This is a genomic window from Pseudomonadota bacterium, from assembly GCA_013285445.1.
Taxonomy (GTDB): Bacteria; Pseudomonadota; Gammaproteobacteria; order Xanthomonadales; family Wenzhouxiangellaceae; genus Wenzhouxiangella.
This window is the reverse complement of the sequence record CP053448.1, coordinates 744279-801145: the sequence shown is the minus strand read 5'-3', so window position 1 is coordinate 801145 and position 56867 is coordinate 744279. Positions and strand designations below refer to the sequence as shown.

General features: G+C 65.6%; 53 protein-coding genes (2 of these 53 cut by a window edge). 27 read left to right on the top strand and 26 right to left on the bottom strand.

Annotated features, from left to right (window positions below; all coding sequences use genetic code 11):
• A protein-coding gene (gene mnmG, locus HND55_03755) for a tRNA uridine-5-carboxymethylaminomethyl(34) synthesis enzyme MnmG (protein ID QKK01852.1) crosses the window boundary here: on the top strand, positions 1–799 show its 3' portion. 1082 nt of this gene lie to the left of the window's left edge; only the last 799 of its 1881 coding nucleotides appear in the window; its start codon lies off the left edge, out of view; it ends in the stop codon at positions 797–799.
• Between the two features lie 21 nt (positions 800–820).
• Here mnmG and HND55_03750 read toward each other — a convergent pair whose 3' ends face one another.
• Positions 821–2236 (bottom strand): alanine:cation symporter family protein, encoded by a 1416-nt coding sequence (locus HND55_03750; GenBank protein ID QKK01851.1) that lies wholly within the window; start codon positions 2234–2236, stop codon positions 821–823.
• A 158-nt stretch (positions 2237–2394) separates the two neighbouring features.
• Between HND55_03750 and HND55_03745 the strand changes: the two genes are divergently transcribed.
• Positions 2395–2754, top strand: a complete 360-nt coding sequence (locus HND55_03745) for a hypothetical protein (protein ID QKK01850.1) — start codon at positions 2395–2397, stop codon at positions 2752–2754.
• On the opposite strand, the gene sppA is transcribed toward HND55_03745, so the two are convergent.
• Both sppA and HND55_03735 read right to left on the bottom strand, forming a co-directional pair.
• Positions 2727–4586 (bottom strand): signal peptide peptidase SppA, encoded by a 1860-nt coding sequence (gene sppA / locus HND55_03740; GenBank protein ID QKK01849.1) that lies wholly within the window; start codon positions 4584–4586, stop codon positions 2727–2729. The genes HND55_03745 and sppA overlap by 28 nt on opposite strands.
• A 71-nt stretch (positions 4587–4657) precedes the next feature.
• A complete protein-coding gene (locus HND55_03735; GenBank protein ID QKK01848.1) occupies positions 4658–6037 on the bottom strand; it encodes an MATE family efflux transporter in 1380 nt (459 codons plus the stop codon).
• A gap of 189 nt (positions 6038–6226) precedes the next feature.
• Between HND55_03735 and HND55_03730 the strand changes: the two genes are divergently transcribed.
• Positions 6227–6688, top strand: a complete 462-nt coding sequence (locus HND55_03730; protein QKK01847.1) for a hypothetical protein — start codon at positions 6227–6229, stop codon at positions 6686–6688.
• A 14-nt stretch (positions 6689–6702) separates the two neighbouring features.
• Here HND55_03730 and HND55_03725 read toward each other — a convergent pair whose 3' ends face one another.
• Both HND55_03725 and HND55_03720 read right to left on the bottom strand, forming a co-directional pair.
• Positions 6703–8139, bottom strand: coding sequence for a glucose-6-phosphate isomerase (locus tag HND55_03725; GenBank protein ID QKK01846.1), 1437 nt, complete (start codon positions 8137–8139; stop codon positions 6703–6705).
• 11 nt (positions 8140–8150) lie between these two features.
• A complete protein-coding gene (locus HND55_03720; protein QKK01845.1) occupies positions 8151–8531 on the bottom strand; it encodes an aspartate 1-decarboxylase in 381 nt (126 codons plus the stop codon).
• Positions 8532–8848: 317 nt separating this feature from the next.
• On the opposite strand from HND55_03720, the gene HND55_03715 reads away from it, so the two are divergent.
• From HND55_03715 to HND55_03705, 3 genes are read left to right on the top strand one after another with little or no spacing between them, the layout of a single operon-like run.
• Positions 8849–9526, top strand: coding sequence for an ABC transporter ATP-binding protein (locus tag HND55_03715; protein ID QKK01844.1), 678 nt, complete (start codon positions 8849–8851; stop codon positions 9524–9526).
• Entirely contained in the window at positions 9526–11952 is a 2427-nt protein-coding gene (locus tag HND55_03710; protein QKK01843.1) for an ABC transporter permease, read from the top strand. Before HND55_03715 ends, HND55_03710 begins: the two co-directional genes overlap by 1 nt.
• Positions 11952–13067 (top strand): carotenoid 1,2-hydratase, encoded by a 1116-nt coding sequence (locus HND55_03705; GenBank protein ID QKK01842.1) that lies wholly within the window; start codon positions 11952–11954, stop codon positions 13065–13067. Before HND55_03710 ends, HND55_03705 begins: the two co-directional genes overlap by 1 nt.
• 19 nt (positions 13068–13086) lie before the next feature.
• Here the strand turns inward: HND55_03705 and HND55_03700 are convergent, their stop codons facing one another.
• From HND55_03700 to erpA, 3 genes are all read right to left on the bottom strand, one after another.
• Entirely contained in the window at positions 13087–14364 is a 1278-nt protein-coding gene (locus HND55_03700) for an amidohydrolase family protein (protein QKK01841.1), read from the bottom strand.
• Positions 14365–14377: 13 nt separating this feature from the next.
• The gene (locus HND55_03695; GenBank protein ID QKK01840.1) at positions 14378–15190 is read right to left on the bottom strand and encodes a hypothetical protein; all 813 of its coding nucleotides are present in this window, start codon (positions 15188–15190) and stop codon (positions 14378–14380) included.
• A gap of 73 nt (positions 15191–15263) precedes the next feature.
• Positions 15264–15605, bottom strand: coding sequence for an iron-sulfur cluster insertion protein ErpA (gene erpA, locus HND55_03690; protein ID QKK01839.1), 342 nt, complete (start codon positions 15603–15605; stop codon positions 15264–15266).
• 272 nt (positions 15606–15877) lie between these two features.
• On the opposite strand from erpA, the gene HND55_03685 reads away from it, so the two are divergent.
• On the top strand, positions 15878–16294 hold the full coding sequence (locus HND55_03685) for a CopD family protein (GenBank protein QKK01838.1): 417 nt from the start codon (positions 15878–15880) through the stop codon (positions 16292–16294).
• Here HND55_03685 and nudE read toward each other — a convergent pair.
• Genes nudE through gspG form a run of 10 tightly spaced genes read right to left on the bottom strand, consistent with a single transcriptional unit; the run spans position 16281 to position 22880 of the window.
• Positions 16281–16847, bottom strand: a complete 567-nt coding sequence (nudE, locus tag HND55_03680; protein ID QKK01837.1) for an ADP compounds hydrolase NudE — start codon at positions 16845–16847, stop codon at positions 16281–16283. The two genes, HND55_03685 and nudE, sit on opposite strands and share 14 nt — an antisense overlap.
• Positions 16840–17610, bottom strand: coding sequence for an inositol-phosphate phosphatase (locus tag HND55_03675; GenBank protein QKK01836.1), 771 nt, complete (start codon positions 17608–17610; stop codon positions 16840–16842). The genes nudE and HND55_03675 overlap by 8 nt, the downstream gene beginning before the upstream one ends.
• A gap of 38 nt (positions 17611–17648) precedes the next feature.
• Positions 17649–18368: a type II secretion system protein GspN gene (gene gspN / locus HND55_03670; protein QKK01835.1), complete on the bottom strand. Its 720-nt coding sequence runs from the start codon at positions 18366–18368 to the stop codon at positions 17649–17651.
• A complete protein-coding gene (locus HND55_03665; protein QKK01834.1) occupies positions 18361–18846 on the bottom strand; it encodes a type II secretion system protein M in 486 nt (161 codons plus the stop codon). The genes gspN and HND55_03665 overlap by 8 nt, the downstream gene beginning before the upstream one ends.
• On the bottom strand, positions 18843–20015 hold the full coding sequence (locus HND55_03660) for a hypothetical protein (protein QKK01833.1): 1173 nt from the start codon (positions 20013–20015) through the stop codon (positions 18843–18845). The genes HND55_03665 and HND55_03660 overlap by 4 nt, the downstream gene beginning before the upstream one ends.
• Positions 20016–20017: 2 nt before the next feature.
• Positions 20018–20947, bottom strand: a complete 930-nt coding sequence (gene gspK / locus HND55_03655) for a type II secretion system minor pseudopilin GspK (protein QKK01832.1) — start codon at positions 20945–20947, stop codon at positions 20018–20020.
• A complete protein-coding gene (gspJ, locus tag HND55_03650; GenBank protein QKK01831.1) occupies positions 20947–21543 on the bottom strand; it encodes a type II secretion system minor pseudopilin GspJ in 597 nt (198 codons plus the stop codon). Before gspJ ends, gspK begins: the two co-directional genes overlap by 1 nt.
• Positions 21540–21899 (bottom strand): type II secretion system minor pseudopilin GspI, encoded by a 360-nt coding sequence (gene gspI / locus HND55_03645; protein ID QKK01830.1) that lies wholly within the window; start codon positions 21897–21899, stop codon positions 21540–21542. The genes gspJ and gspI overlap by 4 nt, the downstream gene beginning before the upstream one ends.
• Entirely contained in the window at positions 21896–22471 is a 576-nt protein-coding gene (locus HND55_03640) for a prepilin-type N-terminal cleavage/methylation domain-containing protein (protein ID QKK01829.1), read from the bottom strand. Before HND55_03640 ends, gspI begins: the two co-directional genes overlap by 4 nt.
• Complete coding sequence (gspG, locus tag HND55_03635; GenBank protein ID QKK01828.1) at positions 22440–22880, bottom strand: type II secretion system major pseudopilin GspG; 441 nt, start codon at positions 22878–22880, stop codon at positions 22440–22442. Before gspG ends, HND55_03640 begins: the two co-directional genes overlap by 32 nt.
• A gap of 141 nt (positions 22881–23021) precedes the next feature.
• Between gspG and HND55_03630 the strand changes: the two genes are divergently transcribed.
• Together HND55_03630 and prmA are read left to right on the top strand one after the other, a co-directional pair.
• Positions 23022–23780, top strand: coding sequence for a 16S rRNA (uracil(1498)-N(3))-methyltransferase (locus HND55_03630; GenBank protein QKK01827.1), 759 nt, complete (start codon positions 23022–23024; stop codon positions 23778–23780).
• Positions 23777–24703 (top strand): 50S ribosomal protein L11 methyltransferase, encoded by a 927-nt coding sequence (prmA, locus tag HND55_03625; GenBank protein ID QKK01826.1) that lies wholly within the window; start codon positions 23777–23779, stop codon positions 24701–24703. Before HND55_03630 ends, prmA begins: the two co-directional genes overlap by 4 nt.
• Here the strand turns inward: prmA and HND55_03620 are convergent.
• The gene (locus HND55_03620; GenBank protein QKK01825.1) at positions 24687–25556 is read right to left on the bottom strand and encodes a class I SAM-dependent methyltransferase; all 870 of its coding nucleotides are present in this window, start codon (positions 25554–25556) and stop codon (positions 24687–24689) included. The genes prmA and HND55_03620 overlap by 17 nt on opposite strands.
• Before the next feature lie 100 nt (positions 25557–25656).
• On the opposite strand from HND55_03620, the gene HND55_03615 reads away from it, so the two are divergent.
• Together HND55_03615 and HND55_03610 are read left to right on the top strand one after the other, a co-directional pair.
• Positions 25657–26847 (top strand): class I SAM-dependent methyltransferase, encoded by a 1191-nt coding sequence (locus HND55_03615; GenBank protein ID QKK01824.1) that lies wholly within the window; start codon positions 25657–25659, stop codon positions 26845–26847.
• 69 nt (positions 26848–26916) lie between these two features.
• Positions 26917–28299, top strand: coding sequence for an MBOAT family protein (locus tag HND55_03610; GenBank protein ID QKK03973.1), 1383 nt, complete (start codon positions 26917–26919; stop codon positions 28297–28299).
• 1004 nt (positions 28300–29303) lie between these two features.
• Here HND55_03610 and ppa read toward each other — a convergent pair.
• Complete coding sequence (gene ppa / locus HND55_03605; GenBank protein ID QKK01823.1) at positions 29304–29828, bottom strand: inorganic diphosphatase; 525 nt, start codon at positions 29826–29828, stop codon at positions 29304–29306.
• Between the two features lie 148 nt (positions 29829–29976).
• Between ppa and proV the strand changes: the two genes are divergently transcribed.
• The 8 genes from proV to HND55_03565 all read left to right on the top strand — a co-directional run bounded on the left by proV (position 29977) and on the right by HND55_03565 (position 36784).
• Entirely contained in the window at positions 29977–31188 is a 1212-nt protein-coding gene (proV, locus tag HND55_03600) for a glycine betaine/L-proline ABC transporter ATP-binding protein ProV (GenBank protein QKK01822.1), read from the top strand.
• On the top strand, positions 31181–32026 hold the full coding sequence (locus HND55_03595) for a proline/glycine betaine ABC transporter permease (protein ID QKK01821.1): 846 nt from the start codon (positions 31181–31183) through the stop codon (positions 32024–32026). The genes proV and HND55_03595 overlap by 8 nt, the downstream gene beginning before the upstream one ends.
• Before the next feature lie 87 nt (positions 32027–32113).
• On the top strand, positions 32114–32980 hold the full coding sequence (locus HND55_03590; GenBank protein ID QKK01820.1) for a glycine betaine ABC transporter substrate-binding protein: 867 nt from the start codon (positions 32114–32116) through the stop codon (positions 32978–32980).
• A gap of 429 nt (positions 32981–33409) precedes the next feature.
• Positions 33410–34366 carry an ABC transporter permease gene (locus HND55_03585; protein ID QKK01819.1) on the top strand — a complete coding sequence of 319 codons (957 nt, stop codon included), beginning with the start codon at positions 33410–33412 and terminating at the stop codon, positions 34364–34366.
• The gene (locus tag HND55_03580; protein ID QKK01818.1) at positions 34363–35223 is read left to right on the top strand and encodes an ABC transporter permease; all 861 of its coding nucleotides are present in this window, start codon (positions 34363–34365) and stop codon (positions 35221–35223) included. The genes HND55_03585 and HND55_03580 overlap by 4 nt, the downstream gene beginning before the upstream one ends.
• Positions 35224–35252: 29 nt before the next feature.
• Positions 35253–35711, top strand: a complete 459-nt coding sequence (locus HND55_03575; GenBank protein QKK01817.1) for a hypothetical protein — start codon at positions 35253–35255, stop codon at positions 35709–35711.
• A gap of 37 nt (positions 35712–35748) precedes the next feature.
• On the top strand, positions 35749–36123 hold the full coding sequence (locus tag HND55_03570) for a hypothetical protein (protein QKK01816.1): 375 nt from the start codon (positions 35749–35751) through the stop codon (positions 36121–36123).
• Positions 36124–36211: 88 nt separating this feature from the next.
• Positions 36212–36784 carry a DUF1232 domain-containing protein gene (locus tag HND55_03565; protein QKK01815.1) on the top strand — a complete coding sequence of 191 codons (573 nt, stop codon included), beginning with the start codon at positions 36212–36214 and terminating at the stop codon, positions 36782–36784.
• Here HND55_03565 and HND55_03560 read toward each other — a convergent pair.
• Positions 36764–37264 (bottom strand): GNAT family N-acetyltransferase, encoded by a 501-nt coding sequence (locus HND55_03560; protein QKK01814.1) that lies wholly within the window; start codon positions 37262–37264, stop codon positions 36764–36766. The two genes, HND55_03565 and HND55_03560, sit on opposite strands and share 21 nt — an antisense overlap.
• Between HND55_03560 and HND55_03555 the strand changes: the two genes are divergently transcribed.
• Together HND55_03555 and HND55_03550 are read left to right on the top strand one after the other, a co-directional pair.
• On the top strand, positions 37263–38357 hold the full coding sequence (locus HND55_03555) for a hypothetical protein (protein ID QKK01813.1): 1095 nt from the start codon (positions 37263–37265) through the stop codon (positions 38355–38357). The two genes, HND55_03560 and HND55_03555, sit on opposite strands and share 2 nt — an antisense overlap.
• Entirely contained in the window at positions 38354–38689 is a 336-nt protein-coding gene (locus HND55_03550) for an SET domain-containing protein (protein QKK01812.1), read from the top strand. The genes HND55_03555 and HND55_03550 overlap by 4 nt, the downstream gene beginning before the upstream one ends.
• A gap of 8 nt (positions 38690–38697) precedes the next feature.
• Here the strand turns inward: HND55_03550 and HND55_03545 are convergent, their stop codons facing one another.
• From HND55_03545 to HND55_03535, 3 genes are all read right to left on the bottom strand, one after another.
• Positions 38698–41787, bottom strand: a complete 3090-nt coding sequence (locus HND55_03545; GenBank protein ID QKK01811.1) for a diguanylate cyclase — start codon at positions 41785–41787, stop codon at positions 38698–38700.
• A 156-nt stretch (positions 41788–41943) separates the two neighbouring features.
• Complete coding sequence (locus HND55_03540) at positions 41944–43743, bottom strand: diguanylate cyclase (GenBank protein ID QKK01810.1); 1800 nt, start codon at positions 43741–43743, stop codon at positions 41944–41946.
• Positions 43744–43833: 90 nt separating this feature from the next.
• On the bottom strand, positions 43834–44553 hold the full coding sequence (locus HND55_03535) for an SOS response-associated peptidase (protein QKK01809.1): 720 nt from the start codon (positions 44551–44553) through the stop codon (positions 43834–43836).
• A gap of 329 nt (positions 44554–44882) precedes the next feature.
• On the opposite strand from HND55_03535, the gene HND55_03530 reads away from it, so the two are divergent.
• From HND55_03530 to xth, 4 genes are read left to right on the top strand one after another with little or no spacing between them, the layout of a single operon-like run.
• On the top strand, positions 44883–46043 hold the full coding sequence (locus tag HND55_03530; GenBank protein ID QKK01808.1) for a sulfotransferase: 1161 nt from the start codon (positions 44883–44885) through the stop codon (positions 46041–46043).
• Positions 46040–47140 carry a glycosyltransferase gene (locus tag HND55_03525; protein ID QKK01807.1) on the top strand — a complete coding sequence of 367 codons (1101 nt, stop codon included), beginning with the start codon at positions 46040–46042 and terminating at the stop codon, positions 47138–47140. The genes HND55_03530 and HND55_03525 overlap by 4 nt, the downstream gene beginning before the upstream one ends.
• Positions 47141–47159: 19 nt before the next feature.
• On the top strand, positions 47160–47819 hold the full coding sequence (locus tag HND55_03520; protein ID QKK03972.1) for a DUF2334 domain-containing protein: 660 nt from the start codon (positions 47160–47162) through the stop codon (positions 47817–47819).
• A 9-nt stretch (positions 47820–47828) separates the two neighbouring features.
• Complete coding sequence (gene xth, locus HND55_03515) at positions 47829–48596, top strand: exodeoxyribonuclease III (protein QKK01806.1); 768 nt, start codon at positions 47829–47831, stop codon at positions 48594–48596.
• 54 nt (positions 48597–48650) lie between these two features.
• On the opposite strand, the gene grxD is transcribed toward xth, so the two are convergent.
• Positions 48651–49553, bottom strand: a complete 903-nt coding sequence (grxD, locus tag HND55_03510) for a Grx4 family monothiol glutaredoxin (GenBank protein QKK01805.1) — start codon at positions 49551–49553, stop codon at positions 48651–48653.
• 154 nt (positions 49554–49707) lie between these two features.
• Between grxD and gltB the strand changes: the two genes are divergently transcribed.
• On the top strand, positions 49708–54156 hold the full coding sequence (gltB, locus tag HND55_03505; protein ID QKK01804.1) for a glutamate synthase large subunit: 4449 nt from the start codon (positions 49708–49710) through the stop codon (positions 54154–54156).
• The gene (locus tag HND55_03500) at positions 54153–55598 is read left to right on the top strand and encodes an FAD-dependent oxidoreductase (GenBank protein QKK01803.1); all 1446 of its coding nucleotides are present in this window, start codon (positions 54153–54155) and stop codon (positions 55596–55598) included. The genes gltB and HND55_03500 overlap by 4 nt, the downstream gene beginning before the upstream one ends.
• 171 nt (positions 55599–55769) lie before the next feature.
• On the opposite strand, the gene HND55_03495 is transcribed toward HND55_03500, so the two are convergent.
• Positions 55770–56867: the 3' portion of a hypothetical protein gene (locus HND55_03495; protein ID QKK01802.1), read on the bottom strand. 96 nt of this gene lie beyond the right edge of the window; the window shows 1098 of its 1194 coding nt (coding positions 97–1194); the start codon falls outside the window, past its right edge; its stop codon occupies positions 55770–55772.

Genomic DNA, 56867 nt, shown 5'->3' with positions numbered 1-56867 from the left:
TCTGCGGGGGCTGTTTCTTGCTGGACAGATCAACGGCACGACCGGCTACGAGGAGGCCGCCGCACAGGGGCTGCTGGCCGGGCTCAACGCGGCCCGGCAGGTGCAGGGTTTGGCGCCATGGACGCCGTCTCGTGACCAGGGCTACCTCGGCGTGCTCATCGATGACCTGATCACTCAAGGCGCGCCCGAACCCTATCGCATGTTCACCAGCCGGGCAGAATTCCGGCTGCATCTGCGCGAGGACAACGCCGACTTGCGGCTGACCGGAATCGGCCGCGATCTGGGACTGGTCGACGACACCCGCTGGTCTGCGTTCTGCCGCCGGCGCGAAGCCATCGAGGCGGAACTTGATCGCCTGCGCGGCCTGCGTATTGCGGCCGGATCGTCACTGGCCGAAATGGCCAGCGCCCGACTCGAGGTGCCGATTCGCAAGGACACGACCGCCGAGGAGCTGCTCAGACGTCCGGAACTGGACTACCGGCAGGTGATGGCCGTTGACGGTATCGGTCCCGGCGTCGAGCAGGACGATGTGGCCGAACAGGTTGCCATCCAGATCCGCTATGCCGGTTACCTCGAGCGTCAGCAGAACGAGATCGAGCGCCAGCGTCGCGCCGCCGGAGCGGTCATTCCGGAGGACTTCGACTACCGCCAGGTCAAGGGCCTGTCAGCCGAAATCACCGAGAAGCTCGAGCGCAGCCGACCGCATACCATCGACCAGGCCAGCCGCATTCCAGGCATGACCCCGGCGGCCATCTCCCAGCTACTGGTCTACCTCAAGCGCCATCGCTCGGCGGCCTGAGCGCCTGGCTGGGCGTGCTGATCAGTCCTTTTCGACCACTGCATCGGCGGCATCCGACCAGGCATCGGGATCGATATTCACGTCCGAAAAACGCGCCGGATCGAATACCGGCACGCGGCCGGCGCGCCACTGGTCGTCATAGTCGCGCATCAGACGAAAGCCCAGCTTCATCAGGAAACCAAGCGCGACCAGGTTGAACAGGGCCAGCAATGCCATGGTCAGATCGGCAAAACTGAACACGGTGGTCAGATCCTGCATCGATCCCCACAGGATCAGCACCAGCATCAGCAGGCGAAAGATGATGAAGAACCAGGGATTGTCGGGATTCATCCAGTACGATGCGTTCTCGCCGAGATAGAAGTTGTAGAGGATCGAGCTGAACGCGAACAGCATCAGCGTCACGCTGACAAAGGTCTCACCCCAGTCGCCGACATGCTCCTTGAGTGCCAGTTGCGTCAGAACCACGCCATTGTCAATCGTGCCGACCTCGTGCATCCCGGCCATGATGATGATGAACGCCGTGGCGGTACAGATGATTGCGGTATCGATAAAGACGCTGAACGACTGCACGATGCCCTGATTGACCGGGTGCGGCACGTAAGCGACGGCGGCCACGTTGGGTGCGCTGCCCAGTCCCGCCTCGTTGGAAAACAGGCCGCGCCGGACGCCCATCATGATTGCAGCCCCGATGCCACCGCCAACGGCCTGCTCCAGACCGAACGCGCTCTTGAGGATAATCATCAGCGCAGCCGGCACCGCCGCGATGTTGTAGAGCATCACCGCCAGGGCGATGAGAATGTAGCCAATTGCCATGATGGGCACCACAATCTCGGTCACCCGGGAGATCCGCTGCACGCCGCCGAAGATGGTCAGGCCGATCACAATGGTCAGGGCAATGCCGGTGACGTGCACCGGAATGCCGAAGGCCTCTTCAAGCGACGACGAGGCCGTGAACGACTGTAGCGCCACGAAGGCCAGGCCGAACGTGAACAGCAAAAGCAGGGTAAACGCGATGCCGATCTTGCGGCTGCCCAGTCCGCGCTCCATGTAGTACATCGGACCGCCGCGAAAGGTCGTGGTGCGCTTGTCGCGGGTCTTGAACAACTGGGCCAGCGAGCACTCGAAAAAGCTCGTGGCCATACCGATCAGCCCGACCACCCACATCCAGAACACCGCCCCGGGCCCGCCCAGGGTAATCGCCACCGCCACTCCGGCAATATTGCCGGCACCGACCCGTCCGGCCACGCTCAGGGTCAGCGCCTGGAACGATGAAACGTGTCCGCTATGGTGCTGGAACGCCTGACCGAGCACGCGAAACATCTCGCCGAAGTAGCGCAGCTGCACGAAACGCGAGCCAAACGTGAACGCCAGTCCGATAGCGACCAGCACGGCAACCAGCACGTAGGACCACAGAAAATCGGTGACGGTGGCAAGCATCAGCAGTTCCCTCGATTGTCAGTCAGAAGATTACGACTGGCCCTGCCCGACCAGTCAATCGAAGCCGCCAGGCCAGAAGACATCTAGTGTACCTTGCCTTCGGCCAGTGCTCTGATCGGGTATCCTCTGCCGGTCGCCATCGAATAGCAGACAATGAGATGACACCGTGCCGTTTGCTGATCGTCTGCCTGGCCCTGCTTGCCGGCTGCGCAAGTGTGCCGGACTGCAGTCCCGGACGAGGCTTCGAGCTGGGTCGCCAGGGGCAGCGGGCCCACGAGCGCTGCGACCAGGCGGGCTACCAGTCCGCCTGGCAGCTGGGCCAGACGCTTGGTGAACTCGAACGAGAACGCGAGGCGCTACAGGCCCGGGCAACGACGCTCAGCGCCTCCGAGCGAATGCGCCTGCGCGTCCTTCAACGCGATATTCCCGAACTCGAGACGCTGGCGCGCATCGAAGGGCTGATGCCCCCGGCCGAACCGGGATCCAGCGACTACAATGGCGCCTCGCACAAGCAGTGAGCCATGATGCCGGGCCGCCCGGAATCGGCCTGACTAACGATCAGGCCAAGGTCTGATTGCAGGCGGGCAAGCAGCTGGCGCGGCAGCCAGAACGATGCACGCGGGATGGCGTCCACGCCGGCCGCCGCGACGGCTCGCGCCCCCATGTTCATCAGAAACGCCTGCCAGGGCGCCAGTTCGGGTTCCACATAGCGGATCCGGTAGTCCTCGCCCAGCCCGGCCATGGCAGCGGCCGAGCTGACTGCCTCGTCGAGCGTGCCGAGCCGGTCGACCAGGCCGCGCTGCTGCGCCTGCTCTCCGGTCCAGACGCGACCGCGGGCGACGGCATCGACCTGCTCGGGGTTCAACGGCCGATGCGCAGCGACCAGATCGATGAACTCCCGATAGCCGTGCTCGATGATGGTCTGGAGCAGGTTGCTCACGCCGTCGGACAGCGCCCGGTCGGCACGCAGCCCGCCGGACAGCCAGGTTGTTCCGACGCCATCGGTATGGACCCCGATTTTGCCCAGCGTGTCCTGGAAGGTCGGGAAGAAACCGAAAATACCGATCGAACCGGTAATCGTGGTCGGGTAGGCCCACACCTCGTCGGCACCCATCGCAATCCAGTAGCCCCCCGAAGCAGCCACATTGCCCATGCTGACCACCAACGGCTTGCCGCTGTCGCGCAGCGCAACCAGTTCGCGGCGAATGACTTCAGAGGCAAACGCACTGCCGCCACCGGAGTCAATGCGCAACACCACGGCCTTGATATCGTCATTGCGCGCCGCCTGGCGAATTCTGCGGGCGGTCGAGGCCGAACCGATGGTACCGGGCGGCTGATTCCCCTCGGTAATCGCACCCTGGGCAACGATGATGCCGACCTGCTTGCCGCTGACCGGCAGCAATGATTCGGCGTTGATGTAATCCATGAAGCCGACCTTGCGGAAGCCGCCGTTATCGTCAGGCGCCCCGCGGCTGGCCAGCTCCGCGCGAACCTCGGGGCCCGCCATCAGGCGGTCGACCAGGCCGCTTTCAAGCGCCATGGCGGCAGCATCACCGCCCGAATCCGAAAGATGACCGACCACGTTCTCGATCAAATCCACCAGCACATCGGCCGGCATGCCGCGGTGGCTCGCCACCTGCCGCAGGTATTCGCTCCACAGGCCGTTCAGCCAGTATTCGGCGGACTGCCGAGCCTCGTCGGACATGTCGTTGCGAATGAAGGGCTCCATGGCGGACTTGTATTCGCCAACCCGAAACAGGTTGACATCGACCGCCAGTTTTTCGAGTCCTTCACGGTAGTATTGCCGGAATCGCCCGTAGCCTTCCAGTATGACCAGCCCGTCGGGGTGCAGCCAAAGCTCATCGGCCAGCGAAGCCAGCATGTACTGCCCCTGATTCATCGAACCGCCATAGGCGATAACCGGCTTGCCGGACGCCCGTAAACGCTGAAAGGCAGCGCTTAGCTCCATCATCATTCCCGGCGCCAGACCCCAGAGCTGATCGGTGTCGATGAGAACCTGTACGATCCGTTCGTCTTCGGCGGCCGCCTCCAGCGCCGCGAGGATATCGCGCAGGCGCGTTTCGGGCATCTCCTGCCCAAGCGCCTCGTTGATGGCGCGCTCGCCCGGTGTACCCGTGTACTCCTCGACAATCAGACCAACCGGGGCAATGACCAGTGTCGTATCCGGCTCGATGCGCAAACCGTCGTCGGCAAAGAAGAACAACCGGATCAGCAAACCCAGAATCAGCAGAAAGACAATATTGAACACGGCCATGCGCAGGGCAGTCAGGCCGCGCCAGAAGCCGAGCCAGATCCGAATGAGGACGTTCGGCTTGCGAGAGGAGGACATCAGTGGTCACCAGTAGCCAGGATCAGTCGCGATTGTAGACACCGACATGGTCGACAACAATGTGCCGAAGGTCACTGTGCCTCGGAAAAAGCGGCCCCGGGCGGTCGGCCGGGATCGGTCACGCGCAGGAATCGCCCCGCCAGCAAGACAGCGGCCAATGTCAGGCCGGCAATGATTCCGACCCACATGCCGGCCGGACCCCAGTCCTGACGAAACGTCAGCCACCAGCCCAGCATCATCCCGACCAGCCAGTAAGCCACCAGACTGTAGAGCATCGGCACCCGGGTGTCTTTGAGGCCGCGGAGCGCCCCCGCTGCCGAGACCTGCAGACAATCGGCCAGCTGAAAGACCGCGGCCAGCAGCAGCAGGCTGGCGGCCAGCTCGATGACCGCCGGATCCGCCGTATACATCCGTGCAATGGCTTCGGGAAACACCAGCATCACCAGCGCAGAACAGCCACCAAAGGCCAGCGCCAGGCTCATGCCAACCAGTCCGGCGCGCCGGGCGCCGACCGGGTCGGCGCGGCCGGCAGCGTTGCCCACCCGGACCATGATGGCGCCAGCCAGCCCGAGCGGGACCATGAACATCAGCCCCGCGTAGTTGATTGCGACCTGGTGGGCGGCAATCGGCAGCGCCCCGAGCGTGCCGATCAGCAGTGCCGTACCGACGAACAAGCCACCTTCGAGAAACACCATGATACCGATCGGCAGCCCGAGACGAACCAGTGCGCCAATCTCGCGCCGGCTCGGGCCGCTGAAACGCTCGAACAGGGCATAGGGCCGGTAGCGCGGGCGGCGCTTGATCCACCACGCCAGCGCCAGACACTGCAGCCAGAGCACGACCGCCGTGGCCCATCCGCAGCCGATCGCGCCCATGGCCGGAAAGCCAAGCTTACCGAACATCAGCACGTAGTTCAGCGGCACGTTGCAGGCGATTCCCAGCAAGCCGATGTACATGGTCGGGCGGGTATAGCCGGTGCCCTCCGAGAAAAACCGCAGGACGAACATCGCGGCCAGGCCCGGCGCACCCCAGCTCATGGCGTGCAAATAGCCGTTGGCCAGAGCGGCAACGTCGGCCTCGACCCCGACCCAGCCCATCACCCGGTCACCCCGGCGCATCAGCCACCACATCAAGCAGCCCAGTGCAGCGGATAACCACAGCGCCTGACGGGCCAGCTCGCCGGCCTGGCGCTGCCGGCCGGCGCCATCGAGCCGAGCCACGCTGGCCGATACGGCCATCAGCATGCCAACGATAAACAACAGACCGGCCGCCCACACCGATGAACCAATGGCCACTGCACCCAGGTCAAGTCGCCCCAGCCGGCCGGCCATGAGTGTATCGACAAAATTCATGCCGTAGCTGGTGACCTGGCCGATCACGAGCGGCCCGGCCAGCATCAGCGTCCTGCGGCATTCCTCGAGCACGCCCAGGCGTGTCGGCTGATCGTTCATCGGCAAGGCGCGGTCAGGCAAAACGGCATTCTCCGATGCCCCGGCATCACGGCGCAAGTCCGGGACCGGTCGCTGCCAGCCTCACGCTGAAGGTATCCCGGCCGCTGCCGTGCATGCGATGTTTGAAAAATGAACCCGGCGATTCGATATGCTGTCTGTGAACTCAGCCTACAGCGTTACATCGACCCCATGACAGCCACCGGCCGACGAATCCTGCAACGCAGGACCGCCGCGGACAGCGCCGCCAACCCGTGCCGCATCGCGATCGGCTTTCTCATGCTGATGCTCGCCGTGCTGACCGACTGCGCTTTCGCCCGGGGCGACGAAATCACCGACAAAGCGGTCGACCATGGCATCATCTTCGAAACCAATCCGCCGTATCTGCGCTATTGCGGAACGCCGGCCGAAAAGACCGCCATTCGCATTAACTGGGATGTCTCGGCCCTGGGCGTGGATCACATCAGCATCCGGCTCGACGATCGCGAAGGCCGGGTTGTTGCCAGGGGGCGCGCCACGGGAGAAACCGAAACCGGTGAGTGGGTGCGAGACGGCCGCCGATTCGTGCTGGTCGATGCACGAAACGATGAACTGCTGGCCGAAAAGATCTTCCGCATTCTGCCCTGCGACACCGCGCAGTATCCGGACTCCTGACAACCGCGGCAGACTCAACCGTCGCGAAGCTGATCGTAGATATGCGCCGCCAGGCGCTTGCCCTGCTCCACACCCCACTGGTCAAAGGCGTTGATCCCCCACAGCACCGACAGGCTGTAGACGGCGTGTTCAAAGGTCGCCAGCAGCCACCCCAGACGCTCCGGCGTGATCTCCCCGGTCAGCAGGGTGGCGACCGGCCGGTTGCCGGGCATCTGCTGAAACGGTCGACCGTCGCGGCGCCCGTGCACGAACGCGCGCGCCTGGGCGAGCAGATGCGCAAGCTGGCGATGAGACCAGTCGGCCAGCTCATCATCCGACCCGCTGCTTTGGGTGCCAATCAGGACCAGGGGATGGGTGTCGCTGCCCTGATGCAGCGCCTGGAAGATCGAGTGCTGCAGATCGGTGCCCCGACCCCCGAAAACCAGCGGCGCGGTCGGTCCGTCCACGCTGGCATGATCCAGACCGGTGGACTTGCCCAGGCTCTCCATGATGAGTTGCTGGAGATAATCGGCCAGCAGCGCCAGGCGCGGCTCGTAGCTGACGAAACCCAGCGTATTCAGATTCAGCTCGCGGCGCAGGAAATGCATCAGCAGCGCCAGCATCACGCCCAGGTGGTTAGCGGAGGGATCGCTGGAAAACTGCTGATCGGCCCGGGCCGCGCCGGCAAGCAGCTGCTCGAAGCGGGCGCGGCCGATACAGGCGGCAGCCGACACGCCGACCGAGGACCACAGCGAAAACCGCCCGCCGGTCCAGGCCGGAAAGCTCAATACCTGTTGACGCGGCAAGCCAAAGGCCCGGGCACGTTCCGTGCTGGCCGTCGCGGCCCAGCAGCGCCGGAACCAGTCATCGCCCAGCCAGTCGCACACTGCCCGCGCCTGGACCAGGGTTTCTTCGGTCGAAAACGACTTCGAGGCGATCACCAGGCCGGTCCGGGCCGGATCAAGGCGCCGGCAAAGACGCTTGAAGCGCCGCCTGTCCAGGGTCGACAGCCAGTGCACTGCCACCGCCGAATCATCATCCTCAAGCGCGTCGGCGACCAGTCGCGGACCGAGATCCGATCCGCCGATGCCGACATGAATCAGATCGCTCAGACCCGCCTGGCCGCTATGGAGTCGAGATGCCACTTCCAGGAAATGCCGGCGCCCGGCCACGACCGCTTCGGACAGCCGGAACGCGGCGCTATTGTTCGCAACAGCAGCGCGCAGCGCCATATGAAGGGCCGGCTGATCTTCGCTCGTGTTGACGTGCTCACCGCTCAACAGGCGCTGGACCTCAACAGCCAGGCCGCGTTGCCGGGCCAGGCGGTTGAGACCGTCCAGCGTGGCCTGATCGACCGGAATGCCCGCATAGTCGAGTTCCCAGCCACCCTGGGTGAGCCGCAGTTTTTGGCTGCGCTGCGGGTCGGCCTCGAACAGCGCCTGCAGTGTCGGATTGTTGCTTTTCCGCAACATCCGACCGATACTCAGGCCGCCTGCACCGGAATCCGTTCGCCCGTGCGCCGGATCCGATTGGCGCTGTCCGGGTAGACCAGGCGCGGACGATGGTGTTCAGCCTCTGCCGCATCCATGCGCCCGTAGGCCGCGATAATGACCAGATCACCAACGGCAGCCTTGTGTGCGGCCGCCCCGTTCACCGAGATCACGCCACTGTCACGCTGGGCTCGTATAGCATAGGTCACGAACCGTTCACCGCTGGTGATGTTGTAGATATGTATTTGTTCGAACTCGAGAATTCCCGCGGCTTCCAGCAGCGCTTCGTCGATGGCACAGGAGCCTTCGTAGTCCCGTTCGACCCGCGTCACGGTGGCCCGGTGAATCTTGGCTTTGAGCATGTTGATCAGCATGGTTTGCAGCCTCCCGAACGGTTTCATTCACCGCAAAAAAAACCCCTCCCCTGGCGAGGGAGGGGCAACGGATGTCGGAGTGATGTACCTCGCTTCGCGCCCTGCGACCTGGCTTCACCGTTGCGGTTTCGCCAAGTTGGTGGTAAGTCTACCACAATCCTGACGAGAATGCCAAGAAATGTGAAATCGTACTCGTCAGGCCAGGCACAATTCTTCGAGAGCCTTGCGGCGGAAAAGTTCCGACAGCCTGGCGACCGGTACCCCAACGGGCACGTGTCCGGCCGAGGCAGACCACCGGAACCGGGGATGTCGCAACGATGAGCACTGCCGAAATTCTGGCCATGCGCGCTGTCGGCAAGGGCTTTGACAACGCTGACCGGCGCATCGAGGTGCTGACGAGTGTCAGCCTGGTCGTCGAGCGCGGGCAGCGGGTAGCCATCACCGGATCATCCGGCTCGGGCAAATCGACGCTCCTGCACCTGGCTGCCGGGATGGACCGCCCCGACTCTGGTCATATCGAGCTGCTCGGGCACGACCTGGCGCAGCTGCGGGAACCGGACCTGACCCGGCTGCGCGCCGCAACGGTCGGACTGGTCTTCCAGGACTTCAACCTGATCGAGTCGCTGTCGGTCAGCGAGAACATCCTGTTGCCAGCCTGGATCAACCGGCGCCCGCAGGCCCCAGCCAATGTGGCCGCGCTGGCCGGCGAACTGGGAATCGAACATGTGCTTGAACGCATGCCGGGCGGTTTGTCGGGCGGTGAAAAACAGCGCGTGGCCATCGCCCGGGCGCTCATCCACGAACCCGGCCTGATTCTGGCCGACGAACCAACCGGCAGCCTGGACGAGACATCGGGGCATGCTGTGCTCGACCTGCTCGAGCGGGTGACGAGAGCACGCGACAGCGCCCTCGTCCTGGTCACCCACAATCCGGCAGCCGCCGCCGTATGCGAGCGCCAGCTGCGGCTGGCCCACGGCCGGCTGGTTGCAGACTGATGAAGCTGCTGCTGCAGTCTTCACGCCGGTTCTTTCGGCGCCATCCCGGCCAGCTGGTGCTGTCACTGATCGGTATTGCCGCCGGCGTGGCGGTGGTCACCGGTGTTGCGTTGATCCACGGGGTACTGGTTGATTCGCTCGACAGCGCCAGCGATGCGCTGACGCCTGACCAGCGGTTGCGCATCGAATCACGGCACGGCAGGCTCGATGAGGCGGTTTATGCCGACCTGGCAACCAGCCGGGGTGCGCCCCAGCTGATCCCTGTCCTCAGCGCCCGCGTGCGTGTCAACGGTCAGCCGCTGGAGCTGATCGGCATTGATCCGTTCAGCCTGACCAGCGCCGACACCATCGGCGTCGCAGCGGCCGGACCCCTGCTGCAGAGCGCGCAGCAGGTGCTGGTCACCGAAACCACGCTCGGGCGGCTCGGCCTGAGTCCGGACGAACCCCTGCGCGTCCAAATCAACGGGCAATGGCACGAGCTCGAGATTGGTGCGACGCTGGGCGCGCGGCCCGGACTTGACGAGCGTCTCATCATGGACATTGCCGCCGTCCAGCATCTGCTCAAGCGCTCCGGTGAATTGTCGTGGATCGATGCGCCCGTCGATGCTGAGAAGTGGCTGCGCGCCCGACTGAGTGATGAGTTCACTATCCGCAGCAGCCGGCAGCGGCAGCAATCCGCGGCACGACTGACCGAGGGAATGCGCGCCAACCTTGCCGCAATGAGCCTGCTCAGCCTGGCGGTGGGCCTGTTCGTCGTCTTCAGTGTCCTGTCCTTTCTGGCGGTACAGCGAAGAGCATCCTTCGGCATGCTGCGCGCTCTGGGCGTGACACCGGTGCAGATCAGCGCGCTCCTGATGATCGAGACCGCGATACTGACTGGGCTGGGCGCGCTGCTGGGACTGACGCTTGGTACCGTGCTGGCCGATCAGCTCATGGCGCTGATTCGACAGCCGGTCTTGGAGCTGTACGGACTGCTGCCGCCGGCCCGCGTCCGGCCAACCCTGGTCCTGTATGCCAGCCTCTGGGCCCTGACCATGGCGCTGGGCCAGGCTGCCGTCATCCCCGTCTGGCGCGAGGCCCGACAAATCGCCCCGGGCGTACAGATACGCGCACTGCCGGCGGAAGGCCGGGCGCCCTGGGTATCGCTGACCGGGCTCGGGATGCTGTTGGGCGGTGTGCTGATCGTTGTCTGGAGCACCCGGCTCGGCGGCGCCTTCGCCGGCCTGTTTCTCGCCCTGGCCGGTGCGGCCGTGTTCGCACCCGATCTCGCCTTGATGGTGCTGCGTGCACTGGCCGGCGGCGCGCGCCACCGACTGGCCGGTCGCGCCCTGGCGATGCTGCTGTCAGCACGTCGCCGTCTGGCGCCAGCGCTCGCAGCGCTCAGCCTGGCTCTGGCCCTGGCCGCCGGAATCGGCATGATGGTACTGGGGTTTCGAGGCGCTGTGGACGACTGGATCGATCGTCTGCTGCGGGCCGACCATTACGTCACCCTGGCCAGCGGGCAGATCAATGATCAATTGGCCGGGCGCGTTGCCGCAATGGATGGCGTCGAGCAGATATCGAGTGCCCGCCGGGTGAAACTGGGCGAAGGCCGTGACCTGATTGCCTACGACCTGCCGTCAGCCGCCTGGCAGGGATTCGAATGGCTCGACGGCGACCCGGAGGCGGCACGCGACGCCTTCATGAAAGGCCACGCGGTCATCGTCTCCGAGCCGTTCGAGCGACGCACGGGCCTTGGCCTGGGCGATGCGGTGTCATTGCCGGCGCCCGACGGGACCCTTGCGCTGCCGATTGCCGCGATCTACCGCGACTACGGCAGCGATCGCGGCACCGTGGCGATTCACGCGCCCCTTTACCGCCGCCTCTGGCACGACCGCCACCGCGACAGCCTCGGTTTGTACCTCGGCGGTGGCGCACCCGACGCCGCCACGCTGGTCGATCGACTGCGCGACATTGACCCGCGACTGACCCTGACCAGTCGCGAAACGATCAGGGCGCGCACGCTGGCGGTCTTCGATCGCACCTTCCGGATCTCCTGGGCGCTGGCCGTTCTGGTCGGTCTGATCGCAGTCATTGCGCTGGTCAGCGCGCTGCTGGCGGTGAGCCTCGAACGTCGACGCGAGTATGCCACCCTGCGTGCCATTGGCCTGACGCCGGCCGCCGTCGCAGGAACAGTCATCAGCCAGACCATCGGCCTGGCCATCGCCGCAGCCATTGTTGCCGTGCCGCTGGCGCTGGCCATCCACAGCGGTCTGTCGCTGGTGGTCCAGCCGCGCGCGTTCGGCTGGAGCCTGCCGCTGAGCTGGCCGCTTTGGCCGCTGGCCATCATCCTGGCGCTGGCCGCCGCGGCCGGGCTGGCCGCCGGCATCTATCCGGCCTGGCGCATTGGCCGCCGCGATCCGGCCGGCGAGCTGAGGGGCAGCTAATGTACCGGGATTTCGGCACCCTGGCCCTCATCGCCGTCGCGCTGATCGCCTGGCTGATCTGGCAGACCGTCGAACCGGACACCGAGTCGGCGCCGTTCGCCGCCGCCGGGCTGCTGTCCGACGCGCCGGAGGATTTCCGCCGCGTCACCGGCCCGGAACCGCTCGTATTTCCCGACGACCATGGCGCCCATCCGGGTTTTCGCAACGAGTGGTGGTACTTTACCGGCAACCTGGAGTCCACGGATGGCGCACCGCTGGGCTTTCAGTTCACGCTTTTCCGGTTTGGGCTGGCATCTGTTCCGGCGCTGAACTCACGCTGGCGCAGCGAGGCGGTGTGGATGGCCCACCTGGCACTGAGCGACGGCCGCAATCACCGCTTTCATTCCGCCGAGCGCTTCGCCCGCGGCGCACTCGGGCTGGCTGGTGCCACACCCGGACGCTGGTGGTTGCGCGACTGGACGGTCCAGCGCCATGGCCAGGGCTGGTCGCTCCAGGCCGCGGCTGCCGACTTCGGTCTGCGGCTTGACCTCGAGGCCGTCAAGCCGGTCGTGCTGCAGGGCGAGGACGGCTACAGTCGCAAAGGCCCCGAGCCCGGCAATGCATCGCGCTACTACTCGATCACCCGCCTGTCGGCCCGTGGACAAATCCAGGTCGACGGGGCTACAAGCGAGGTGACCGGAACCGCCTGGCTGGATCGCGAGTGGGGGTCGAGCCAGCTGGGCGAGGGACTGGCGGGCTGGGACTGGTTCGCGCTGCAGCTCGACGACGGGCGTGACCTGATGGTCTACCGCCTGCGTCGGCATGACGGCAGCGCTGCGCCCTGGTCGGCGGGCGCGGTGATTGCCGGGGACGGCCGGCATTGGCCGCTTCGGCCAGGGGAATTCAGCGCACGGCCGACGCGCTGGTGGACCGACGATCAGGGGCATCGCTGGCCGGTTGCGTGGCGCGTCCGGGTTCCCCAGCATGGACTCGACCTGGCCGTCGACGCGCTGTTCGATCATCAGCGCTGGCAGGGGTCGGTGCACTACTGGGAGGGCGCGGTCGAAGTCAGCACCGCGCCCGGGCGACAACCGCTGGGTCGCGGCTATCTCGAGCTCAGCGGCTACGCCGACTGAGGCCGTCAGTCATCAGGGCTCACGGCGACACGAAGACCTGGCCGTCGCGCATGACGAAACGGATGTCTTCGAGCTGTCTGACGTCGTCGAGCGGATCACCCGCGACGGCGATGACATCGGCGGCGTATCCCGGCGCGAGCTGCCCGAGCTGATCGGCGCGCCCAAGCAGCTCGGCGGCGTTGAGCGTCGCGCTGCGCAAGGCATCAGCCGGGCTCATGCCGGCCTCGACCATGTAGCCGAATTCCTTCGCGTTACTGCCGTGCGGACACACGCCGCAATCCGTGCCGAAGGCAATTCGCACGCCGGCGGCATGGGCTCGTGCGAAGGTCTCCTGGATCAGTGGACCGATGCGGCGTGCCTTGGCCGCCACAACCGGCGGAAAGTACCCCTCCTCTTCGGCCTTGATGGCGACAAACCGACCGGCCGAAATGGTCGGCACGTACCAGGTGCCACGCTCGATCATCAGGGCCATGATCGCGTCGTCCATGTAGGTGCCGTGCTCGATTGAATGAACACCCGCCTCGACCGCCCGCTTCATGCCTTCAGCCCCATGGGCGTGGGCAGCCACATGCATGCCGTAGTCGGCGGCCGTCTGGATCACGGCCCGAAGTTCATCGTCCCGGAACTGCGCGTTGTCACCGCTGGCAGCAACGCTCAACACGCCGCCGGTGGCGGTGATCTTGATCAGGTCAGCACCGTCCTTGTAGCGCTGACGCACGGCCGCACGGGCCTCGGCAACTCCATTGAGTACCCCGTCGCGTGGTCCGGGCTCACCGGCCAGATCGCGCCGCCAGGCATTGGTCGGGTCGGCATGTCCACCGGTGGTCGCCAGCGACTTGGCTGAAGTAAAAATACGCGGCCCCGGCACCCGGCCTTCGGCAATCGCCTCGCGCAGTGCCACGGTAACGTTGAACGAATCACCGAGGTCGCGCACGGTCGTAAACCCCGCCTCCAGCGTGCGGCGTGCGTAATCAACCGCGCGCAGGGTCACATCCGCTTCATTCAGGACGAAGCGATTGATATAGGCGTCGCGACTCGACTGCGAAGACAGATGGGTATGCATATCCATCAGGCCCGGCAGACAGATCAGATCATCGAGCGCGATGACCTCGACGGTACCGGTCGGCCGGGGATGGCCCTCAAGCACCTCGGAGACCAGCCCGTTCTTGATCACCAGGGTTGCGGCATCGCCGGTGCGACCCTCGATCACGTCAACCAGTCCACCACACTGCAGCCAGGTCTCGGCAGCAGCCAGCGTTGCCGCCGACCAGAGACAAACACCAATGAGATATCGCATACTCTTCGTCCTCCTAAACCAGCCAGCCGGCCAGCAGCAGCAGACTCATCACCACCAGCCACAGGACCAGCATGCGCCAGGCCAGCTGGTGGCCACGCCGCACGCCGACCGGTATCTCGACAGCGTCGGCCATCAGCGCTTCGGCGACCAGCCCGAGCATCCGGGGATCAATCAGCCAGGCCGGTCGCTGTCCAGCATGCCGCCGCCAGGCCTGGTAGACCCGATCCAGATCGGCACACAAGCCGGCGGTGACCACCATCAGCACCAGCACCGGCCACTCCAGCACCCAGCGCAGGCGCGCCAATCCATCAAGCGCTTCGGCCGATATCGAATCGGACTGCATGGCCCGGTGGCAAAGCCGATAGGCAAGCACGCCCGCAACCCCGAGCACGGCAAACCAGAACACAACCGCAAACCAGCGTGTGCAGGCGGCATAGAGCACGGCGGAGGCGGCCTGCGGCGCGGATTGATCCGGCCGCACACCCAGCGCCGTGGCAGCTTCACGGCCATCGGCGTGCTGCGGCTGTTCCAGCAGGGCACTGACATCCCGGTCGAGATCGCGCGGACCCAGGGTATACAAAAATGCGGCCAGGGCCGGCACGATCCAGCCAACGCGGCCCAGCAGTGCCGTAAACAGCGCGCCGGCAATCAGCGCCACAATGACCGCAACCAGCAGCAGGGTCATCGGCGCCGCCCAGCCAGGCGCCGCAGGCGATCCGGTGATCCGGCCCATGGGCCACAGCAGCCAGTCGTACTGGCGCCAGCGTCTGATCGACGGAAGAAAATGACTGGCCAGCAGGCCCAGCAGAACAATCAATATCGTCATCGTGCCGGTTCCTTCAGCCGCAACATGCGCCGGACGGCCCGGCGACTTCGGTGCACCGAATGCGAACCGCCGATCACGCCACCCCGAACGAGGAACCGCAGCCGCAGGTCGTGGCTGCATTCGGGTTGCGGATCACGAAACGCGCGCCCTGGAGGCTCTCGCTGTAATCGACTTCCGCACCCTCCAGATACTGGAAGCTGAGCGGATCGACCACCAGCGTCACGTCATCGCGCGTCACGGTCACATCGCCTTCGTCGATCTTCTCGTCAAACGTGAAACCGTACTGAAAACCCGAACAGCCGCCGCCGGTGATGTAGACGCGTAGCTTCAGCGACGGGTTGGCCTCTTCCAGGATCAGTTCACGCACCTTGGAGGCCGCCGCCGGGGTAAAGACGATGGGTGCGTTTTGTGGCATGGAACGACTCCCGAGCTGATTGGGCCATTGAGTATAACTGGAGGACACCCCCCTGATTGTCAAGCCACATCGTCGCGACAAAAAAAAGCGGCCAGGCGACCGCTTGAATCGAAAGGTGCCCCAAACCGGATGGATCAGCACTTGGTGTATTTGTGAATTTTTTGTGATGTGCGCGGTGTTTATACCGCGCCCGCGGCACCTGAGTCAAGTTGGCGCCCGGGCCCGGTCTCGCGCACAATAGCGGGCAGACCGAATGACGGGAGTACCCGGCCGTGCGCTGGCTCGAAGCGTTTCACGTGATCTTTGTCGTGACCTGGTTTGCCGGCCTGTTCTATCTGCCGCGCCTGTTCGTCTATGCTGCCGAAAACCCCGACCAACAGCGCCTGGCGCTGCTGCAGGTCATGCAGCGGCGCCTGCTGGGCATTACTCATATCGGCGGAACGCTGGCGCTGGCCTTCGGTCTGGCCACGCTGGTCGGCGAGCCGTGGCACCTGGCGTCGGGCTGGATGCAGCTCAAGCTGGCGCTGGTTGTGGGACTGGTCGGCTATCACCTGTGGTGCTGGCGTCTGGTCGTGCGCTTTTCACACGGCCAGAACCGGCACGGGTCCAGATGGTACCGGGTGTTCAACGAGGTGCCAGCGCTGTTTCTCGTCGCCATTGTGATCCTGGTGATCGTCAAGCCGTTCTGAGCAGGTCGCGCGCCATGTAGAGCGCCGCGATCGAGCGCCCCTCGCTGCAGTCGTCGCGCCGCACCAGCCCGACCAGGTCGTCAAGCGGCCAGCGAATCACATCAATCGCCTCGGGTTCGTCACCGGGCAGACGCGACGGGTAGAGCTCACGCGCCAGTATGACGTGGGTCTTGTGCGTCATGTAGCCCGGGGCCAGGGTCAGGTGCCCGATTTCCTCGAGCGAACCCGCCGCGTAACCGCACTCTTCCTGCAGCTCGCGATTGGCACCTTCGATGAGGGTTTCCCCCGGTTCCAGACGGCCCTTGGGCAGGCCCAGCTCATAGCGATGCACCCCGCAGGCGTACTCGCGAATCAGCAACACGTGGTGATCGTCGGGCAGCGCGACGATAATGACGGCGCCCACACCGCGGCTGATCAGTCGCTCGTAGGTGCGGCGCTCACCGTTGGCAAACTCCAGGTCGAGCTGTTCGACCATGAACAGATCTGCCGGGCGTCGCTCACGCCGGGCGTGGATGACCGGCAGGCTGCGGCTTTCCAGCTTCCGATCAGCCATGACGCGATGCCAGCAGCTGCGCATGCAGGGTCGGACCGGCAGCCAGCACCGATTGCGTTTCCAGCCCCGGAGCAGCGCCCTGGAGATCGGTAAACACGCCACCGGCCTCGCGCACGATCACGGCCAGAGCAGCAATGTCGAGAATGTTGACGTCACTTTCGATCACCGCGTCCTGACCGCCATCGGCCAGCCGGTGATAGGAATAGAAATCACCATAACCGCGGCTGCGCGCCGCTGTCGCAACGATCCGCCCGATCCATGGCCAGCCGGCACCTCGCGCCATCGAGCGCAGGTTGCCAAAGCACACGTCGGCGGCGGCCAGCTCGGCGCACTTGGACAGGACGACGCGCCGGTCGTTGATGAAGGCGCCGCCACCGCGCCGGGCCCAGGCCACCTCATCGAAGGCCGGAGCGGCGGAGACGCCGACCACCAGTTCACCTTCGACCATCAGCGCCACCTGAATCGACCAGAATGGCAGGCCCCGGATGAAGCTCCGCGTGCCGTCGATGGGGTCGATCAGCCACAGGCAGTCGCCGCTGCCGTGACGGCCGTATTCCTCGCCCAGCAGTGCGTGCCCGGGGTAATGCCGTGCAATGACTGCGCGAATGGCCTGCTCGGCCTGGCGGTCGGCGACCGTGACCGGACTCTCATCGGCCTTGATTTCGATGTCCAGCTCGCCCCCGAAATAGCGCATGGCGACATCGCGCGCCGCCGCCGCAGCCTCGCGCGCGACCGCCAGGGCATCGTCCAGATCTACCGTCATCCGTGTCTCCATCCCTTTGTCCGCCATAACCTGTGGTGCTACCAGCCCAATGCTCCGCTGAGGCGGATCCGGATCTGCCCGTCGGACTGGCGCTCACCCATCCAGGCCAGCTGCCGGTCGAGGTCCGGCCGATCGGGGCTGGCGCGCAGCCACAGATCAACCGTGTACTGATCGACCTCGAGATCGATTGTGCCACGTACCGTCACCGGTGCCGGCTGCAGCGATTCCACGCGCGCCTGCTGGCGCTGCCGGCCCGGTGTCAGATCGACCAGAATCTCGCCGAGCGACTCGTGCACCGTCCCTTCGAGCGCCGCTTCGCGCCAGACAATCTGTCCGGCTATCTCCGGCGGCTGACCGTCGACCATCACTGCCCGCTCGATATCAAATTCCAGGTATCCCCGCGCTCGCGTATTCATCATCCACAGCTGGATATCGGCCCGTGTCACATCCAGCCGCCCGCTGACATCCTCAAGCGCCAGGCCACCGCTGACCGGACGCCCGATGCCGTTGAGAACTGTTGATCCGCCCCGTACCTGACTGACCCGCCAGTGCCACGACAGCCCCGAACGCCAGCGCCAGGTCAGGTCCAGCGGTGCTTGTCCCGGCTGCCGCCACAAGGCCTGGCCGCGCCAGATCGTACCGCGAACGTCGCCGATCTCCTCGGGCGGGTCGAACCACCACAGGGCCACGCGGGCCGGCAAGGTCAGCGCAACGATCAGCGGTATGGCCAGGACCACCAGCCAGACAAGCTTACGCATCGCTCACCACGGTGACGCGAACATCCACTCGGCCGGCCTGCTGCCCCCGGTCGACCTGAAGCCGGGCCACGCGCACTGGATGAGCGCGGGAAAAGGCCTCCAGCCAGCTCATCACGGCGACGAATTCAGCGCCTTCCAGCCAGACCCGGACCCGATCCTCGCCAGCCGGCTCGATGCGCGCCATGGCGCCGGCCAGGCCGGCGGCACGCGCCGTTTCGTCAGTCAGACCCAGTAATGAACGATCGCTGGACCGGGGTGCACCGGCGCGTCCTGCCCGCAGACGCTCGGCCACCGGTGCCACCGCATCGAGCCAGTTGATCAGCGCCTGCTGCTCGGCGACGCGCGCGCGCTGCGACTGACGCGCCTCGGCCAGCGGTTCCCACAGCCACACATAAGTGATCGCGCACAGCGCGATCCCGGCGGCGAGCATCAGCAGCAGGCGCTGCCGCGGCTCACGCTGCTGCCACCAGTCCATCATCCGCCGCGCTCCTCGATGCGGATACTGCCGCTGGCACCGACCTCATCGATTCGGGCCGACTGCACTTCGGCGGCCAGATCGACCGCATGCAGCCGCTGCTCGAGCTGGTCGAGAGCGGCCACATCGGGCGCGCGCAGACCGATCTCGAGCGCACCGTCTCGATAGTCAATCCGCTCAAGCTCGAAATCGCCCTGACCGGCCACGACCGGTGCAACGCGATGCATCAGGTCGAACAGCCCGGCCGCCTGGCCAAAACGCAGGCGGGCCAGCTCCCGCTCGGCCTGCTCGCGTGGCCGCACCACTCGCCCGACGCCGGGAAAGACCGCCGCAAAACGCTGCTCGATCCGTTGATCGAGCGTCTGCGACAGTTGTCTGAGCTGGTAATGCTCCAGCAGGGCCAAAGCCAGCGTTGTGCCGCCAGCGACCAGGGCCAGCGCAGCGGCCCGGCGCCAGTGCCCTTTCGCAGCGCGAGCAGAGCGCGGCATCCACTCCTCGGTCAGCAGATTGATCGGCGGTGATTCGATGCGTTCGGCCAGCCGCGCCAGTACGTCGGTCCAGTCACCGTCGGCCGCCTCGGCGTCCGGCTGCATCCACGCGGGCCGTTCGCCGCCGTACCAGACCAACTGGCGGTCATCGCCGGCAACCGCTTCGATCATGTCGTCGGCCAGCGCGCCGTCAAAACTGCCGAACCCCCATTCGTCCCAGCGCACCAGGACCCGGTCTCCGATCGCTGCCAGACTGACCTGGCCGGGCGCATTCGGCAGACACAGGGCGTCGGGCAGCATGGCCTCCGGCACCCGTCCTGACAGACCGGTCTGCAGCTGATGCATGACCTCGCTGGCCACCGCCACGCAGGCCAGGCGACCGTCAGACAGGCGCGGACCGGCGACGACATGTTCGTCCTCGGCGCTTCCGGCCAACTGGGCCTCGGCCGCCCAGCGCAAGGCCTGGCGCATTTGCCGACCGGCCACGTCGGGCAGCTCGACGGCAACAGCGGCACAGCTGGCTGCATCGATCAGGACCGTCAGCGGCGGTGCCTCGGGCCAGTCCGGGCTGCCCGGCACGCAGCGACCGTGCTGGTGAACCCGGCCGTCGCGACCGAGCAGCACCCATGACCAGCGCTGGTCGAGCGCGTGCACAATGACCTGTTCCATGCGCTTGCGTGCCACCGTCAGGGCACTCCCTGGCTGACGTACCGAAAGCCATCATAACCCGGAACTTCCGGAATCATGAGCCGGAAATAGTCGCGCGTGACCTCATCGAGCACGACCCGTGCCTGGGCCAGATACCAGCGGCTGCTGACCGTCAGGTGACGCCGCACATCCGGCCGCATGACCGGCGCCACCAGCGGATGGCGCTCGAAGGCCGGCAGGTCGCTGAACGGCTTGTCGGTGAGCACCCGCCGCGCCTGGCCCGGTTCGAGCGCGGGCAACAGTGCCGCCAGCACCTCCGGCGAGGTGGTGTTGACGTTGACCACCAGTTCCGGTTCGGGCAAGGCGCTGACCAGGGGCGCCAGCGCCAGCCAGGCCTCGTGATCGACGCTGCGCAGCCAGCGCAGCTCACTTGTGTTGGCCAGCACAACCCCGGCCGTGCGGTAGGGTGGATCGCGCCGGGAATACCAGTTGGTTGCTGCGCTGCCGGGACTCGGAACGCTGGCGCCGTCAAGCCAGTCCGCCAGCTCGTCGGCAATGATCCGGTCAAGCCCCAGGGCGTCGAGCAGACGCCGAAATGCGGCCTGCGCAGCGGCCGCGGTCGCACCGTCGGGATGGGCCAGCGCATTGACGTTGAAGCGGGCATTCTGGTCGATCAATCGGCCCTGAACAACACCGCCTGGAACCTCGAAAGGCTGCGACCAGGCGCCGTCGAGCAGTGCCGGGTCGATGCCCTCGCTGCGCGCCCGCCGCAGCAATGCAACCGCAATCTCGTCCATGCCGCGCGCGTACTGCCAGCCACGTTCGGCAGCGACCAGGGCTTCGGTACGCGCCAGCGACCGCTGCGCACGCTCGACCAGACCGACTGCCAGCACTGCCGCCAGCGCTGCCGCCACCAGCGCCAGCAGCAGCGCGCTGCCGTCCTGTCGTGATCCCGAACAGCGATGCATCACAGCACCACAAGCCGCCTGATACGGCCCAGCGGCTCGAGCTCGAGGGTCACCTCGATCGCCCTGGGCAGCTCGCGAACGGACGCATCGAGCGGCCAGCGCTCGCGCCAGTCGCCGCCGGCATCGAGATAGCGCAGCTCGAAGCGCTTCACCCCCGCCAGCACGGTCTCCGATCGCTGCCGGGTCGCCGCCACCCGATCGGTCACCGGCCAGGCGGTTCGAACCAGATCGCTACCCGAGCGCGTCCAGCCGAAGCGCTGCAGCGTGCTGCGCGGCGCGCTGCCGGGATTGTGCCAGCCGGCACGGGTGGCCTCGAAACGATCGGAGCCACCGCGCAGGGCGGGCTCGATCGTGCCGGCGGCGGCGGCAACCGGGCGACTGACCATCTGTCTGAGATCCGCGTCGAGACGGGCCACTCCGAGCTGTACCGCGGCGAAGGCCGCGGCACGATCGCGGTGCTGCATGGCGCTGCGACTGAGGGCGTCGAGCGCGGTATAGGCGGTGGCGGCAAGCAGGGCGAACACGGCCACGGCCACCAGCACCTCGATCAGCGTGAATCCGGCCTGTCTGGCGGCCGGTGCGCGACGGGCCATCATGGCGCCAGAAAACCGGTGTGCTGCAGAACCGGCGCATCGGAGCGATGGCCGGCGTAGACCAGCACATCGGCGCGCAGCAGCTCACCCCCCGGCGCCGGCTGCACGAACAGCTCCCACTCCCATGCGCGCCCGGCCATGGTCGTTGTTCCACGCCGGCGGCCCGCAGGGACAGCGGTCTCCAGCCGCAGCTCCGCCAGCGCATTGTCGGCCACCCACAGTGCCACGGTCTGCTGCTCGAGTCTGGACTGACCATCCAGGGCCCGCGCCCCGGTATGGGCCAGTGCGGCGACGGCCACCGCCACCACCACCAGGGCGACCAGCACCTCAAGCAGGGTAAAGCCGCCGGCACGATTCAAGGCCCCGTCTCCAGGGCAAGTCTGCCGTCGCTGCTGCCGGTGACGCGGACCGGATGTCCCGGCTCGGCGTTCACGGCCAGGCTGAAGGGGGTCAGCTCCCCGAGCGGGTAGCAGGCAATCTGGGGGCCCGGGGGTTCATCGCCAAGGTCCAGGCGATGTCCCTCGACGACCAGGTCAAACGCCCAGGCGCCCGGCCACTGGCGCGGCTGGTCGAGGTCGCTGCCGGCCAGCACGACCCAGCCTTCGGCCGTATGCTGCCAGAAGTCGTAGCCCTGGGTGGTGACGCGCAAGCCGCGCGGACGGGCCTGGAACAACGCCTGCTGGCACTGTGCCTCGAGCAGTCCGGCCAGCTGCCGCAGCCTGAAATCGGGGGAATCCGGTCGCTTGAGCGTGCCCAGCTGCAGCACGGCCAGCGCCGCCAGGATGGCCGCGATCGCAACCACGACCAGCACCTCGATGAGGGTAAACCCCCGTCCCGGCCGCCTGGCTCCGGTCACGGCCTGGCTGCAACTCGGTCCGGTCATGCCCTGGCCGGTCGATTCAGTCGTCGTCCCAGTTTCCGATTTCGGCATTGATGCCTTCACCCCCGGCCATGCCGTTGGCCCCGAACGACCAGACGTCGATCTCGCCGTGCACGCCGGGATTGAGATACTGGTAGTCACGTCCCCACGGATCCTTGGGCAGTCGCGCGATATAGCCGCCCTCTTTCCAGTTGGGCGCCTCCGGGCGGCCAGACGGCCGGCGCACTAGCGCTTCCAGACCCTGCTCGGTGGACGGATAGTTGTAATTGTCGAGCTTGTACATGTTCAGCGCCGTGACCAGCGCCTGCACATCCTGTTTGGCCTTGGTCACACGCGCCCGGTCAGGCTCATCCATGACACGCGGCACGATCACCGCGGCTAGAATCCCGATAATGACGACAACCACCAGGATCTCGATGAGCGAAAAGCCGCGCTGGCGACATGTGAACGGATGTTTCATGATATGTGACGATTCGAGTCGTTGCATATGGGTTGCGAACATGATACGCGCAATCAAAGGCCGCATGCGCGATCCTGCCACGGCCGTCCGGGCACTGTCGAGCACAGACCACGCGCGCCGTCATGGCCAGGAACCCGGTCCGTGAGACAGACGCGCATTCATACCAGCCAGTCCCTGTCTGCGGGCCAGACCATCGTGCTGGAGCCAGAGCCGTCCCGGCACCTGCTCCGGGTGCTGCGTCTGCGCCAGGGCGATCCGGTGGTCGTGTTCGCCGATGAAGGCCGCGAGTATGCCGGCGTGATCGCACACGGCGACGGCAAGCGCTGTCGTGTTGAGCTGGGGCAGGCCCGCGATCCGCGTACCGAATCGCCACTGCCCCTGGCACTTGTCCAGTCGATCGCCCGCGGTGACCGCATGGACTGGTGCATCCAGAAGGCCTGCGAGCTGGGCGCAAGCCGGATTATTCCGGTCTTCAGCGAACGCACCGGGGTCCGGCTCGATGAACAGCGCGCCGTGCGCCGTCAGCACCACTGGCAGGCTGTCGCGGTGGCAGCCTGCGAACAGAGCGGCCGCTGCCGGGTGCCACCGGTCGACCGCCCCGTTGCTCTGGACGCGGCCGAGCTGGGCATCGGCCGGGGTCTGGTGCTCGACCCGGACGGCGATCACGCTCCCCAGGACATTGAACCGCCGCCTGACGGGACTGGCCTGACGCTCGCCTGCGGTCCGGAAGGCGGGTTCAGCATGGCCGAGATCGAATTCCTCGCCCAGCGGGGATTTGTCCGGCTGCGTCTGGGCCCGAGGGTGCTGCGCAGTGAGACCGCTGGGCCGGCGGCCCTGGCGGTACTGCAGGCACTTCACGGCGACTGGCGGCCGGCCATGGTCGGCAACCCGGCGACATGAACGACTGGCTTCGTGTGCGCCTGACCGTCGACCGCGACCGCGTCGACGACGTCGAATCAGCGTTGTTTGCCGTCGGCGCCGCCGCGGTCAGCCTGCTCGACGGCGGCAACGACCCGGTCCATGAACCGGCGCCCGGCAGAACCCCGATCTGGCCACGGACCGCCGTTGAAGGCCTGTTTCCGGCCAGCTTTCAGCGCAGCACCGTGCTTGACGCGCTGCGTGACCGGCAGCTTGTCTGCTCGCCGGAGGCGGTGGAGTTCGCCTCGCTGGCCGGGCGCGACTGGACACGCGCCTGGATGGACCGGTACCAGCCCATGCGCTTTGGCCGATCCCTGTGGATTTGCCCGTCGCACCTTCGACCGGACCCTGACTGGCCGGTGGTCATCCGGCTGGACCCGGGCCTGGCTTTCGGTTCCGGGACCCATCCAACCACGGCGCTGTGTCTGGAGTGGATCGACAGCCGTGCAATGGACGGCCTCCGGATTCTCGACTACGGCTGTGGCTCGGGCGTGCTCGGCATTGCCTGCGCACTGTCCGGCGCGGCCCGGGTCGTTGCCGTTGATCATGACCCTCAGGCCCTCCAGGCGACCGCCGAGAACGCCGCACGCAACGGCCTGGACGGGCGCATCGACTGCCGGCTTCCCGAGTCGTTCGATCGCTCGCGCAAGTTCGACCTGGTGCTGGCCAATATCCTGGCCGGCCCGCTGATCAGTCTGGCGCCGCGACTGACTGAAGTCCTCGAACCGGGCGGCCAACTGGTGCTTTCGGGGCTGCTGCCGGAGCAGGCCGATGACGTCATGAACGCCTATGCGTTACTCGGTCAGCCCCTGGACCGGTCTGTGCGCGACGGCTGGATGCGGCTGGTTTTCGCGGTACCCCGGCGGCGGCACAAATTGCGTACAGGGCTCAGCCGCGACGGATGACAACCGCGTCCTGACCGACCCAGAAAGCCAGCGGGCGATAATCGTCCGGCAGCCGCCCAAGGGCGCCGGCAATCTCGCGCTCGACCACGGCCCGGGTCGTGAACGTCGTGCCGTAATGGGCAGGATCAAGCGACGGCGATTCGCTGCTGGGGGCAAAGAAGGTGCCGTCTGGTTCGAACTCGATACCGAAATCCGCGGCGGCGCCCTCATTGTGCACCGACAGCACCAGCAGGCCGTCCGGCGCAAGGGCACCGGCAAGCACACGCAGCCACACCCGCCACTGCGCTACCGGCAGATGGGTAAACAACGACAGCACGAAGATCAGCTCGTAGCGCTGCGGGAAGACCAGCGACCGGGGATCGAAACTGGAGCAAAGCCCGTCGACCCCGAACTGCTCGGTGACGAAGTCCACCGAACCGGGCAACACGTCGGCACAGGTCAAACGTCCCGGAAGCAGCGGAGCAAGGTGACGGGTGAAACGTCCAAAACCGCAGGCAAACTCGAGCACACGGGACATGCCAAGCAGCGGTCGATCATGACGCTCGAGCAGGACCATCAGCTCGCTGAGCGTACGCCAGCCGTCGGCCAGGTAGTCGCGAACCGGGTTGAAGCTGTGCGGATCGTTGACGAAAAACCGGAAAATATCGTCATCGGGATGAATCACGCAGTTGACGCGCATCCAGTGGCTGAACCGGCCAGGATCGACGAGTCGCTCGAGCGCATTGCTGGCCTGAATGCAGGCCGGATCCTGCTGCAGGATATCGCGATACAGGCGACCGGCGGCAGCGCGATCACTGGCTTCAAGCGCCGCGGCCTGCGCCAGCAGCGAGTCGATCGATGGGTTCCGCTTCATGGGCTTTAGTGCTGCCGAGGGCAGCCTGACTCTTCCGAAAGGCGCCGGTAATGGTAGCATTCCGCGTCAACCCAATTGACCACGAGCAGCGGCTGCCGCAATGGAATCTGGAAACGCCTGTCGACTGACCGACCAAGCGCGCCGGGCACTCGCCGATCCGCGCCTGGCCGCGGCACTCCTGGATCACTGCCGATGGATGCCGGGAGACTTGGCGCCGGCCGCGCTCGATACCGCGGTCCATCCCGACTGTCAAATGCTCGGACACTCGCTCAAGGCCCATCAGGATGCGGCGCTGGCGGTCAGCCAGTACTTCGCCGTTGCACTGCAGCAATACCACACCGTCCGCCAGCTGGCCGAGCGCCTGTTCGCCACACCGCGGCGGATCGAGTTTCTCGACTTTGCCTGCGGCTACGGTCGCCTGCTGCGCTTTCTGGTCCACAGCCTGTCGCCGGCGCAAATCAGCGCCGCCGAGATTCAGCCCGAGGCGGTCCGCTGGGTACGCGAGCGCTACGGCGTGACCGCGCTGCAGTCGAGCGCCGAGCCGGAAGCCTTCGACTGCCCGCGCCGATTCGACATGATCTGGGCGGCATCGCTGTTTTCGCATTTGCCGCACGGGTTGTTCCAGCGCTGGCTGGCGCAACTGATCCGGCTGCTCGAACCATCAGGCGCACTGTGCTTCAGCGTTCATGGCGAGGCGCTGCTGCCGGGCAACCAGAGCATGCCGGACAACGGCATCCGCTATCTTGATACAAGCGAAAACCCGGAGCTGGGCGCCGAGATCTACGGCACCACCTTCGTCACTGAAGCGTATGTCTCACGGGCCATCCGCGCAGCGGCCGGCGCCGGCTGTGGCATCACCCGTCTGCCCAAACTGCTGGCTCATGAACAGGACGTCTATGTCGTCACCATGACCGGCGCAAAGAAAGACGCGGGCCTTGCAACATTCGAGCGGGGCACGCGCGGCTGGCTTGATCAGCTCCAGATCGATCGTGAACACAACATCGTCAACCTGCGCGGCTGGGCCGGCTCACTCGACGCAACGCCGTTTGGCTATGTCGAGACCTGCCTGGGCAACCGCTGCCGTCGCCATGCGGCCGATCAGCCGAGGCCCGACGTGGCGCGCGTGCTCGACTGTCCGGGCCTGACCGACAGCGGTTTTTCAATCAGCCTGCCGCTGCCGGATAGCGGCTCGGATCACTATCTCACGATCAGCGCGGTCAACGCCGCCAGCGAGCGTTCGCTGATCTACGCCGGCGATCTCGCCGGCAAGGTGTGTGCCGGGACTGACTGAGCGCCACCCGGTTCCAGCCGTCGACAGGATTCCGTCTTGACCTTTGACTCGCTCACCTTCGCCCTGTTCATGATCGCGCTGCTGGCAGCGACCGGCGCAACCCGCGCCTGGCGGCTGCGCAAGTTCGAACTGCTCGCCGCCAGCTACCTGTTCTACGCCGCCTGGAACCCGGTCTTCATCTGGCTGCTGGTCATCTCGACGGTCGTCGACTGGCAGGCCGCGCGGCGCCTGCACCTCGCGGACACGCCGGCGGCGCGACGCGGCTGGCTGGCGCTGTCTCTGGTCGTCAACCTCGGCCTGCTGGGCTGGTTCAAGTACGGCGACTTCCTGATCGCCAACTACAACGCGCTGCTCGAAGGCCTCGGACTGGGCCTCAGCTACCGGGCACCGGCACTGGACCTCATTCTGCCCATTGGCATTTCCTTTTACACCTTCCAGACGCTGTCCTACACGCTCGACGTTTACCGACGCCGCATTGCACCGGGCAGCGACTTCGCCGACTACGCCCTGTACGTCAGCTTCTTTCCGCAGCTCGTCGCCGGGCCGATCGTGCGCTACGAGCAGTTTGCCGGGCAGCTCGCCGAACCCCGCCGGCCCGGCCGCACCGACCTCGAACTCGGCGTGGCGCTGATCGTCGCGGGCCTGTTTCTCAAGTCGACCCTGGCCGACAGCCTGTTTGCGCCGGTCGTCGACGGCGGCTTTGCCGCAGCCGGCAGCAATGGCGCCCTGACGGCCTGGACCGCGATCACCGCATTCAGCGGCCAGATCTACTGCGATTTCGCCGGCTACTCGCTGTGCGCCATCGGCGCGGCACGTTGCTTCGGTTTCAGGCTGCCGAAGAACTTTCACGCGCCCTATGCGGCGGTCGGTCTGTCCGACTTCTGGCGCCGCTGGCACATTTCGCTGTCGACCTGGATCCGGGATTACCTGTATATCGCTTTGGGCGGCAACCGCCATGGCCGCACCAGAACCCTGCGCAACCTGCTCATCGCCATGGGCCTGGGAGGCCTGTGGCATGGCGCCGCCTGGACATTCGTGCTGTGGGGACTTGCCCACGGCGGCTGGCTGGTGCTCGAACACAGCCTCAAACCCCTGGCTGTGCGCCTGCCGCTGCTCGGCCATGCCGCGCTGATGCCGCTCTATGCACTGCTGACCTTTATCGTCGTCACTCTGACCTGGGTGCTGTTTCGCGCCGCAGACCTGGCCCAGGCCGGCGCCTTCTTCGGCGACCTGGTCAGGCTTGACGCCTCGACGCTCGACCCGGCCGGATGGCTGGCCCTGGCGATGATGGCGGCCTTACTGATCTGGCACGCCGTGATCCGCAGGATTGAAATAGACCGGGTCTATGCTGACCTGCCCTGGCCTGTTCGCGGCGGAATGGTCGGTCTGCTGCTGGCCGCAGTGCTGCTCAGCCCCGGTGAGCATCGCGCCTTCATCTATTTCCAGTTCTGATGATGACAAACCGATCCACGCTTTGCGCACTCGGACTGGCCCTGCTGGTGGCGTTCGCGGCCGTCTCGACCTGGGAAGCCTACTGGCGCAGCCAGGGCTATCGGCCGGCGCTGATCGATGACCGTGATCTGTGGGCCATCCACCGCGATCGCGCCAGCGGCATCGACCAGCAGCGCCACCTGACCGTCATCGGCGCATCACGCATCCAGCTGGCGTTTTCGGTACCGGCCTTCGAGCAGGCTCAGCCTGGCTGGACGGCCACCTCGCTGGCGATCAACGGCCACTACCCGTTTGCGGTACTCAACGACCTGGCCAATGATCCCCGCTTTGCCGGTGTCGTCCTGTGCGCCGTCGATGCACGCGGTCTGGCGCACTGGTATCGCGACATGAGCGAGCCCTGGGTACGCCACTACCATCGCGACTTCGGCCCGCAGCGACGCATCGAGCGGTGGCTGCTCAGCGCCGTGCAGCAGCGTCTGGTCGTGTCCGGCGGCGAATTCAACCTGGTCAGACGGCTGCTGGGCTGGATCGAGGGTCGCCAGCCGGTTCGCCACTACACGCGCATGCTGCCCGATCGCACCATCGCCGCAGATTTTTCGATGACCGACCCCACGGTGCTTCGGCGCGGCTTTACCCAGGCGCTGGCGGCCGACTACCGCAAGCGCCCGGCGCCGGATCCGCAGCGCTGGCGCGAGGAACTCCGGCCGGTCGCCCGGGCCGTGGCACGCATCCGGCAGCGGGGCGGCCAGGTCGTTTTCCTGCGCATGCCAACGGCCGACCGCCATCTTGAACTTGACCAGGCCAACTATCCGCGCGAGCAGTACTGGGACCACCTGGCCGAAGCCACCGGCGCGCGCAGCGTGCACTTTGCCGATGATCCCGAGCTTGCCGCACTGGAATTGCCCGACACCTCGCATATCGACCAGCACGATCGGGCGCGCTTCACGCGGCGGATTGTCGAGATCCTGCAGCGCGAGAACGTCCTGCCGGTCCCGCCGCGGCCTTCAGCAAGCGGCCTCGATGGCGCGCATGATTTCGGTGCGCGCCGCCTCGGGCCCATGCCAGCCAAGCACCTCGACCCACTTGCCGATCTCCAGGTCCTTGTAGTGAGCAAAGAAGTGGCGGATATTGCGCCGGCTGAACCGGGCCAGATCATCGATCGAGTTGATATCTTCGTGCAGCGGTGAGACCTTCTCGATCGGCAGCGCGGCGATCTTGACGTCACGGCCGGCCTCGTCGGACATCTCCAGAAAGCCGATCGGGCGGCAGCGAATGATCGAACCGGGCAGCAGCGGCACCCGGATCAGCACCATGACATCGAGCGGATCACCGTCCTCGGCCAGGGTATTGGGCACGAAGCCATAGTTGCACGGGTAGCGCATGGCCGTTGCCAGCAGACGATTGACCTGAATGGCCCCGGTCGTCTTGTCGACCTCGTACTTGACCGGCGGACCGTCGAGCGGGATCTCGATAATGGCATTGAAGTCATCGGGTGGATTGACGCCCGGCGGAATCTCGTTGACGTTCATGGGCTGGATGAAGTTTGAATCATCATCGATTATAGCCCGCCGCTGGTGCAGGGGCGGTCGACAGGACCGGCCCGCCCGTTTGAATCCGCCTGCGATCACGGTTACGGTAACAAGCCTGTGCGCACAGCTGACCGGAGTTACCCAGACGATGTCCAACACGCTGCTCATCGAAGTCTCTGGCCTGTTCAAGATTTTCGGCAACAACCCCGAGGCCGCCATCACCCTGCTCGAACAGGGCTGCTCCAAGGCCGACATCTTCAAACAGACCGGCCAGACGGTCGGCGTGCAGAAGACCACCCTCAGCATCGAAGAAGGCGAGGTGTTCGTCGTCATGGGCCTGTCGGGCTCAGGCAAGTCAACGCTGGTGCGCCTGCTCAACCGGCTGATCGAACCGACACGCGGCGAAATCCGCATCCGCGGGCAGAACGTCACCAGCATGAACCACCGTCAGCTGATCGACTTGCGCCGCAAGGATCTGGCCATGGTGTTCCAGTCCTTCGCCCTGATGCCCCACAAGACGGTGCTGGACAATGCGGCGTTCGGCCTCGAGGTTGCCGGCGTCGAACGCCGCAAACGCCAGGCTCGGGCGCTGGAAGCGCTCGACCAGGTCGGACTGAAATCGAACGCCAACAGCTATCCCGACGAGTTGTCCGGCGGCATGCAGCAGCGCGTTGGCCTGGCCCGCGCGCTGGCCACTGATCCGGCAATCATGCTGATGGATGAGGCATTCTCGGCACTCGACCCGCTGATTCGCACCGAAATGCAGGACGAGCTGCTGGAGCTGCAGCGCCGGCAGCAGCGTACCGTGGTCTTCATCTCGCATGATCTCGACGAAGCGATTCGTATCGGTGACCGCATCGCGATCATGCAGGACGGAAAGGTCGTACAGGTCGGCACGCCGGAGGAAATCGTGAGCGAACCGGCCAACGACTACGTCCGCTCCTTCTTCTACGGCGTGGACATCGCCCAGGTGTTTACCGCTGGCGATATCCTGGACCGTAAGCAGGTTACGGTCATCGAACGCCCCGGCGTCGGTTTGCGCGCAGCGCTCGAGCGGATGCAGCGCCACGACCGCGAATACGCCATCGTCGTTGACGGCGATCGTCGACTCGAGGGCCTGGTCTCGGCAAAGGCGCTGGTGGCCGCGCTGGAAAACGGCGACGAACCGCGATTTCGCCAGGCCTTCGAGCCGGTCGAAGCGGTGGCTCCGGACACGCCACTGAACGATCTGATCGGACGCTGCGCAGCCACTTCGGCGCCCATTCCGATCACCGACGAAAACCGGCGCTATCTCGGCACCGTATCGAGAACCCGGCTGCTGCAGACGCTCGCCAGAAGTGGAGATGATCAGCATGGATGAATGGCTCAAACAGTTTCACCTGCCCATCGGCAAATGGGTCGAATCCGGCGTGGTCTGGATCCAGGATAATCTGACCCCGTTGCTGGACGGTTTTGCCGCCCTGATCGGCTTTCTGACCGATTCGTTCGAAGCCGGACTGATGCTGGTGCCTGCCTGGCTGCTCAGTCTGGTTCTGATTGCCTTGGCCTGGTGGCGGGTCGGCTGGAAATTCGGACTGTTTGCGCTGGTGTCGCTGGCCGTGATCATCGGCATGGGCCTGTGGCGGGAAACCGTCCAGACGCTGGCGCTGGTGCTGGCGGCCAGCACGGTGGCACTGGCCGCGGGCATCCCGATCGGCATCGCCATGGCGCGCAATGACCTGGTCGAGTCGATGATTCGTCCCATACTCGACTTCATGCAGACCATGCCGCCGTTCGTCTATCTGATCCCTGCAGCGATCTTCTTCGGGCTGGGCAAAGTGCCCGGCGCGATCGCCACGGTCGTTTTCGCCATGCCGCCCGCGGTGCGCCTGACCAACCTGGGTATCCGCCAGGTCAGCAAGGAACAGATCGAGGCGGGGCTTGCATTTGGCTGCACCCGTCGCCAGTTATTGACCAAGGTACAGCTTCCGCTGGCCATGCCCTCGATCATGGCCGGCGTGAACCAGACCATCATGCTGGCCCTGTCAATGGTGGTGATCGCCTCCATGATTGGCGCCGGTGGTCTGGGCAATACGGTGCTGACCGGCATTCAGCGGCTCAATGTCGGCCTGGGCTTCGAGGGCGGATTGGGCGTCGTCATTCTCGCCATTCTGCTTGACCGGATCACCCAGAGCTTCGCGCCGACGCAACGCCGCTGACGGCCCGGCGCACCGAGCCTTTCATCGTGTACCGTGCAATCCCGGACGCGATGGTTTTCTCACTCAAACTGAAAGGAGAAAGACATCATGCGAGGGAACATTACCAAGTTACTGATCACACTCGGCCTGGCCACGGCGCTGGCTGCGCCGTTGCAGGCAGACAGCGTCAAGATCGGCTGGACCGCCTGGTCCGATGCCGAATTTGTCACCAAGTTGGCTGCGCGGGTGCTGGAAGAGCGCATGGGCCAGGAGGTCGAACTCATCCAGACCGATATTGCACCCCAGTACCAGGGCCTGGCCCAGGGCGATATCGACGTCATGCTGATGTCCTGGCTGCCGTCGACCCACGAAGACTACATGGACAGCGTCGGGGCCGATGTTGTCAACCTGGGTATTCTCTACGGCTATGCGCGACTCGGCTGGGCGGTGCCGACCTACATCCCTGAAGACGAGTTGTCGTCGATCGAGGACCTGAAAAACGACAGCGTGCGCGACAGACTCGACGGCACGATCACCGGAATTGATCCGGGCGCCGGTCTGACGCGACTGTCCAAGCAGGCCATCGAGGACTATGGACTCGACAACTACGAGCTGCAGATTTCCAGCGGCGCCGGCATGACGGCCGCGCTGGCGCGGGCTGTTCGCCGCGATGAGTGGATCGTTGTCACCGGCTGGAGTCCGCACTGGAAGTTCGGCGCGCACGACCTGCGCTACCTGGACGATCCCAAAGGCGTCCTGGGCAGCTACGAACGGGTCCACGCGTTGGCTCGCCAGGGCTTTTACCAGGAAAACCCCGAAGCGGCGCTGTTCCTTGCGCGCATGCATCTGGATCTCGACGAGCTCCAGAACGCCATGTTCTACGCCCAGGAAAACAGCTACGAAGAAGCGGTTGATCGTTTCATCGATGACCATGAAGGCCTGATCGACTACTGGGTGACCGGACGCATTAACTGAAGCGTCCGAACGCGCAGTGCCTCGTCCCCTGCGGCGACCGCTGCCGGCAAGCCACCTGGATGATGCTGCCCCGGCCGATGCCGGGGTCAGCATCCGTATCGCCGCGCCGGTGGCGACAACGTATGGCGATGCGGACAGCCGTCCAGCCAGTGGATGGCTGGAATGCCCGGCCTGGATGGCACAGTCCGGCCAGCACACAAAAGCGTTCTTTTAGAGGCGACCTGACCGCTTGAGCTTCCGGTCCGCTTTCCGCTACTGTGGAACCCGGTTACCGGAGACACCCATGCTGCCGCGGCGCCTTGCCCTGACAATTGTGACGACCGGCCAGGAACCGACCGCCTGCGGGCAGCCGGAGGAACCGGCTCAACACACCCCGCGGGCTCATGCGCAGACCGTCGGTGAGTCGGTCGTGCATCGGAACCGGCGTTGATGGCACCGCGACGGCTGACCGGCTACCTTGCCGTTCGGCTGGCCGGGGCCGTTCCACTCCTGCTCGGCGTGACGCTGCTCAGCTTTACGCTGACCGTGTATTTCGGCCCTGATCCGGTCTACACCCTCCTCGGGCGCAACCCGTCGCCGGCAGAGATCGAGCAGCTGCAGCAACAGCTCGGCCAGGATCGGCCCTTCGTGCAGCGCTACGTCAGCTACCTGGCGCGTCTGCTCACCCTGGATCTGGGCCATTCCGAGGCCAGCGGCGAGCCGGTACGAAACCTCCTGTGGCGCACCTTGCCGGTTTCGCTGATGCTGCTGACACCCGGTTTCGTGCTGGGCCTTGGCCTTGCCCTGTTGCTGGCCATGACCGCCGCGTGGCATCGCTACAGTCGCCTCGACCGGGCCATCACCCACCTGTCTTCGTTCGGGATGAGCCTGTCGTTTGTCATCATCATTCTGGCCTGCCAGGCCGTCCTCGGGGTCGGGTTGGGCTGGTTTCCCGTCTACGGCTGGGAGGTCAACGGACCACTGAGCTACCTGCATCACGTCAGCCTGCCCACGCTGGCCATGGTACTGGCCAACCTCGGCTACAACGTTCGATTCTTCCGCGCCGTGATGGTCGAGGCGCTGTCTGCCGCGCCGGTGCGTACTGCCCGTGCGCTGGGTTTCGGAGCCCGCCAGATCATGGCGCACTATGTCCTGCGCGCCGCGTTGCTGCCCATCGTCACCCGCGTGGTGTACGCCGTGCCCCTGCTGATCGTTTCCGGCAGCCTGCTGATCGAGAGCCATTTTGGCATCCCGGGTATCGGCCGGATCACCTATAACGCCATTCTGTCCGGCGACCAGCCGGTCCTGATGGCCGTGCTCGGCCTGGCCAGCGTCCTGTTCGTTCTGGCCCTGACGCTGGTCGACGGACTGAGCCGGCTGATCGATCCGAGGCTGGCACCAAGATGACCACGCTCACCGCCCGGCCAGTCCCTGCCCGGACCGCCCGGATTGCCGGCGCTGCCTGGATCGTTCTCGCCTACCTGGTCGCAGCCGCCGGGGTCTGGCTGGGCTTATGGGGCGGCGACGCCATGATGATCAGCGGCGGCATGTGGGAAGCGCCGTCAGTACAGCACTGGCTCGGCACCAATCGTCTCGGCCAGGACGTGCTGTCGCGCGCCCTGGCCGGAGCCGCTACCGCCTTCGAAGTCGGCCTGAGCGTGGCCCTGGGCGCAACCGCTTTCGGCGCAGTGGCCGGCGGCATTGCCGGCTATTTCAGCCAGACCTGGATCGACGAAATCATCCAGTGGTGCAAGGGCACCCTCGACGCGATACCGTTCTATCTGTTCGTTGCGGCGGTCGCGTTCGCCCTGCAGGGGCATGCCGCTGCCATGCATCTGGCCATGATCGCCACCTTCTGGACGACCACCGCGCGCCTGGTTCGAGCCGAGACCCAGCATATCCGGCAGCTTGATTTCATCGCCGCGGCGCGCGTGAGCGGACTGAAGCCGTGGCGCGTCATCCTGCGCCACATCCTGCCCAACAGCGCGCACATCATCCTGGTCCAGGCCACGCTGACCTTCGTGGCCGCCATCAAGACCGAAGTCATCCTCAGCTTCCTGGGTATCGGCCTGCACGACACAGTCAGCTGGGGCCTGATGATCGCGGAAGCCGGCCAGGATATCCTGGCCGGGCAGTACATGAATTTCATCGCGGCCTCGCTGGCACTGTTCGGCCTGATCATGGCCTTCAATCGTCTCGCCGACGATCTCCAGGCGGCACTTGATCCCCGAACACGAATGCTCGCGCTCAGCCGGCTGGTATGATGCGCGCAGCTGACACGAAGACGTTTCACTTGACCCGATACGCGACGCCGGGACTGCTTTTGCTATTGCTGACCGCGGCCTGCGGAACACTCCCGGGGCGGATCACCGGCGAACCGCCCCAGGCCACCATTGACGGTATCCAGCGGTCCGGCAACACGCTGACCGTCGAGGTGGGTTTGCGCAACATGAACGATCAGCCCATCAAACTGAGCGAAGCCACAATCGAGCTGTTCCTGTCCGACACCCTGCTGGCCAGGGCCCGGCAGGCCACCACAATGGAAATAGCCGCACGCGGGCGTGACTTGCTGCGCGTGCACGCAAGCGCCGACCGCGCTGGCCTCGCCCAGCTCGACGCGATCACCGGGCAGGGCAGCGCTGCCGCCTGGCGTATGATCCTGACGCTGACTGACCGCAGCGGCCAGCAGCAGATCATCGAGAATCAGGGCTGGCTGCACCCGGTACCGGGCCAGCCCGACAACTACCGCTAGTGTAGACTGCCGACTGAGCCGATTCGGGAGCCTGTCAATGACGATTGCCTTCTGGTGTGTACTGATCGCCGGCCTGATGCCGCTGGCGTTTGCCGGGATCGCCAAATTCGGCGACCGCAGCTTCAACAACCGCCGTCCGCGCGAATGGTACCGAAGCCTGGACGGCTACCGCCAGCGGGCCTGGTGGGCGCAGCAGAACACGCTTGAAGCATTCCCGCTGTTTGCGGTCGCAGTCGTGATTGCCCATATTGCCGGCGCAGACCCGACAACCGTCGATGCATGGGCCATCGCCTTCGTGGCGTTTCGCGTGGCCTACGGCGTCTGCTATCTGGCCGATGTCCACCTGTGGCGCTCGATTGTCTGGCTGGGCGGTCTGCTGTGCTGCATAGCGCTTTTCGTCACTGCCGCATGACGCGACCCGCATTGACGGCCCGACGGTAGCGTTCTAGGCTATGCCGATGACCTGCATCCCCTGATCCATCAATCCAAGGACGAGACCAATGAGCCTGCGAATTACGCTGGATTTCACCGAAAAGGACCTTGAACGCTTCCGTGACATGGCTCGCAAGGCGATGGCGAACACCCGCGAACGTCCGCCGGAAGTCATCGTCAAAGGCGCCCGCAAGCTGCTGCGGCAAGCCGAGGACAGCGACACGGTCAGCGACTTCATTCGCGGACGCCTCGACCAGCTCCGGGTGCTGATCGACATGCTTGAGGACGAAGGCTGGGGTATGCAGGAGGTGGGGCGCAAGCGCGTGCTGGCCGCACTGGCTTACTTCAACAACCCCGAAGACCTGATCCCCGACAACGTACCGGGCCTGGGCTTTCTCGACGACGCCATCATGATCGAGCTGATGTGCCGCGAACTCAAGCCGGAAATCGATGCCTACCAGGACTTCGTCAAGTACCGTTCGGCCGAAGCACAGCGGCGCGGCATGGCCCCGGAAGATCTCAACCGGGGGGATTTTCTGAAGTCTCGCGAACAGGCACTGCTGTCGCGCATGCGTCGGCGGCGACGGCGGGGCAGCGGCGGTGGCGGTGGCAGCAGGAAATCACCGCTGTCGCTGTTCTGAATCGCGGTCGCAAAGCATTTCCAGATGTGGGATGCCGTCCTCGGAATAGGGGCCACGAACCGTTCGAAAACCCAGCTGACGATAGAAGTGCTCCAGATACTGCTGGGCGGAAATGCGGATCGACTGACCGGGGTAGCGACAAGCCGCTTCTGCCAGACAGCGCTGCATGAGCACCCGGCCAAGTCCCTCGCGACGGACAGCGGCCGTCGTCAGGACGCGGCCGATCGAGGGTTCTCCAAAGCGTGTTCCAGGGGGCGTAATGCGCGCGTAGGCCATGATCGTGCGGGCCGGCGCCCAGGCCGCAACGTGCAGGCTGTCCCGATCGAGACCGTCCAGATCCTGGTAGGCACACGCCTGTTCGACCACAAACACGGCCGCACGCGCAGCCAGAATGGCGTAGAGACGATCGAGCGTCAACTCGTCGTAGCGCTGCGTCGTCCACAGAAGATCGTTCACGACACCTGATTCCCGAAAACGCATGAGTCAGTCGCTGCATCATATCCGCCTGCTGGCGGCACTGGAACTCGAGGTCGGCCGGGCCGGGCCTCGAACGTTGACGCGCACTCACACCGAGAAGCTCGCCGGCGAGCTGGGCAGCGACTTGCAGCGCGCGGTTGCCGATGTCGCCGATGGCATGCTCGCCGTCGCCGGCAGCGTGTTCGAACCCGGCGAACTGCTGCGCCCGAAATTCCCGGTCTGGTCCAGTCTCGAAGCACTGGCCATGACAGCCGTGCGTGAACAGGGTTTCGAGCCGCGCATCATGGCCATCGGCAGCCACAACGATCGCATGCCCCATGCCGATCTGCAGCCCCCCGACAGCGCTCCCGTCGGGCAGTTCGTCGCACTGCCGATGGTGCTGGTCTGCCCGAAGGCTGCCGGCGCCGGCATCGAGAAAGCGCTCGAGCATGCGCTGTTCGAGAGCGCCAGCATCGGCCCACCGGCCCGCGCACTGCTCAGCGAGGCCATCGGCCTGCATTCGGTGCACGGTCAGCTGCTGACCCTGTCTGACCTGGTCGCGCTGCAGCACGTACAGTACGACGCCGTCGGCCTGAGTCCCTTCTGGGCACTGATCGAACGGCTGCTGATCGAACCAGATCGTGCTGCCAACGCTGAACTGCCTGCCGGACTCCGGGCGCGATGGCAACCCGACAAAGCCATCGTTGACCTTGACTTTGAGACGTTCGACCAGTCGCAGCAGCCGCTGGACGACTACGTTGTGTGGTTGCGCGCCTTTCGTACCCTGACCGCAGTGCTCGACACGCACGCGATCGGCTGGCAGGTGCACACGGCCGATCCGGTCGTGCTCGATGTCCGCCACAACCTGCTGATCGAATCGGTCGGTCCCGCCCATGGCCCGGATGGCGTGACCGCGCAGCGCCATCCTGATCTTGGCCTGGTGGCCTGGAGCGTGGTCGAGGACGGACGACTGATGCATCTCTATCCGCTCGAACCCCGGTCTGCCGAAAGCACGCTTCAGGACCTCATCACACGCGGCCTGCCGCATCTCGACGATCGTCCGATTGTTCACCACGACCCCGACAGCGGCCGGCTGCTGCCGGCTGAAAGCGCATGAAAAAACGCTTCGACAACAACGCCCGGGTCTACGTTGCACCGTCGACCATCCACGGCCGCGGCCTGTTCGCCCGGCGGCGGATTCAGCGCGATGAGTACATCGGCACCTATAGCGGTCGACCGACCCGCACCGACGGCATGCACGTGCTGTGGCTGTGGAACGATGATGCCGAATGCTGGGAGGGTATCGACGGCGACAACGAAATGCGCTTTCTTAACCACTCCAGGTCACCCAACGCCGACTGGTGGGGCGACGAGCTCTACGCCATCCGCACCATTTCCCGGGACGAGGAAATCACCTTCGACTACGGCTGGGACAGCGACGAAGGCTGATACCGCATTCAGAGCCCACGGGATTCGCTTTCATGCGCCGAGACCACGGCGTCGACCGGCCCGAACACGCAGACGCGATTGCGCCCTTCATGCTTGGCCCGGTACAGCGCCCGGTCACAGTCCGACAGCATGTTGTTGGCCGCCTCACCCGGCCGGGGCACGCGCACCAGCACACCGGCGCTGATGGTCAGCCGATCGCGCTCGTTTCCCAGATCACGCGGTGTCAGTTCAGCCACCTGACGGCGCATTCGCTCGGCGATTGACTTCACCACCTCGCTATCGGCATCGACCACCAGGCAGGCGAACTCCTCGCCGCCAAGCCGGCCGACCAGATCCCTGGGCCGGGTGGCATCTTCCAGGGCTGTGGCGATGGCGCGCAGTGCCACATCGCCGGCCACGTGTCCCTGGCGATCGTTGTAGCGCTTGAAATGATCGACATCGATCATGACCAGCCCGAGTGCCTTGTCCTGCTGCCGGGCGCGGTCCAGTTCATCGGACAGGGTGCCGATCAGCCGCCGCCGATTGGCCAGACCGGTCAGTGGATCCTGAAACGACAGCTCGGTCAGGCGAAGATTGGCCTGTTGGAGCTGCTGTGTACGTGCCGCCACTTCGATCCTGAGCTGGCGCTGACGACGCCGCAAACCGGCGTTGTAGCCCCTCACACCACCGACCACGGCCAGCACCAGCGCTCCGCCAAGCATCAGCTGCACCGAGCGGCGCTGCCACCAGTGCGGCTCGAGAACAAGCGTCAGCCGCTGTGGCTCCGCCGGCGTCGCGTTGGCATCCATGGCTTCGACCTCGAACCGGTAGCGGCCGGGCGCAAGACCGGAGAAGGAACGAGTGTTGATTGGCGTCCAGTCCGTCGGCTGCTGCTCAAATCCCTCCAGGTGCGAACGATACAGCGACTCGCGCTCGCGCAGGCCGGCCAAAAGCGCATACTCCAGGCGCAGCTCGCGCGTGCCCGGCGGCAGGCGGATCTCGGGGCCGGCCGGAAGCTGCACGGACCGGCCATCGACGACCAGTTCCGTAAAATGCAGCGGCTTGGGCAGCAGGATCGTCTGGCGGCGACGCTCGCCGGGGTCGAACAGACTCAGTCCGCCCAGCGTACCGGCCCAGTAGCGATCACGGCGATCCACAAGCTGGCTGTTGGAATTACATTCATCGTGCACCAGGCCGTCGCTGCGCCGGTAGACGCGCTGGCTGTAGGAGCCGTCAGTCTGCGGCGTCAATCGCTGCACGCCGTTGTTGGTGCACACATAGATCACTCCGCGACTGTCGGCCAGCACGCTGTAGACAATCGGGTCGGGCGCCAGCGGCACGCGCTGATCGCTCATCGCCACCGGCCTGGCCGGGTCGGTCACGTCCACCCGGATAACGCCGTTGCCGACCGTGCCGATCCACAGCTGCTGTCCCGACGGCAGGGTCTGCAGGCTGGCGTGCAGGAGGACACTGTCGCCCGGCCACGCCTTGCCGGTGACTTCAACCGCCTCCCAGCTCATCCCGTCGAACCGGGCCAGACCCTCGTGTGAGAAGGCCCACAGCCATGACCGGCCGCGGATATCGATCTGCTCGAGCAGATGATTGACGCGCCATATCGACTGACCACCGGGCTCGGCAAAGCGGGTCCACCGCCCGTCACGCAGACGATATACGCCGTTGCCAAAACTGCCGACCCAAAGTTCGTGCTCCCGGTCGTGCTGTCGCGACAGCACGGCGTCGACGTAACCCGGGGCACCTGCATCGGCGGCAGGCTGCAGCAGCGCCTCGAAGCTCAGGTCGTCGTGAAGCCGATACAGTCCGTGATCGGTAAAGCTGACCAGCCGCCAGCTGGTATCGTCCGGGCCCGTCACCCGCCACAGGGCACGCACATTGTTGTCGGGCATACCGCCATCGCCACGCTGGAAACGCCGCCAGCCTCCCGACTCGAGCAGCGCCAGACCACGCTGGGATGAACCAGCCCAAAGCCTTTCGGACCCTTTGCCATCCGGCTCGATCAGGACCCCGAATATGCCGTTGTCACGTGATCCAAGCAAACTCACCGTTCGCCAGGGTGGGTCGGCCAGCGTTGCCCGGGCCAGACCCGCCTCGGTTGCCATCCACAGAACGGGCAGACCATTGACCCGATGGGTCATCAGCCCACGCACCGCACTGGCGGGCAGCCCGTGACTGCGGTCATAGACTCCGATCTCATCGCCGCGAATATGCACCAGACCGGCCCGGGTCGCCAGCCACAGGCGCCGCCTGCCGTCGCCATTGACCGTCGCCACGGCCCGGTAGATGGCCTCGGTCGGCAGCGTTGCCGGTTTGCAGTCATAGCGGCTCGCGGCCGTGGCTCCGGACAGATCGGGGCAGGCATCAAAAGCGCGCCAGAGCGTGAGCCCGGACTCATCGAGACGGGCCAGCCCGGTGGAGTAGCTGATGATCCAGAGCTCCTCGCGCCCGAGGTCGTGCGAGACTGCCAGACTGTTGAGCGCCATGTCCTGGACAATTGGCAGCGCCGCGCGCTGCCACGGGCCGTAGCGGTCATTGTCCAGAACATCACGATGCCAGAGTCCGCCACCGTTGTAGCGCGCCAGCCACTGCAGCGGCCGACCCAGCAGCTGCTCGGTACGCACCGTCGCGATGACGTCACGCGTGTCCGGTCCGTTGCCGGCATCCGGCATCCAGCGTCCGTTTTCGAGGCGCGCCAGCCCGTGGCCATAACTCAACCATAAGTCCCACCCGCCATCGGAACGCTCCAGGGCAAACAAATGGCGCATGGCGGGGAAGTGCTGCTCAAGCGTCCAGCGCTGGCCGTCGTAGCGCGCCAGTCCGTCGCTTTCAAACAGCGCCCACAGCACACCGTCATCGTCGAGCAGCAGGTCGCGAACCAGGCTGGAAGCGCCTGGCACCTCCCGGGTCTGCCAGCGGTAACCATCAAAACGCGCCAACCCCGAAGCCGATCCGGCCCAGATGAAACCGCCGGCATCCAGGCCAACTGCGCTCCAGATTTCCTCCGACAGCCCGTCCTGAGGTCCGAAGACATCAAAAAATGGCGCCCCCTGGTCGGTGACATCGATCGGTTCGACCGCTCCGGCAAGACCGGTCAGCATGATCATTGCCAGCGCTGCCCAGCACCCCGCTGCCTTTCGGGCAGCCGCAAGAACCACACCACAGGATCCGCCGGACGCTCGGTCGGCTAGTCGGTACAACGGCTTTCCCCTTGATAAAGGTCAATATCTTAGCAAGATACTGTGAGCGATGCCTGAGCGCGCCTAAGGCGCTGAAGCCGTCTCCTCCTGACTGATCACGTAGCGATCACGACCGCCCCGCTTGGCCTGGTAGAGGGCCCGGTCGGCGCGCTGGCGCAGACGGGTCAGGTCGTCACCCGGCTGTGAACGGGCGACTCCGAAACTCAGCGTCACCGGCGGGTCACCAGCGCGTCGTCTTGCCGGGTCGTCAAGCTGGAAACGCCGGATGGACTCGACCACGCGTTCGGTCGACACGTCCGCAAGCAGCACGGCAAACTCCTCGCCACCGATCCGTCCGATCAGCGCCTCATCGCCAAAGGCCTCGCGCAGCCGGCGCGCCGTCTGCCCCAGCACATCGTCCCCCACCAGATGACCAAAGCGGTCGTTGATGGCCTTGAAGTGATCGATGTCGGCAACCACCAGGCAAACCGTGCCGCCTTCAGCCCGCGCGCGCGCCAGGTGCTGACCGGCCTGATCGAGAAACCAGGCCTGGTTGGCCAGCCCACTGAGCTGATCGTGGCGCGACAAGTGCTGGAAGTGCCGCCGGCTGCGAACCGCGTTGAACAGCAGAATGCCCAGCAAGACGGCCACGAAGGCCGACAGCACCAGCACGACCGTGCGAAACTGGCGCTGCTGACGCGCGCTAATGGCCTCGAGCCGGGCGACGCGAGCGCCTTCCTCGAGCAAATCGATCTGCTGCTCTTTCAGGCGCGTGTCGAATGCGATCTCGAGGTAGGCCAGCTGCATCGCGCGATCGCGATCGAGAAACCTCTCGCGCACGTCCATGTGCTGTTTGTAGAAGCCCAGGGCGCGACCGGGCTTCCCCCGACCCTCAGCCAGCCGGGCGCGCAGCAGCTCCAGTCGGGACAGCTGATCCCACAACTCGGCATCGCGGAAGTACGCCGCCAGGTCGGCCAGCTCACTGTCTGCGTCCTCATCCAGCAGATCGAGGTCATAGCGCGTTTCGGCCAGCACCAGGCGCGCCTCGTGCTCACCCAGCGGGAAAACGGATTCTGTGAGCGCCGTGATTGCATCGAGCGCCAGCTGGCGCGCTTCCTCGAGTCGCCCGTCACGTCGCAGCAGGTCCGCCAGGCCGTGCTCAACGACGCCGGCAAACAGCCTGTTACCGATATCGCTGCATACGCGAATGGCCTGGCGGTACTCGGCTTCGGCACGCTCGATCTGCCCGGCCCACTTGTAGACCGGGGCAACCCGCTGCCTGGCAATGCACTCGTCGTTGGCATCGCCGTGGGCCAGGGCTTGTTCGATAGCCTGTTGGCCGTATTCGATCGCCCGCTGGTGCTCACCGACCTTGCCGAACATGTAGCTGGCCATGTTGAACGTGGCGATGCTGGCCGTGGGCTCATCGACGTCACTTTCGATCGACAGCGCCTCAAGCAGGTAGTCGAAGGCAACCTCATAGTCGCGCAGCAGGACAGCGACATTGGCCCCGAACTGAAGGGCGCGCAGGCGCCGGCCCGCATCCAGCGGCTTTGCGAGCAGCATACCAACCCGCTCAAGCGCCTCCCTTGATCGGTCGGCCAGCGTCAGGTGGCGGGCCTCAAGCAAATGAAAATCGAACAGCTCAGGCAAATCGAAGGTCTCGACATGCGGCTTGAGCTCGTCGAGCATCGCCTGCGCTTCCTGCCAGCTCTTGGTGTAGCTGACCTCGCGGGCTTGATCGAGAATGGCGCGCAGCCGGGCCGGATCCGGGCGTTCATCGGCAGCGTCAACAGCTGCGGCTCCCGCAGCCAGAAACAACAGCGCCAGGGCAACAGACCAGCCTGTCCGCCACTGACGCACCCAGATGATGCAATCACGCATCGGGCCCCTGCCTGTTGCTGCCTGCACGCTGACGTCGCGGTTACGGTTTTCCGGGAATACTACAGGACTGCACCGAAACTGGCCAGAAACTCAGGCTCGGCACACCGGCCTCAGATCGTCACCCTGGTAACCGGGGTTGTTGACCCGGCGGGTCACTGGCTCGGCTGTCAGTGCACCGTCTGCTGGCGGACGAACGACCGATTCGGCCGCAGTCTCATCGCCTGATAACCAGGTTGACCACTGATCCGCGTCTAGCACGACCGGGGCACGATGATGGCCGATCTTCGTCAGCAACCGGTTGGGCCCAGTGGTGACCAGCGTAAATGACTCGCGCGACTCGCCGCGGGCGCTCGGCGAACGCTCCCACAATCCGGCCAGGATGAGCAGCGGCGCGCTGGCCGGCATGACCCGCCAGGGCTGCTTGGGTTGCGTGCGCTGGTCCCACTCGTAGAACCAGGAAAACGGCACCAGACAGCGCCGGGCGCGCCGCCACGCATTGCGGAAACTCGGTTTCTTCGCCACCGTTTGCGAGAAGGGCTGATCCGGCTCGGAGCGGCAGTTGGCGGTCGAGAATTTCGGCAGGTCGCCTTTCAGCCAGGGCGGGATCAGCGGCCAGATCATCGTCCGGATTTCGCGCCCGCTGTCGCCATCGAGCACCACGGGAAGCCGGGTCCAGTGAATCTCACCGCCGCGCCGGCTCGAAGGCGCAACGTTGTAGGCCGACATGCCGCCCGATGGCGGTTCACCCGGAATGTCAAGATAGCGGTAAACCGTCTGCCAGGAATAATCAAGACCGCCTCGGCCGCACATCAGCCTGCTCGGGCAGCGAGCCTGCACCTCATGATACACAACTCGAAGACCGGACCGACCCGCAGTTGCCCGCCGGCGCCCGGGATCGGCGCAGCGTCATCGACCAACACCGACTCGGCGACCCATCCGTGGCCAAGCGGTCGCAACCGATCGGTCTCGATCAGGTCAACGTCAGCGCCGTCGCCGGTCGCCAGGGAAAAACCGCAGACCATACCAGCGATGAGCGGCACTGAGTGCGCAAACAGGAACGAGCGATAATGCACGGCACAGGCAGCCACGAATGATGACAGGCATTCTACAGCCACCTCGTGGGACAATGGCAACCACTCATGTGGCGACTGTTCTTTCAATCCCAGTGGCGGCTGCTGCGGCTGACCGCGCGTGCGCTGTGGCCGCCGGCCAACGGCATTGCACGCCGGTCCCTGCAACGCGGCCTGGTCGTGCTGTTGCTGCTGCCGCTGATGTGGCTGTTCGCGCTTTACCACTGGCTGGGTCTGGCGCTCGACGAGCTGCTGTTTCGCGGCTATCGACGCGTTTGTGTGCGCCAGCCACTGTTCGTGCTCGGCGTCCCGCGCAGCGGCACCACCTTTGTGCACGGTGTACTCGCCCGCCAGCCCGGTGTGACCACCTTTGCAACCTGGGAATGCTATTTCGGCCTGTCTGTAACCTGGCGCAGGCTGTGGCGACTTGTCGCTCGCCTGGACCGTCGGGTGGGTCGGCCGCTGGGACGATTGGTCGATCGGGCCGTCAGCGCCGGGACGCGCGGATTCGAAGACACCCACCCCGTACGCCTCGACCAGCCCGAAGAGGATTTCTACGGTCTGCTGCCCACGCTGACCTGCTTTGCGCTGATCGTGCTGTTTCCCGACAGCCCCGATCTGTGGCGCATGACCCGCCTCGACGACGACCGCGACGAACGCTTCCGGACCCGTCAGCTCGACTATTATCACCGGCTGATCCAGCGCCACCTCCACGTCCATGGCCCAGAACTCGCCTTTCTGTCCAAGAACGCCTCGTTTGCCGGCTGGACGGCGAGCCTGTCGGAGCGCTTTCCGGACGCGCGCTTTATCGTCTGCCTGCGCGAACCGGCCGACGCCCTGTCGTCCCAGCTGAGCACGCTGGCCGGTCCCATGCGCAGTCTGGCCAGCGACGCTCGCCCCGAGTACTTCGCCGAAATCATGACCGAGACCTTCCATTACTACTATCGACACCTGCTCGATCAGGCCGATCGCCTGCCGGCTGACCGCATCGTGCTGCTGGCCACGCAGCGCATCCGCAACCAGCTGGCGAGCACCATCAGTGATGCGCTGGAACAGCTCGGCCTGAAGGTCGATCCGGCATTTCGCGCCTGCCTGGCCAGGCTCGACGAGCAATCATGTCGACACGCATCGCCCCACCGGCACCGCCTGGCCGATGCCGGTCTGGACCGGACCGCGATCAGCGGGCGCTTCGCCGACATCCACGCCCGCTTCGATTTCGGGGAGCCATGAGCCGCACTGCCGAACAGCCGCTGCGCGTGTTGATCTGCTGCGATGCCGCCGTGGCGCGCAACGGCGTTGGCTCTTACTACGGTGACCTGGTCGAGCAGCTCCACGGAGCGCATGTGCACTTCGAGCTGATCACTCCGGGTCGCGGTCCCAGGGCGCTGGCCAGCATGGCCCTGCCGGGCGACCACACCCAGCGCATCACGCTGCCGTCACCGCGCGGTGTGCGCCTGGCCTTCGATCGGCTGGCCCCTGCAGTGGTCATCGTCGCCACGCCCGGGCCCTACGGCATTCTCGGTGCGCGCCTGGCAGGACGTCGGGGCGTGCCACTGCTCTACGGCTTCCATACCCACTTCGAGCAGCTCAGCACCATGTACTGGCACCGGCTCATGAGAACCGCGGCACTCGGTTACCTCAAGGCCGTCAACCGCTGGTTGTTCCGGCGCGCCAGCCGTGTGCTGGTGCACTCCCCCGGCATGGTTGAAGTCGCCGAAGAACTTGGGGCACGTCGGGTCATCGTGGCTGCGACGCTCCTGCCAAGCCACTTCGACCGTCCCACGATACCGGCAACCGGTGCGCTCAAGCGGCTTCTGTTCGTCGGCCGACTGGCTGCCGAGAAGCGCATAGACCGGCTGATTGATGCGGCGCGCCATCGTCCCGGCCTGCAGTTCAGCATTGCCGGTCGCGGGCCGCTCGAAGACAAGGTCGCGGCCGCGGCCCGGCAGCTACCCAATCTTGAGGCGCTCGGCTGGGTCGAACGCCGGCGCATTCCCGAGCTGCTGGCGGCCCATGACGCCCTGGTCCTGCCGTCTGATGTCGAGTCGTTCGGCACCGTGGCGCTTGAGGCCATCGCCAGCGCGCGGCTGGCGATTGTCTCGACCCACTGCGGCATCGGCCAGTGGCCTGTGCTCGAGGAAGCGCTGCATGCCTTCGACCCGGATCGTCCCGACGGCCTGGTCGAGGCCCTGGACGCGCTCGCGGCCCTGCCGGCCCATGAGCGCAGTCGTCGTGCCGCCGCCGGCGCCGGGGCTGTCGCTCGTTTGCGCGCCGATGGCCAGCAATGGTGGCTGGACCTGCTCGACCAGGTAGCGCGCGGTGATTGACCTGTCCATCCACGATGTCATGCCCGAAACGCTCGACAGGGTTGACCAACAGCTGGCATTGATCAACCGCTACGCGACCCACCCCGTAACCCTGCTGGTGGTGCCCGGCAAACCCTGGCGCGCAGGCGATCTTGACCGCCTGCGCGACTGGATCCGGCGCGGACACAGGTTGGCCGGACACGGCTGGACCCATCGCGCCGGCTCAATCCGCGGTCTGCGCCACCGCCTGCACAGCCGCCTGATATCACGCGATTGCGCCGAACACCTGGCGCTGTCTGGCCGGCAGATTCAGGCCCTGATGCGGCGCTGTCGCGGCTGGTTCGCGACAAACAAGCTGCCACTGCCTGAACGCTACGTGCCCCCGGCATGGGCACTCGGCCGGATCGATGGACCGGCACTGCGGGCGACCGGATTTGAACTGGTCGAAACCCTCACCGGCTTCATCGACCTGTCCACCGGCCGATATCATCGTGCCGCGCTGGTCGGCTTCGAAGCCGTGGATCGCTGGCAGCTGCCGGCGATCCGCGTGAGCAATGCCATCAACCGGCTGCTGGCGCGACGCTGGCCGCTGCGCATCGCGCTGCACCCCGACGATCACCGGCTGGGGCTGGCCGATGACCTGCTACGCGAGCTGGCGCAAGTGGCCCGGCACGACATCTGGACGATGCCGATCCGGTAAACTCGGCGCATGAAAATCGCAAGCTGGAACGTCAACTCGCTCAAGGTCCGACTGCCGCAGGTGCAGGACTGGCTGACTCATCACCAGCCCGACGCGCTCGGCCTGCAGGAAACCAAGCTGACCGACGAGAACTTTCCGGCCGAGGCCTTCTCCGAGGTCGGTTATCACGCCATCTTCAGTGGTCAGCCGACCTACAACGGTGTTGCACTGATCAGCCGCAGCGAACCGCTCGATATCGTGCGCGGTATTCCGGACTTTGGCGACGATCAGAAGCGTGTTATCGCCGCAACCGTCGACGGGGTACGCATCATCAACCTGTACGTGGTCAACGGCAAGGCTGTCGGCAGCGACAAATTTGAATACAAGCTGCGCTGGCTGACGGCGGTGCGCGCCTGGATCACCGGGGAACTTTCGCACCATCAACGGCTGGTAATCATGGGTGATTTCAATATCGCCCCGGATGATCGAGACGTGCACGATCCCGCAGCCTGGCACGAGAAAATCCTGTGCTCGACGTCCGAACGCGAAGCACTGCAGTCCATGCTGGAACTCGGGCTGCACGACACCTTCCGCTTGTTCGACCAGCCCGATGGCGTCTATTCCTGGTGGGACTATCGCGCCGCCGCCTTCCGCCGCGGCATGGGCCTGCGCATCGACCTGATCCTGTGCAGCGAGGGCCTCAGGCAGGCCTGCACCACCAGCTGGGTCGACAAGGAGCCGCGCAAGCACGAGCGGCCGTCCGACCATGCCCCCGTCGTAGCGGAGTTTGCGCTGTAAGCGTTTGTCCCGGAGCGTCCGGAACGCCGCCAGTTCCAGGCACCCGCCCCGGCGTCAGCCCAGCAACGCCCTGACCCCGCCTTCGAGGTTATAGACCTGGGTGTAGCCCTGCTTGCGATAGTGCTCGGCATACTGCTGGCTGGTTTCGCCGACCTTGCAGACAAACACCAGCGGCAGATTGCGGTCGGCGCTGCCAAGCTCGGCCATCAGGTCAGCATCCAGCGGCCGGGCCAGGTCCAGCGGCCGGTCCCTGCGATCGCTCTCGTTGCGGGTATCGATGACCAGCAGTCGCTCTCCGGCATTGAGGCGCGTTTGCAGCTCATCCGGTTTCATCGATCGGACCGGCGCCGGCGCAGACGGCAGGTCAAGCTTGAGCCCCTCACCGTCCAGGGTCTCGACCCAGTCAATCATCGCCCCGCGTGCCCGCTGGGCGGACGCCAGATCCATCAGCACGGTGATGCCATTGGCCTCGGTTTCGATCTCGTGACCCTGCTTCGGTCCGACCTGGAACTGCGCCTCCCAGCCGGCATCGACGGCGAAATGCAGGTGATTGCCGGGATAGGCATCGAGAAACTCGCGGATCTTCTCGGCTGCGGCATCGGTGATCCCGATGTCGGGCGGCGTGCGATCGGGCTTTTCCAGACCGAACAGCTCGTGCAACTCGCCGTTGTTGTACATCTCGATGACGATATCGCAGCCGCCGACCAGCTCGCCCTCGACATAGAGCTGAGGAATGGTGGGCCAGCTGCCGTAGGCCTTGATGCCTTCACGAATCGACTCGTCCTCGAGCACGTTGAAGCTGGCGTAGTCGCCGTCGAGCAGCTCGTCCAGAATGCCGGCTGTACGGGCCGAGAACCCGCATTGCGGCATCTTCGGGCTGCCCTTCATGTAGAGCACCACCTTGTGAGAGGCGATTTGGGTTTCGATCTGTTCGCGAACGGCGGGCTCAAGACTCATCGTGGACAACACTCGTGATTGAAAGGACCGTCTGTTGTATTTGGGGTGAGCGCGGCCACAATCAACCGCCCGCCGGGCCGATCCTTGCCGCGGCGCCTGCAAGCTGCGGTATGCTTGGCCATACGCTCACGTATCCTACCGATCCGACCTCGCCTTGAAACAGCTGCATCACCCTGATTTCGAGAAAGATTCCTGCGGTTTCGGGCTGATTGCCCGGCTCGACGGCCAGGCCGATCACGACACCGTCGCCGATGCCATCCAGGCGCTGGTGCGCCTGACCCACCGTGGCGCGGTAGCGCCCGACGGCAAGACTGGTGACGGCTGCGGCCTGCTGCTCAATCTGCCGCAGGCGTTTCTGCGCCATGTCGCCGGTGAGGCCGGGCTGTGCCTGGCCGAAACGTTTGGCGTCGGCATGGTGTTTCTGTCGACCGAAACGGCCCGGGCGCAGCGGCAGCGTGACCTGATCGAGCAGCATCTCGCCGCCCGGGCTTTGCCCGTGGCCGGCTGGCGACGCGTGCCGGTCGACCCCCAGGCCCTCGGTGCCACGGCGCGCGCCACCCTGCCGGTCATCGAGCAGCTGTTTGTCAACGCACCAGACGAGGTCGAGCCGGCGGAGTTCGACCGTCGGCTGTTCGTGGCCCGGCGCCGCTGCGAGCAGGCGATGGACGAGGCGGGTTGTTACATCGCCAGCCTGTCGGCACGCACCATCGCCTACAAGGGCATGGTCATGCCCGAGTCTCTGGCAATGCTCTACCCGGACCTGGCCGACGGACGGCTCCGGTCGACCGCGGCCGTGTTTCACCAGCGCTTCTCGACCAACACCCTCCCTCGCTGGGAACTGGCTCAGCCGTTTCGGCTGCTGGCCCACAACGGCGAGATCAACACCATCCGCGGCAACCGGAACTGGACCCGGGCCCGGCGCAGGCTGCTGGCCTCGCCGGTGCTCGCGGAACTGGAGAACCTCGACCCGCCAGTCAGCCTGCACGGCTCGGACTCCTGTTCGCTCGACAACATGCTCGAACTGCTCGTCGCCGGCGGCATGCCGCTGCCGCAGGCAGTGCGCATCTGCATTCCCCCCGCCTGGCAGACTGCCGACAACCTCGACGCCGATCTGCGTGCCTTCCACGAGTTTTTCAGCTTCCACCAGGAGGGCTGGGACGGCCCCGCCGGCCTGGTGCTCAATGACGGCCGCTTCGTGGTCTGCGCGCTCGACCGCAACGGCCTGCGGCCGGCGCGCTGGACGCTGACCGACGAGCGGCGCCTGATCGTCGCATCGGAAACCGGCGTCGTCGATGTCGACCATGCCCGGGTGACGGCGCGTGGCCGGCTCGGCCCGGGCCAGATCCTGGTGGCCGACTTAGACAGGAACCGGCTGCTCGACACGCGTGCGGTCGACGATGTGCTCAAGCAACTGCACCCCTGGCAGGATTGGCTCAAGGCGGGCGTGAAGTACCTCGACTCCGAGCTGGTCGATGCGCATATGGCGGCCGAACCCTTTGACAGCGACACCCTGGCGACTTACCAGAAGATGTTCAACCTGTCGCGCGAGGAGCGGCGCGAAGTGATCCAGGTACTGGCCGAAACCCAGTCCGAGGCCATCGGCTCGATGGGTGACGACACGCCCATGCCAGTGCTGTCGACTCGCCTGCGCTCCCTCTACGACAACTTCCGCCAGCAGTTTGCGCAGGTCACCAACCCGCCCATCGACAGCTTGCGCGAGCATATCGTGATGTCGCTGGAAACCGGCATCGGTCGCAAGGGCAACGTGTTCACGCCGTCTCCGGCGCTGGCCGACCGCGTGGTGCTCAACTCGCCCGTTCTGTCGCAACGCAAACTCAGGCAACTGATCAACACGCCGCAGTTCGGGCTGCCTTCGGAATTCCTCGATCTCAATGTGCCGGTCGACGAACCCTGGCCGGAGGCCCTGGCGCGGCTTTGCCGTCAGGCCGAGCAGGCCGTGCGCGAAGGAAAGCTGATCGTGCTGATCTCGGATCGCTATCTCAAACGCGATCACCTGCCGCTGCATGCGCTGCTGGCAACCGGCGCGATACACCATCACCTGCTCGAAACCGGTCAGCGCCCGCTGTGCAACCTGATTGTCGAGACCGGCACGGCGCGCGACCCGCACCACTTTGCCTGCCTGATCGGTTTCGGCGCCACGGCCGTCTACCCGTATCTCGTCTATCAGACCCTGCATGCCATGGCCACGGCCGGGGAGATCGACAATCCACACGATGAAGCAATGCAGCTCGGTCGCGCCTTCCGCCGCGGCATTCGCAAGGGACTGTTCAAGATCATGTCCAAAATGGGCATCTCGACGATTTCCAGCTACCGCGGCGCCCAGCTGTTCGAGATCGTCGGCCTGGCCGACGAGGTCGTCGAGCGCTGCTTTCCGGGCGCGATCAGCCGCATCCAGGGTGCCACGCTCGCCGATCTGCGGCACGATCAGCGCATGCTGGCGCGCTGGGCCTGGGATCTGAATGTGCCGATCGAGCACGGCGGCCTGTACCGTCATGTCGAGGGCGGCGAGTATCACGCCTGGAACCCGGACGTGGTCACGGCGCTGCACCGCGCCGTACAGCACGCCGACAGCGAGGCCTGGCGCGAATTCAGTCGCCTGGTCAACGAGCGCGAACCGACCACCTTGCGCGACCTGCTGGCGCTGTGCTCCGACCATGCACCGATTGCGATCGACCGGGTTGAGCCGATCGAGGCCATCCTGCCGCGCTTCGATTCGGCCGGCATGAGCCTGGGCGCATTGTCGCCCGAAGCGCACGAGGCACTGGCGGTGGCGATGAACCGCCTGGGCGGCCGATCGAACTCCGGCGAAGGCGGCGAGGATCCGGCCCGCTACGGCACAGAGAAATCCTCAAAGATCAAACAGGTTGCCTCGGGTCGATTCGGCGTCACGGCGCACTACCTGGTCAACGCCGAGGTCATCCAGATCAAGATCGCCCAGGGCGCCAAGCCCGGCGAAGGCGGCCAGCTGCCCGGTCACAAGGTCAATCCGCTGATCGCGCGACTGCGTCATGCCCGGCCCGGCGTGGGGCTGATCTCGCCGCCACCGCATCACGACATCTACTCGATCGAGGACCTCGCCCAGCTGATTTTCGATCTCAAGCAGGTCAACCCCGAAGCGCTGGTCTCGGTCAAGCTGGTTGCCGAGCCGGGCATCGGCACGATTGCTGCGGGCGTGGTCAAGGCCTACGCCGATCTGATCACGGTGTCCGGCTACGACGGCGGCACCGGGGCCAGCCCGCTGACCTCGGTCAAGTATGCCGGCGCACCGTGGGAGCTCGGCGTTGCCGAGGTGCGCCAGGTGCTGATGGCCAACCAGCTTAGAGGTCAGGTGCGAATCCAGGCGGACGGCGGGCTGAAGACGGGACTGGACGTGGTCAAGGCCGCCATACTCGGCGCCGAGAGTTTCGGCTTCGGTACCGCGCCGATGATCGCAATCGGGTGCAAGTATCTGCGCATCTGTCACCTCAATAACTGCGCCACCGGCGTTGCGACCCAGAACGAGACGCTGCGCAGGCACCATTTCATCGGCCTGCCCGAGATGGTGATGAACTATTTCCGCTTTGTGGCCGAAGACGTGCGTGCCCTGCTGGCACGGCTGGGTGTGCAGCGACTCGATGCCATCATCGGCCGCACCGAGTTCCTTGAGCGCATCGACGGGTTGACCGGGCGGCAGCAGCAGCTCGATCTGGCAGGGCTGCTCGACAATACCGGCCTCCCGCACGACGCGCAGCGCTTCTGCATGGTCGATCGCAATCCGCCGCACGACCAGGCGCGCCTGGCCGCTCGCATCGAGCGCGACACGGCCGAAGCCGTGGCCGACGGTACCGGCGGGCGATTCAGCTATACCATTCGCAACTCGGATCGCTCGGTCGGCGCCCGCCTGTCCGGGGCGATCGCCCGGCGCTGGCGCGACCAGCCCCCGGGGGATCGGGCGCTACGGCTCGACTTCGGGGGTACGGCCGGGCAGAGCTTCGGGGCGTTCAACGCCGCCGGGCTGGAGTTGACGCTGACCGGAGACGCCAATGACTACGTCGGCAAGGGCATGGCCGGTGGGCGCATCGTGCTGCGCCCACCCGAGGATATTGGCTACAGCGCCGCCGAAGCCCCGATTGCCGGCAACACCTGCCTGTACGGCGCAACCGGCGGTGAGCTGTTCGCCCACGGCAGCGTCGGCGAGCGGTTCGCGGTTCGCAACTCCGGCGCGATCGCCGTCGTCGAGGGCACCGGTGACCACTGCTGCGAGTACATGACCGGCGGAGTCGTCGTCGTGCTGGGACGAACCGGTATCAATTTCGGCGCCGGCATGACTGGCGGATTCGCCTATGTCCTCGACGCCGATCGCGGGTTTGTCGACCGCTACAACCACGAACTGATCGACATTCTGCATATCGCGCCCGACAGCATGGAAAACCACGTCCATCACTTGCGTGGCCTGATCATGCGCCATCACGAACTGACCGGCAGCGAGCTGGCCGCACAGGTACTCGACGACTTCCGTCGTCTGCTGCCGAAGTTCTGGCTGGTCAAGCCGAAGGCCGCCGAACTCCAAGGACTGATCGCCTCGCTGAAGAACGCGGCATGAAGACACCCGGTCATCTGCACTTTCTGGAAAGCCCGCGCAGGAATCCCCCGGCGACATCAATTCCGATTCGGGTGCGCGGCTGGAGCGAAATCTACGGCCAGTTCGACGCCGACAGCGCGGCCGACCAGTCGGCACGCTGCATCAATTGCGGCAATCCTTACTGCGAGTGGAAATGCCCGGTCCACAACTATATTCCCGACTGGCTCCGGCTGGTGCGCCAGGGGCGGCTGTTCGAGGCCGCGGAGCTGTGCCATCAGACCAATGCGCTGCCGGAGATGTGCGGACGCATCTGCCCGCAGGACCGGCTGTGCGAGGGTGCGTGCACGCTCAACGACGGGCTCGGTGCCGTGACCATCGGTTCGGTCGAAAAATACATCACCGACGAAGCGGTGCGCCAGGGCTGGCGGCCGGACCTGTCGAAAGTCAAGCCGACCGGCAAGCGCGTGGCCATCGTCGGCGCCGGACCGGCCGGGCTGGGCTGTGCCGACCGGCTCGCGCGAACCGGCGTGAATGCCCACGTGTTCGACCGATACCCGCGCATTGGTGGTCTGCTGACCTACGGCATTCCACCGTTCAAGCTTGAAAAGCAGGTCGTCGAAACGCGGCGCGAGATCATGGAGGGCATGGGCATCCGCTTTCATCTCGGCGTCGAGATCGGTCGCGATCGCACGCTCGACGATCTCCTGGCTGACCATGACGCGGTTTTTGTCGGCCTCGGGGCGTACAAGTACGTCTCCGGCAATCTTCCCGGTGAGCGGCTCGACGGCGTGATCGAGTCGCTACCCTACCTGATCGGCAATATCACCCGGGTGCTGGGCGAGCCGATGGCCGGGTTCGACTTTGTCAGTCTCGAAGGCAAGCGGGTCGTCGTGCTCGGTGGCGGCGACACCGCCATGGACTGTGTGCGCACCGCCATACGCCAGGGCGCCTATTCGGTCACCTGCGCCTACCGCCGCGACGAGGCCAGCATGCCCGGCAGCCGACGAGAGGTCAGCAACGCCAAGGAGGAAGGCGTCGAGTTCCTGTTCAACCGGCAGCCGATCGAGATTCTCGGCGAGGACACCGTGGAGGGTGTCCGGCTGGTCGAAACCCGTCTTGGCAAGGCCGGTGCAGACGGACGGCGCCGGCCCGAAGCCGTGCCGGGCAGCGAGCACAGACTTCCGGCCGACGCGGTGGTGATCGCCTTCGGCTTTCGGCCCGACCCGCCGGCGTGGCTGCGCGAGGCCGGCGTCCAAACCTGCGCCGACGGCCGCCTGCTCGTCGGCGGGGACGGGCAGCTCCCCTATCAGACGGCGCACCCCAGGATCTTTGCCGGCGGCGATATGGTGCGCGGCGCTGACCTGGTGGTTACCGCCATCTACGACGGTCGTGAAGCCGCCAACAGTGTGCTGATGCAGCTCGGGATTCGAGACGACAAGTCATCGCTGACCGCTTGCCTCTAGCAATGATACTCGTTATCATTCGTATTGTCGGGCTGTCACCGCTCATGCAAGAAGGGCGGTCCGGCACGGCACTGTTTATCCTGCGCCCCGGACGCTCCGCTTGCCTGACTCTCCTCCTCCAGTCCGGGGCGCAGCTTTTTGCGTCCTGGCCCGGCAGCCCGGGTCAGCCCGCTATCCCCCGCCCTCGCCGCTTTTGTCATTGTCCCCCGATTCGTCCCGATCGCGCCCGAGCACCGGATCGTCGGCCTGGTCTCCCGGCGCCTCGACCGGAACCGGCCGATCCTCCCACAGCTCCGGATCCTCGTCCTCATCGAGGTAGCGCTGCAGCCTGCGCTGGCGCGAACGCTCGTTCTCGAACTGGACTTCCAGGGTGAGCGTGAAGCGCCAGTCGGCCCGCCTGTGACCGGTTTCGAAATCCTTCGGCCAGGCATGTTCGGGCTGCAGCTCGTAGAACAACCAGCGGCGCAGGAACTGTCGCCGAATGCGCAGCGCAACGAAATACTCCTCGGTCTGGAACGAGGGCCGGGTGTAGCCGAATGCACCGATCTCGGCGCGCACGGCGGTGCGATGATCGAGCTGCTGAAAGGCCACTGCCGAGCTGCGCCAGTCCACGCCCTGCGATGCTTCCGAAAACGTGCCCTGCCCGGTCCAGCGCACCAGCCGGTCGCGGTCGGGCAACCACTCCCAGTCCAGGCGCGTGGTCGTGCCGAATCCGTCCTCGCGCTCCCAGAACCCGACCTGAGTGAAGCGTGACAGTGTCCGGTCACTCAGCCCGCGAACATACCGATAGCGGCCGCGGACGCGCGGGTTGAGGCCGGAACTGCTCAGCCGTACCGTGCCATCGACATCAAAGCGGCTGCGCGCCTTGTCGCTGGCAATGAAGCGAAGCCCGAGGCGGGTGCGGTCATCGTCCCGGTCAAAGGCCGCTGAATCGGAAAACTCGCCGCTGAGGTCCTCGTCGCGCGCAACCAGCAGCCGTACGCGCTCGGACAGGCGCGGCAGAATCACGTTGGCGCGAACCTGGAGGCGATAGCCCAGACCGCCATCTTCGTCCCAGCGCGCCAGGTTGCGCAGGCGAAAGAAGGTACCGACCGGGTTTTCTTCCAGCGAGCGCGGGTCACCGAAGAAACCGTCGAACCAGGCTGCCGGCTCGCACAGCCGCCGGTTCAGATAGGAATGCGACCGGTCCAGCCAGCTCTCGGGCCGTCCCTGAAGATCACGGCACGATCTGGCCATCAGCTCCTGCTGCACGCGCTCGCGCGAGCGCGC

What these genes read in the sequence shown, in the direction of transcription:
- grxD (QKK01805.1), bottom strand. Translation starts at nt 49,553, where the DNA reads ATGAGTCTTGAGCCCGCCGTTCGCGAACAGATCGAAACCCAAATCGCC.
- HND55_03710 (QKK01843.1), top strand. Translation starts at nt 9,526, where the DNA reads ATGAAGCTGCTGCTGCAGTCTTCACGCCGGTTCTTTCGGCGCCATCCC.
- HND55_03675 (QKK01836.1), bottom strand. Translation starts at nt 17,610, where the DNA reads ATGACGGTAGATCTGGACGATGCCCTGGCGGTCGCGCGCGAGGCTGCG.
- HND55_03530 (QKK01808.1), top strand. Translation starts at nt 44,883, where the DNA reads ATGTGGCGACTGTTCTTTCAATCCCAGTGGCGGCTGCTGCGGCTGACC.
- HND55_03730 (QKK01847.1), top strand. Translation starts at nt 6,227, where the DNA reads ATGACAGCCACCGGCCGACGAATCCTGCAACGCAGGACCGCCGCGGAC.
- HND55_03695 (QKK01840.1), bottom strand. Translation starts at nt 15,190, where the DNA reads ATGACGATATTGATTGTTCTGCTGGGCCTGCTGGCCAGTCATTTTCTT.
- HND55_03585 (QKK01819.1), top strand. Translation starts at nt 33,410, where the DNA reads ATGGCACCGCGACGGCTGACCGGCTACCTTGCCGTTCGGCTGGCCGGG.
- HND55_03745 (QKK01850.1), top strand. Translation starts at nt 2,395, where the DNA reads ATGACACCGTGCCGTTTGCTGATCGTCTGCCTGGCCCTGCTTGCCGGC.
- HND55_03610 (QKK03973.1), top strand. Translation starts at nt 26,917, where the DNA reads ATGATCGCGCTGCTGGCAGCGACCGGCGCAACCCGCGCCTGGCGGCTG.
- HND55_03595 (QKK01821.1), top strand. Translation starts at nt 31,181, where the DNA reads ATGGATGAATGGCTCAAACAGTTTCACCTGCCCATCGGCAAATGGGTC.
- HND55_03715 (QKK01844.1), top strand. Translation starts at nt 8,849, where the DNA reads ATGAGCACTGCCGAAATTCTGGCCATGCGCGCTGTCGGCAAGGGCTTT.
- HND55_03665 (QKK01834.1), bottom strand. Translation starts at nt 18,846, where the DNA reads ATGATGGACTGGTGGCAGCAGCGTGAGCCGCGGCAGCGCCTGCTGCTG.
- erpA (QKK01839.1), bottom strand. Translation starts at nt 15,605, where the DNA reads ATGCCACAAAACGCACCCATCGTCTTTACCCCGGCGGCGGCCTCCAAG.
- HND55_03620 (QKK01825.1), bottom strand. Translation starts at nt 25,556, where the DNA reads ATGAAGCGGAACCCATCGATCGACTCGCTGCTGGCGCAGGCCGCGGCG.
- HND55_03615 (QKK01824.1), top strand. Translation starts at nt 25,657, where the DNA reads ATGGAATCTGGAAACGCCTGTCGACTGACCGACCAAGCGCGCCGGGCA.
- HND55_03545 (QKK01811.1), bottom strand. Translation starts at nt 41,787, where the DNA reads ATGATCATGCTGACCGGTCTTGCCGGAGCGGTCGAACCGATCGATGTC.
- prmA (QKK01826.1), top strand. Translation starts at nt 23,777, where the DNA reads ATGAACGACTGGCTTCGTGTGCGCCTGACCGTCGACCGCGACCGCGTC.
- HND55_03550 (QKK01812.1), top strand. Translation starts at nt 38,354, where the DNA reads ATGAAAAAACGCTTCGACAACAACGCCCGGGTCTACGTTGCACCGTCG.
- HND55_03535 (QKK01809.1), bottom strand. Translation starts at nt 44,553, where the DNA reads ATGTGCGGCCGAGGCGGTCTTGATTATTCCTGGCAGACGGTTTACCGC.
- proV (QKK01822.1), top strand. Translation starts at nt 29,977, where the DNA reads ATGTCCAACACGCTGCTCATCGAAGTCTCTGGCCTGTTCAAGATTTTC.
- ppa (QKK01823.1), bottom strand. Translation starts at nt 29,828, where the DNA reads ATGAACGTCAACGAGATTCCGCCGGGCGTCAATCCACCCGATGACTTC.
- nudE (QKK01837.1), bottom strand. Translation starts at nt 16,847, where the DNA reads ATGGCTGATCGGAAGCTGGAAAGCCGCAGCCTGCCGGTCATCCACGCC.
- gspJ (QKK01831.1), bottom strand. Translation starts at nt 21,543, where the DNA reads ATGATGGCCCGTCGCGCACCGGCCGCCAGACAGGCCGGATTCACGCTG.
- HND55_03555 (QKK01813.1), top strand. Translation starts at nt 37,263, where the DNA reads ATGAGTCAGTCGCTGCATCATATCCGCCTGCTGGCGGCACTGGAACTC.
- gspK (QKK01832.1), bottom strand. Translation starts at nt 20,947, where the DNA reads ATGCATCGCTGTTCGGGATCACGACAGGACGGCAGCGCGCTGCTGCTG.
- gspN (QKK01835.1), bottom strand. Translation starts at nt 18,368, where the DNA reads ATGCGTAAGCTTGTCTGGCTGGTGGTCCTGGCCATACCGCTGATCGTT.
- HND55_03565 (QKK01815.1), top strand. Translation starts at nt 36,212, where the DNA reads ATGAGCCTGCGAATTACGCTGGATTTCACCGAAAAGGACCTTGAACGC.
- sppA (QKK01849.1), bottom strand. Translation starts at nt 4,586, where the DNA reads ATGTCCTCCTCTCGCAAGCCGAACGTCCTCATTCGGATCTGGCTCGGC.
- HND55_03705 (QKK01842.1), top strand. Translation starts at nt 11,952, where the DNA reads ATGTACCGGGATTTCGGCACCCTGGCCCTCATCGCCGTCGCGCTGATC.
- HND55_03590 (QKK01820.1), top strand. Translation starts at nt 32,114, where the DNA reads ATGCGAGGGAACATTACCAAGTTACTGATCACACTCGGCCTGGCCACG.
- HND55_03580 (QKK01818.1), top strand. Translation starts at nt 34,363, where the DNA reads ATGACCACGCTCACCGCCCGGCCAGTCCCTGCCCGGACCGCCCGGATT.
- gspG (QKK01828.1), bottom strand. Translation starts at nt 22,880, where the DNA reads ATGAAACATCCGTTCACATGTCGCCAGCGCGGCTTTTCGCTCATCGAG.
- HND55_03700 (QKK01841.1), bottom strand. Translation starts at nt 14,364, where the DNA reads ATGCGATATCTCATTGGTGTTTGTCTCTGGTCGGCGGCAACGCTGGCT.
- HND55_03725 (QKK01846.1), bottom strand. Translation starts at nt 8,139, where the DNA reads ATGTTGCGGAAAAGCAACAATCCGACACTGCAGGCGCTGTTCGAGGCC.
- HND55_03560 (QKK01814.1), bottom strand. Translation starts at nt 37,264, where the DNA reads ATGCGTTTTCGGGAATCAGGTGTCGTGAACGATCTTCTGTGGACGACG.
- HND55_03500 (QKK01803.1), top strand. Translation starts at nt 54,153, where the DNA reads ATGAAGACACCCGGTCATCTGCACTTTCTGGAAAGCCCGCGCAGGAAT.
- HND55_03735 (QKK01848.1), bottom strand. Translation starts at nt 6,037, where the DNA reads ATGAACGATCAGCCGACACGCCTGGGCGTGCTCGAGGAATGCCGCAGG.
- HND55_03540 (QKK01810.1), bottom strand. Translation starts at nt 43,743, where the DNA reads ATGCGTGATTGCATCATCTGGGTGCGTCAGTGGCGGACAGGCTGGTCT.
- HND55_03570 (QKK01816.1), top strand. Translation starts at nt 35,749, where the DNA reads ATGACGATTGCCTTCTGGTGTGTACTGATCGCCGGCCTGATGCCGCTG.
- HND55_03525 (QKK01807.1), top strand. Translation starts at nt 46,040, where the DNA reads ATGAGCCGCACTGCCGAACAGCCGCTGCGCGTGTTGATCTGCTGCGAT.
- xth (QKK01806.1), top strand. Translation starts at nt 47,829, where the DNA reads ATGAAAATCGCAAGCTGGAACGTCAACTCGCTCAAGGTCCGACTGCCG.
- HND55_03640 (QKK01829.1), bottom strand. Translation starts at nt 22,471, where the DNA reads ATGCCGAAATCGGAAACTGGGACGACGACTGAATCGACCGGCCAGGGC.
- HND55_03520 (QKK03972.1), top strand. Translation starts at nt 47,160, where the DNA reads ATGCCCGAAACGCTCGACAGGGTTGACCAACAGCTGGCATTGATCAAC.
- HND55_03750 (QKK01851.1), bottom strand. Translation starts at nt 2,236, where the DNA reads ATGCTTGCCACCGTCACCGATTTTCTGTGGTCCTACGTGCTGGTTGCC.
- HND55_03720 (QKK01845.1), bottom strand. Translation starts at nt 8,531, where the DNA reads ATGCTGATCAACATGCTCAAAGCCAAGATTCACCGGGCCACCGTGACG.